Origin of the sequence: Paenibacillus sp. Leaf72, assembly GCF_001422685.1 — a bacterium.
Lineage (GTDB): Bacteria > Bacillota > Bacilli > Paenibacillales > Paenibacillaceae > Pristimantibacillus.
The window spans coordinates 460,014-517,684 of the sequence record NZ_LMLV01000023.1; the positions used below are offsets into that span (position 1 = coordinate 460,014).

Sequence of the window (57,671 nt, forward strand, 5' to 3'; positions counted from 1 at the left end):
ACGGCTGTCGCCGTCCTTTGGCGGCGCGGTGCGTTTCAAAAAAAGCGACCAGCAGCGCTGATCGCTCTTCCTTGAAAATCACGTCCTTAGTCTCGGCTAGCACCAAGGAAACGCAGAATGAACAGAAACAGATTCACGAAGTCAAGATAAATGCTCACGACGATCATCGGAATGTCCTCATCGCTAAAGCCTTGACGAGTAAGACGCGAGAAGTCAAACAGCGTCCAACCGATGAAGATCAAAATACCGAAGCCGGATACCATCAGCTCTGTTGTACCCGAGAAGGGGAGGAACAAGCCGACGAGTGTCATCAGTACAAGTACAATAGTGGAAGCGAACAAGAAGCCGCCGAGGAATGAAAAATCCTGCTTCGACTTAATCGCGTAAAGCGCCGTACCGCCAAATGCAAGAATCGCAACGCCAAGACCTTGCAATACCAGTGAAGCGCCCAGCATGCTAATATAGCTCGCAATGACGAAATACATCGTCAAGCCGGATACGAACATAAAGCTGTACATCAGCGTGTAGCCGATCGATTTCTTTTTTCGTAAAAAGAGCAGTGCAATCAGAAGTCCAATTTCCACTATATACAGCGGCATAGCCAGTACAGGCGGAACAACCTGACCGATTAAGAAGCCGACCAGCGATACGAGCAGTGAAAGAAATAAGACCCGAAAAACTTTCGGCAATAACAGTTGCGAAGAACGAATCGTATCCATAAAATAAGCTCCTTTACTATTAATTTAGTTTATTCTATTAGCTATTTTACACCAATTCCTTGAATAATAACACTATATGTAAGCATAGCTTTTCAAAAATCACAATGTTTATCACTTGAATATTTACAGATAAAAGAAATAAGCCGCCAGATCACAGCGATCGGCGGCTTATTGTTATTTTCAAGTAAAGATTAGGAATGCTGCCCGGGATACATCATGGGCTGAGTTTGCTGGCCGCCAACCGCCGTCTCCGAATATGTCTTTTGACACATCATATTAGAAATTCGCGGAATGTATACCATTTCCCCTGCTTTTAATTGAGCCGGGTTCACATGGGGATTGGCTTCCTCCATGATCGCATGAGGAACGTTGTATTTATGACAAACTGCCGCTAGCGTCTCCCCATGCTGGGCTTGGTGCTGAGCGTATATCATATCGTCCGAGTTGCCTTCTCTGAAGAAAGGGAACAAAAATGGTGAAAAGAAGAAAAATGGGAACAAGAAACGGTTAGGGAAAAAAGGATGAGGGAACGGACGAAAGAAAGGACGGCCGAACCCACCACCAAAGCCACCACCAGGAACAAATGCACGATCTGTACGATCCATAACAAAACCTCCGTTTTTTTATATAGTCATTCGTCTATATAGAGTATTGTTTTGGGCGCCATTGGTGACAACTTTTTTGAAAATTTTCCAAATATGCACTAGCTCGACAGCTCCAGCCACTGTTCCAAACGCTGATCCAGCCTCGTTTGCAGCTCTTCCCGTTCCCTCCATTGCTTCTCAAGATTTTCCGTGTCGCCCATGCGATCCAATCGTTCCAGCTCGGCATCAGCTATTGCAATTTCGGCTTCAAGCTTAGCTATCTCCTGCTCCATATGCTCCAGTTTGCTTTCAGCAGGTGCCGGACTTCCATTTGAGCGTGGCTTTTCTATACCTGCACCTTTAGCTGTTCTCGCCTCTCCTTTGGCGGATGAATTTGCTTGAGCAAGCCGTTCCTCCCGCTTCGCCTTAAAATCATCATAGTTGCCCAGATAAGTGGCGACCTTTCCTTGTGCCAGCTCCCATACCCGCTTAGCCAAACGATTGATGAAATAGCGGTCATGCGAGATCGCAAGCACCGTGCCGGGGAAATCCTCCAGCGCCTCCTCCAATGCTTCGCGCGATGCGACATCCAGGTGGTTAGTTGGCTCATCAAGCAGCAGTAAATTTGGCTTGCGTCTTACAAGCAGCGCAAGCCGCAGCCGTGACCACTCTCCACCAGAAAGCGCTGCGAGCGGCTTAAATACATCCGCCCCATAAAATAAATATTTAGCAAGCACATTCCGTGCTTCGCCTTCCTCCAAGCCGCCCTCAAGCCGGAAATGCTCCAGCACCGTTTGCTTATTGCCCTTTAACGGCTCCTGCTGCGCCAAATATCCGATTTCCAATCGCGTTCCCTGCGCCACTTGCCCGCTATCCGCTTCCATCACCCCGAGCAGCAGCTTAAACAGCGTCGTTTTCCCGGAGCCGTTATCGCCTAGCAGCACGACTTTCTCGCCATATAGCAAGCCGCCCTCTGCCTCCCGTAAAATGACTCGTTCCCCGAACTGTTTCGTCAAACCTTCAAACGAAATGACGTTGCGTCCAGAACGGTCAAGCGGCGACAGCTCGAACTCCGCTGTATTCCGCTCCAAAACCGGGCGCTTCACCGTTTCTAATCGCTCTAACGCCTTGCGGATCGACGCCGCACGCTTGAAAAACTTCCCGTTGTCGCCGATGCGGCCCCATTCTTCCAGTTGGCGAATCGTTTCTTTCATTTTTCGAATGACTTTCTGCTGCTCTTGGAACTGGGCAAATTGCTGGAGCAGCCGTTCCTCCTTCTCTTTCAGATAACCGCTATAGTTGCAGTGATAGGTGTGGGCTTCGCCATCCTCCAGTTCAATCATTTTTGTGCCGACGGTATCGAGAAAATAACGGTCATGCGATACGATAACACAAGCGCCTTCATAGTGCTGAATAAACTGCTCCAGCCATTCAATCCCTTTGAGATCAAGGTGGTTCGTCGGCTCATCCAGCAGCAGCAAATCCGGACGGACGACGAGCTGTGAAGCCAGAACGATGCGGGTTTTCTCGCCGCCCGACAAGCTGCTGAAGCTCCGCTGATCGTAGCTGCGGTCAATGCGCAGGCCGCTGGCAACCTGATCAATCGCCGTATCCATGTCGTAGCCGCCGCCCTGCTCGAATTTTTCCTGCGCAAGGGCGTATGTTTTCAATAGCCTCTCCAATTTCACAGCATCATTTGCCGCTTCTTCCCCCGCCATCTCGCGCTCCAGCTCCGACATTTCCTGCCTGCAGGCCATCAGCTCCCGAAATCCGTAGGCCATTACCTCATATACGGTAAGTGATTCGAACGCAGCAGGTATTTGCGGCAAGTAGCCGATTTGCAAATCCCTCTTTACAGTCAGCATCCCATCGTCAACCTGCTCATGTCCGGCAATCAGCCGGAGAAGCGTCGATTTGCCACAGCCATTGCGGCCTATGAGCCCTACTTTCTCTCCCTCCTGAAGCTGAAGCGTTACGCCATCCAGCACCAGATTTGCCGCGTGGTATTTTTTTATTTGTTGTACATTTACAATAATCATTTGAAGAGCCTCCTATTTGATGAGGAAGACCCTAGCTTGAAAACACAAGCAAAAACGACTTCGTCGTCCTTCTAGGACGAGCGAAGAGCTTTGTCGGAGAATTCTAAGTGAATATAAGGATAAAACTTATAAATGCTTAGAATTCAAGGTGAAACGGCTGTCGCCGTCCTCTGGCGCGCAGCGCGTTTCATTCCGAGAATTATAGAGAAAGGATAGAAACATCACATACTTTCCTATAATTCAAAAAGAGCCGCAGCAACAAGCCTGCGACCCTTCGAATGGCAAAGCAATCCGTTGTGGTTAAGGTAGGCGTCTTCTCGCGAATGGTATATCCGTATCGTTAAAAATGGACAGACTGATCCCGTTCGCGGAAAATGCATGAACAATGCCAGCCATAGCAATCGGCAGCTGGCTAATACGGTTATTGACCAATTCGTGATTCACCTACCTCACCTCCCTTTATGTTAGTGTTTTTACTTTATCATAGATTATGGTGCTGTGGCAATTTCAAAAATAGATGCAAACATTTATTTCACCGCAGAAATGTATGTTCGTAAACTCTCCTCTACACAATCAGCAATTAAGGCGATGAAGGGCTCCAACTGGTCATTGCTGCTGGCTTCTTCCAACGTCTCATAATATTTCAACCTTGCATCTGCGGCTGCTTTTACAATGGCAGGAGGAAATCCATGCTGCATTAAAACCAAATTCATCAATAAACGAGCCGTACGCCCGTTGCCATCTGCAAACGGATGGATAAAAACGAACTGAAAATGGAGCCTGGCTGCTAATTCAACAGGATGCAGACGGTTATGCTGCTCTTGATACCAATGCAGCAAACTTTCCATTTTTTCAGGTACAAATACATAAGTCGGTGGTATGTGCTGCGATCCAGATATTCGAACATTAATGGAGCGGTAACGTCCTGCATTCTCGTCGTCAATATTTTTCAATACTAAATGATGAATAGATTTAATTACTGATTCCGTTATAGTCATATTACGATGCACGATGTCTTGTACATAACTAATCGCTTCAGAATGATTAATGACTTCGAAATGCTCTCTAAGCTTTTTACCGCCAATGGTTAGACCTTCCTCCAGCACCAGCTTTGTTTCCAAGAGCGTTAACGTATTTCCCTCGATTGCATTTGAGTTGTAGGTCCACTCTACTCGGTAAACCTCCTCTAAATTCCGGACGGCCGCGGAGGGTAAGGGTCTTAGACTGTCGAGCTCTTGCTTTAATTCATTGATTTGTTGGAAATCCATCCTCTCACTCCTTTGAATAAACATAACCGTTATACCAAATTGATTTGAAAAAGCACCCTCTTTTCCATACGGCTAAATATATCCATACTATATCTGATTTGGATAGGGGTTTCAATTAACAAGGCCTAGCGCGGATACTAGTAAACATTCATCTTCAGCAAAAAAATACGCAATTCCCCGCCGAAATTCGCATTGAAACTTCCTTTTTCACATGATACAATTTGTATCAAATAAAGAGGAGTGGGTGAGTCCGATTAAAAAGGAATTGGTTAGTGAAATTTATTGGCTGCGAGCAGTTGCCTGTTTATTTGTCATTTTAAACCACGCTTTGGGCAATAATTTGGCGTTGTATTTCAGCGGACAGGAAGGGATCGCCTTCTATTTGCTCAAAATTTTTCAAATGGCGATTTTATTTGGCACCGGGACATTTGTATTTATATCTGAATTTCTGAATGCCAAAACGTATCATGGCAAACCGCCACAAGGCTTTTTTCAAAAAAGGGCGCTCTTTTTGCTTATTCCGTTTTTGTTTATGAGCTTCATTTTTGCTATTTTTGATACGGCTCAAAATGGTGCCTTTACGTTTGCCTCCTATTCCATCGAAGCGGTCAAAAATATTTTTCTAGGCGATTTCGTGCTTTGGTTCATCTTATTGCTATTCCAAATTCATATTCTCCACTTTCTCTTTAATCGCTATGCCAGCAAGCTTAAACCGCTAACGGTTATAGTCACTTCGTTTGTACTGAACTTTGGTTATTTGGCTTATTTCAGCGCGACATCAGCCCCAGGCTCATCCGCTGTCTCTACATACATTTGGGAAAGAGGCTACTGGCTGCTCGCCGTCGGCTGGATTTTTTATTTTACCTTGGCGTATTATGCTGGAAAGCATTTTGAACAGGTGAAGCAATATATTAGCAGACAAGGCGTCTGGCTATTTGCGATCATCCCCGTTTGCTTCATTGGGGTGATGGGCTTTCAGCAGCAAGGCATTTTCACCATTATATCCTCGAAACGCCCCGATATGATGCTCTATACGATCGCCATGATTGGGCTGATCCTCTATCTATCAGGTAAAACCCGCTCCGTGCCGAGATTCATTATGCTCATCAGTAAATATTCGTTCAGCCTCTACCTATTGCACATGATCGTCATGAAGCTGCTGCTCCAGTTTTTGCCGAAAACAAATTTCGCCGTTTCGTTTGTTGTTTGTTATGTGGGGAGCATTGCCGTCAGCCTTGTTATCGCCAACCTGTTCAATCGTTTCTCCTTCGGAAAATATTTGGTTGGCAATTTGTTGAAGACGCCAAAGCAAGGTGCTTCGGCGAAGCCGGCGCTGCAAGTGGGAGAACGTGCAGTTTAATCTTTCAAATAAAAGCCCCAACTACCAGAAAAAACATCTGGCGGTTAGGGCTTTATCTGCTGTGAACTGCTTTTAATAAGAAGAACCATTATTTGTCGATTTCCACTCCAATTCCGGAGTTTGCTGCTTTAGCTCTTACAGTTCATTCAACCGTTCAATGGTTATAAACTTGAAACCAACGGATTTGATGAAAGGTCGCCTGATTGCCATTTTGATTTTGTAAAATATCCGCATCTCGCTTGGGGGCGTAAGCCCTCGTTATATAAATGAAATGCGAGCGGCAGCCATCAGCCTCATAATTGCGCAAATGATCTGCATATCGCTTCAACTGCTGATCTCTCTCGCCGTGCCTAGCTTATTTTCGATAAAAATAATATGAGTTTGTTTGCCCTCTGCAAAACGTACCATCATGTCATGCCTGCTATCGGCTACATGGTCGATCTGCTTGCCATATGTTTTCTGAGTAGTGATTTCATGAATATTCTCCTGCAAAGGTTATTTCAATCATCTGTCAATAATATCAAGCAATTTTTATCTTCAATGTCGTTCAACTAAGTAGCTTTAATATATTTTGCGGAATCATCTTCGCTTGTACAAGCATAGCCTGACCTGCATCAGTCAAAATTCGAGATTTTGCAAGTTCCATTATTTCTCTTGCCATATCCGAATCTCTAATTCTTGACTCCGAAGCGGATAGGTTTTCCCCATAGTTAAGAATATTGCTTCCCGTATGTTCAAGACGGTTTTGATAAGCTCCAAGCTTGGCTCGTTCAGAGGATACTGTATTAATAGCATTTTTTATAGGAACAATAGCATTAGAAGCTCCTAAATGGGATGAGATATTTAAACCAGCCACCCCTATTGCAGATCCATTTACGTTTGGCATGCCTATATTCAAGTTCTCACCAGCAGCAGTGCCCGTCTGAATGGATATTCCACTTTCCCCACTAAGTGTTAGTGTTGCTGGGCTTCCCGTCAGGAGATCGGCTGGAATGCCTGCCGAGGATGATATAGTGATTTCTTTATCTGTTAGCAGAATTACGGTCGTACCCGAAATGTATAAACTTGTATTTTGTACTGATTCTTGCTCCGATGGAAAACCAATATTCCGGGCTTTTAAATTAGTATACTTACTCAACAAATTACTTAATGTTTCATTTATATTTACCCCAATTGGAACATCAACCCACGTATTATTTATATTATTGGGACTAACAAATTCAAAATCTGCAGCTAACATTAAGGTAAGATCACGTATGCCAATCCTATCCTCATCATTGGGATTTCCAGTAAAATTCCATTTCGCAATGTAGTTTGCTGAAAAAGTACGGTCACCAGATGCCTCTCCATTCAAAAGCTTGATTCCATTGAAATTAGTATGTTCAGCAATATTATCAATCTCAGCCTGCAGCTGGTTGAACTCATTCTGACTATTTTTTCTATCAGTGTCGCTATAAGTACCATTTGCTGTTTGCACAGCTAATTCATTCATACGCTGCAGAATAGCATGGATTTCCTGCATAGCGCCTTCAGCAGTTTGAATAAGTGAAATTCCATCTTGTATATTTCTTGATGCTTGCTGTAAACCACGTATCTGCCCACGCATTTTCTCTGATATTGACATCCCCGCTGCATCATCTGCCGCCCTATTAATATTAAGCCCAGATGAAAGTTTTTCCATAGACTTCGTTCTCTTATCATTGTTAATAGTTAAACTTCGATTTGCATTCACAGCCATTAAATTCGATCTTATATACATTTCACTTTACCTCTCGCTAGGGAAATAACTCCATCTTTATATCATTATCGGCATGTACCTCCAAAAAAATAATGTTTATTATAAATTTAAAATTAGATAACCAATCTAAAATCTCTTTCTATGAATTTCATAGTTAAACATTAGAAATATGTTTTCAATGGTTATACAAATATAATTTTACAATTCCTTATAGTTTGCGAGCCGTTAATGGCATTACATATGAGGGGCTCCTGATCGTGTATCGTATCGCTTTAACGTTGCAAATAACGTTCATAGGCAGCTTGCTGAATTTCCAGCGCTCTTTCAATGCCCAGCTCCTTCATTTGCTGAACATATTTATCGTAGTTGTCGGCAGACTCATTGCCTAATATAATTTTCAGCTCCGCTTCTTTAACCAATGCGTTAATATCGTTCATAATGCTGCTCATTTCATCCGCTTCCTCAGCCGTTGGCGTCACTGGCGGCAGCAGGTGGCTCTCGTGATTCGTGTTTTTCCAGATGCCCAGCGCTTCCGTCGTCTGCTCATATTTCGCTGGTAAATTATTATCCTGCTGAATCATAGGAAAGTTGGTGCCATGTGAATATTGCAGCATCACTTGGTCGCTGCCTAGTCCATTCGGGTTGTTGACGACCAAATCCGTATAGACTGGCTTGCCGTTGCCGAGTTTATACGTGACCCCTTCCAGACCATAGGTGTTCAGCATGCTTCCTTCAGTGGAATAGGCGTAATCCAGCCAACGGATGGCTGTTTCTACATTTTCAGCAGTAGCGGAAATCGCTGCGGAGCTTGTCCCTGCATATGCATTGTCCAACTGACCGAACTCTGGAAGCTCGCCTTTTACCGCTGCTGGGTAAGGGACGGCCACGAAGTTCGCCTTCGGATCGGTTTCCTGAGCTGCAGCATTGTATTTTTCAATGTAAAACTGCCAGCCAATCGTTGCGCCGCTGCTGCCGGAGGACATTTTTTTATCAACGGTTGCCGCATCGATGGAAGCAAAGTCCTTGTCAATGAGCCCTTCCTTGTACCACTGGCTCATCGCTTTTAAATATTCTTTATATTGCGGCTCCAAAAAGCCGTACGTCACTTTTCCATCATTCATATAGAAGTTGCCCATTACGCCAAATGCGCCGGCAAAACCGCCCGTGCGTTCGCCCAGAAACATCGACCGAAACGTAACCGGCGAGCTGGCCTTTTTCTTCTCTTTGAACGCCGTCAATACGGTATGCCATTCCTCAATCGTTTCGGGAATGTCCAAATTCAGCTCGTCGAGCCAATCTTTACGGATAATAGGTCCGCCATATACACGGCCAGCATCTGAACGAATGAACGGGAAAGCATAATACGTGCCGTCATCCGTTTTGATCATTTTGTCGATGTCGGGATTTTCCTGAAGCACTTTCTTTAAATTCGGCGCATACTGGTCAATTAAATCATTCAGCTTTAATATATACCCCTGCTCCACAGCCCGATCTGGCCCGCCGGGATATTGAAGCCACGTATTTAGAAAAATATCAGGAAGCTCTCCCGAGGCGAGCAGCAGGCTGAACTTTTGATCCGTCATCGGCGTTCCACCCAAATGCCTGATTTTAACACCGGTCCGCTGCTCGTATTCTTCATCAATCGGCATCACTTCTGGCGTACTGCCAAGCTGCTCATCCATAAAAGAAAGCTCGACATTGCCCTGCATAGGATAAGAAAACACGCCTCCTGTTTGATTATTGACATTAGTATTAACAATGCCTTCCATATTGCTGTTTGAATTCGAATGACTGCAGCCAGCAGCCAGCATAATGAAACTCAGTAGAAAAAGGACAGGCTTGCCCACCGTTTTTTTGCTGAACCCTTTTGCCAACATCAAGACCTCCGTTTGCATGCATATATGTGTGTTTTAGCTCCGCTCAACTTGTAGATTCTTATATTTGCCCGGTGTAATCCCCTCATACTTCTTGAATACTCGAATGAAGGCACTGCTGCTGGAGAAGCCCGTTTTTGATGAAGTCTCTTCTATGCTGGCGCCTTGCTGAAGCAGCAACTTCGCCTTAGAAGTGCGCGTTTGACTAATGAAGTCATGCAGGCCGAGCTCCTTCTGCTCTTTAAATAATCGCGATACGTATTGCGGGGTAATGCCGAATTCGGCCCCAATCATCGATACGCTGAGATTAATATCGTCATAGTTTTTCTCTACGTACTCCGCCACCTGTTCTCCAATTCCCGTATTGGACAGCAAGGACAGCTTTTCATTGATTTTGTGGCACACCATTTGTAAAATTTGCAGCAGCTCCTGCCGGAACTCCCCCCTAGTTGTACAGGCGAGCAGACGCTTCATCGGTCGCGATTCTTCCCATATTTGAGCCTGCTGGGCTTCCAGCGGAACAGATTTCATCATGGAGCTTGCCAAATCGATCATCGCGCATTTGAGCATTTCAACGGAGGATTGGCTGCTGAACACCTGGTTCAAAATATCATCTACCTTCTCGGTCGCTTTTTCCAGGTCTCCTGTCTTAATGATGTTGATAAAAGCAAGCTCATCATTGATCGACAAATAATATTCAGCTTCCACAGGCTCAATATCTCCATACCAAATCGACACATTTTCTTCTGAAAATAAGCGGTATTCTTGGGCCTCCAGCGCCTGCAAATAAGCATGATGTATGCCCGCTACCCCGACCTCATGCTCGCTCCCGGCCATCACAATTTGCAAGCGGTAGCGCTGATCGGTAAATTCCAGCGTTTTCACCAAAGCCTGCTCCATGTCCTCTTTCCAGACGGAAATGCGATCGGGGTGGATGTTAATAACCGCAGCAAGCATGCCGTCCATATCGGTAAAGCTTAAGCTATGAAACTCCTGAGCCACATCAAGCATAATATTCGTTACGATAAAATGGGATAAATTCATCGACGTCGCGCTTGCTTCGTCTGGCCCAATATCGAAGAGCAGTACGGCAAAATGCTCAGTGCTCCAATTCAAATGGTAACGACCCGCCGCTCCTTGGACGGACAAGCCTTCCTCTGCCTGCCCTTTGAGCAGCCTCGTCAAATAGTAGGCCTGCAGCACCCGAAGCTGCTTGTATTCGCGGCTGCTCATATCATCCCGCTCGCGAATCGTTGCCAGCGCATTTTCCCTAATAAACGAAAACTCGTCTGCTCGCCACATGCTCCGCTCCTGCTTGGCGTAGGAGAATACATTGACCAGCTCGCGAACAGGATTATAATTGCGGCGGGCAACATAATAAATGACGACCCCACCAATTAAAAAACAGACCAGCAAGCCAAGCAAATTCAAATTGCGAATCTCTCTGGCTTTTTCCCAAAAGGTATTCGAAGGGAAAACGCTTACATATTTCCAATCAGACGTATCCGAGGCGATAAAGGAAACCATATTTTCCGTTCCGGCAATAGTCAAAAAGGAAGAATCTGCTTCTTTATTGTCCGTCTCCACCATAGAAAAAATCGGCGGACTATCTATTTTATTATTTTGAAACATAATTTGATTCGCATGATCGACGATATAGACGTCCCCATTGTTGACCCAATCGACATTCGCCAGCATTTTTTGCACGGTGCTGCTATTTAAAGCGATGAATAGTACGCCTCGCGTCGTGTCCTTTTCCTTTATATTCGATAATGGCTTAATTAATAAAACCGTATTTCCGACCCGTTTAAATTGAATAAAAGGCCTCAGCTTCCCCGACTGGATCATCGGTGTAGCCAAAATTTTCTGCCATTCCTGCTCGCTGATGTTAAACTGCTGGCGATTCATCTCATAAAATAAGGCTGAATCCGCGTAGGTCTCGTCTGTAAGTATCGTACCCAGCTTGCCGGAATACAGATAAATCCCTTTTATAAAATTGTTGGCGGATTTATACTTGCTCAGCTCCTGCTGGATTTTAAAAATTTGAAAGGCTTCCTTCTGCTCCGAGTCCGGATTCATATTCAGGAAGGAATTCACGTCATTATGAATAGACAGCAGCATAGCCAGCTTTTCTGCTTGGTTGATTTCACTGTCTACCATATATTTAACCTGTTTGAGCATGGCACCGCTAGCCCGCTGAATTTCATACTCTACTACCTTTTTCGTTTGGGTGTACACGACAGCGCTAACGATTAATGGGATGAGCATTATGATGGCATAGGAAATGATCCACCTAAAAGCAATGCTTTTGCTAAAAACAAACCTCTGCTGTTTCATACTTTGCCTCCGCAGGTTGAACTCTCTTATCGCAAGCGTAAACGGCTTTCGCCACCCGTTTCGCGTAGAAATATAGAGAAGGGATGGGAAAATCATATCCTTTCCTATATTTCAAGCGTAAACGGCTTTCGCCACCCTTTGGCGGCAAAGCTTYCGTTTCGCGTAGAAATATAGAGAAGGGATGGGAAAATCATATCCTTTCCTATATTTCAAGCGTAAACGGCTTTCGCCACCCTCTGGCGGCAAAGCTTCCGTTTCGCGTAGAAATATAGAGAAGGGATGGGAAAATCATATCCTTTCTCTATATTTTAAAAAACCTGCTCTGCCCTAATAAGAACTTCAATGAAGTCCCCTTAGCAGCAAAGCAGTATTTGAAATCTCTACCTATTGATTGATTTAGAACACTTGGAATACAGGGGCATCTGCCAAAAAACAAACCGGAAGCTTCGGATACTTCTCCGCTAGCATTTCAGCTAAATATTCCATCCCCGGCTCTTCGCTCTCGGCATGGCCAAGCATAATGAGCGCTTTGCTGTGCCCTTGATGCAGCGCATCCCTTATATATTCTGGCGTTTCCCACTCCGGTCCTTCGCCAGCTATTATCAAATCCACATTTTGCTGCTGGAGCAATGGAATTGCTGAGCTTCCGCCGCCTCTATATCCTACCAGAACACCTACGCGTTTGCACGGCATTGTGGGTTCCCCTGCTGCCCGCACATAGGGAATGTGCAGCTTGCTTTTCAAATAATCAGCCACTTCGGCGAGCTGCATAGCGGGTATATCTACAATTGCCTCGGCTGGCTGCGTTTCGGCTGCCATCCAACCGAGCTTGCGCAGCAAACCGATCAAGACAATGTCCGGCTGGTAGCTATGCATATAATCATGGAAGCGAAAAATGCCGACACCTGCTTTTTCAATGAAGGCCGTTTTGGCCTCAACAACAGCGTCGTTGCGCAGCCAATCTCCTGCCTCATGGTGGCTATAAAAAAAGCCCTCGTGCGATACAATTAAATTGGCGCCCAAAGCGAATGCCTGCTCAATAATAGAATGGGTGGCCGAAAAGGCTGTAACGATTCCTTTCACTACGGTATGCTCGTGCCCAAAGCTCAATTGATCAACGGTTGGAACAGGAACCTCTATGCCTGCTTTCAAGTCCTTTATCACTTGCCCAATGGTAATTTTCATCGCGGCCACCTTTCGAGCTGTACATCCGACAGCAGCAGCAGTAGCTTACTCATTCGGATAAACGACTACCTTCAAGCTGCCGCTCTTGTTATGAATAGCCCGTTCAAGTGCCTCCTGCGTCTTGGCGAGCGGATAGCGGTCGGTAATGAGAAAGCTCGCATCTATGGATTCAGATGACAAAAAAGATAGGCCGCTAGGATAGGTATTAGCATAGCGGAAAATACCGTACAAATCAATTTCATTGTCCGCGATAAAGGTAATGCTCAGCGGCGTTTCATCCTGCGGAGGCAGTCCGACGATCGCGAGCTTCCCTCCCCGGCGCAGCGAATATAAAGCTGAACGAAGCGCATGGGGATTGCCGGCTGTTTCCCAAGCCACGTCCACCCCTTTGCCACCGGTCAGAGTCTTCACGACGCTGGCCGGGTTCTCGTTCTTGGCATGAATGGCGTGGGTAGCTCCCATCTTCAAAGCGGCTTCCAAGCGAATTTCCTCCATATCGCTCACAACGATTTGTGCGGCTCCGAAAGCTTTTGCCGCGGCAACCGCCATGAGCCCTACCGGACCCATGCCCATAATCGCTACCGTATCTCCGGGCTGCAGCTTGCTTCTTCTCGCCGCGTGAATGCCCACCGAAAACGGCTCGTTAAGCGCAGCCTCCTCATAAGACAATTGGTCGGGAATCGGAAATACCATATCCTCCCGAACCGCCAAATATTGCACAAAAGCGCCGTCTATCGGCGGAGTTGCCAGAAAGCTCACGTCAAGGCAAAGATTGTAGCGCCCTTCCTTGCAAGCACTGCAATGTCCGCACGTCGTCCCTGGCTCTATAGCGACCCGTGTACCTACCGTGACGGAGCTCACCTTATTCCCGACAGCTGCTATCATTCCTGCACATTCATGTCCGAGAATAAGCGGCTTCTCTACGATAAAGCGGCCTATTCGGCCATGCTCATAATAATGCAGATCCGAGCCGCATATGCCGACAGCCATCACCTTGACTAACACTTCTCTGTCCCCAATTGAAGGGATTGGCAGCTCTTGCAAAACAATTGCACCCGGCTCCGTCATAATGGCCGCTTTCATCGTTTGAGGCAGCTGCTCTCGTTCTAATCCTGCTACACTCTGCTCACTCATTTGAAAGTCTCCTTCACAGTCGAACATGTAAGTTAATAGATTTTGCGGTGGTGCTCATCTTCTATCCCGCTTTTGCGCAAAAAGTACGTATTGATTTGATCACGCCACTCTTCTGCATGCCGAGCCTGCTCCCGCAAACGCTCTTCAACCTGCGTATACAGCCCTTCCTTCATTCGGCCCTGCAGGGAGCTCCAAGCTGTCAGCAATTGCACCGCCCGCTCCACCCCTTCAAAGTGGGTATCGTATATATGCTGAATGACGGTTTTTCCAGAATGAAGCACATGGGTATACGGGACATGATGGAAGAACAGCAGCAGCTCATCTGGGCAATGCTCCAGCGAATTATAGATTTCGGCATTCGCGCCCATATATTGCGCGCTGTAGCCGGTTCCGCTCTGCACCGTGCGGTCAACGCCTAATCCTTTGTTGTCTGCAAAATGATACGTTCCCCATGGCGAATATTCATATCCATCGACATTAGGACCGTAATGATGGTTTGGGTTGACCATCCAGCCTATGCCGAGCGGTGCCGTATACGACTCATAAATGCTCCACGAATCCATTAGCAGTCCGCTAACGACATCATGAACGGCGGTATCCAAACTTAGAGCCAACTGTATCCACTCACTCGCTATTTGCTCCGCCGTTAAATCCGGGTTCCATGCCAGCCTGCCATAGCCGTACAAATTAGCTTGAGCCAGCAAATGCCCGCTCCAGTTTGATTCTGCTCCTACATTAGTGACAGCTGCCATCCCGTTTATCCGGTTGCCCCACATGGAGCCGTCGACAATACGCTTGACTGGAGCCTGTTCGCCGCTCGCATACGTATTGAACTCCAATATTTCCTTCCATTGCGGGACGAGGTAGCACAGATGCCGCTGCTGCCCTGTATACTCCTGCGTAATTTGAAATTCAATCAGCTGATTCGTATGCGCAAGCGCACCAAAGAGCGGAGATACAGGCTCTCTAGCTTGAAAATCAAGCGGGCCATTTTTAATTTGCAGCACAACATTATCGTTGAATCTGCCATCCAGCGGTTTAAAATGGTCATACGCTGCCCGCGCACGATCGGTCGTGCGGTCACGCCAATCCTGCTTGCAATTGTAAACGAAGCATCGCCATATCACGATGCCGCCATGCGGCTCCAGCGCCTGCGCCAGCATATTGGCTCCCTCTGCATGGTCCCGCTCATACGTAAAGGGACCCGGACGATTTTCAGAATCAGCTTTGACCAGAAAACCGCCAAAATCCGGAATGGCTACGTAAATTTCCGAAGCTTTGCTGTTCCACCAAGCTTGCACACTCTTATCCAGGGGATCAGCCGTCGCAAGCCCGCCGATCTGAATCGGACTCGCGAAATTGATGCTGAGGTACAAGCGAATGCCGTAAATCCGGAAAATATCGGCGAGCTTCGCTACTTGCGGCAAATAGGTTGGCGTAATAAACAGCGTCTCCTCCTGATGAACATTAACGTTGTTAATCGCTATCGCATTAATGCCAACCGAAGCCATCATTCTGGCGTAATCGCGCAGCCGCTCCTGATCCTTGGTAAAACGGTTATTTTCATACAAAAAAGAGTTTCCGGCATAGCCGCGCTCAATGCTGCCATCGAAATTATCCCAGTGATTAATCATTCTTAATCCGTTTATCGGAGCGCTGACGATATCAAGCTCATCGATTGAAGCGCCCGTGCCTATGAGCCTCAGCAAATGAAACACGCCATAAAGCACGCCTGCCGGCGAGGCAGCGCCGATTGCTAGACAGGAATCAGCATGGCTCGTGCGGATGACAAACCCTTCCGCTCCTGCAGCTTGAATATCTTTTTCGCTAAACAAGCTTTCATAGCGCGCATTCCCGGACGGGAACGTTCCCAGCGCGATATGACGCTGCCCCTGAGTGGGGGCAGCTGATACGGAGTGGCCCAGCATCGCTTCCAGGCCGAGCTTTAGTTCAGCCGCCGCAGCCTGAATCGTTTCCTGCTCTTCATAGACAACTATTGCGCCGCCCCATTGCTTATATTGCTCCAATTGGGTACCCGGCAGCGCCTTATTATAGCTCAGCCAAGCATGATAGCCGCTTTCCGCTGGTTTAGGTTTCCTCGCAGTTTCATTCATCCTTTGTTGCACCTCGTCCTATGGTTTGAATTTGCCTTAACTGCTTTTGACAAGCGAATAGTCAGCCGACTTCTCATATAGCCACAAAATGGCGGTTACGCCGCGAGGGTAATATTTGCTGCCTACAATTTGGCCGGACAACACCTGGTCGCTCCAGCACCAGTAGGAAAGCTCGGGATGCAGCAGCCAAGCGACATGAGCCGAATCGGCAAGCTTTCCGTTCTCCTCCCACGGCATTTTCATAATTTCTCGGGCAATAAATTGGCATAAATAAATTTTGCTAAGCCATGAATTGTTGCTGGTCGAAGATAATTTCCACGCTCCATCCTCAAACAAGCATACGCCAGGCACAAGCACGGTTGTCAGGTGACGGTGAAGACTGCTCAAATAATCGGCAAATCTGCCGTTCGGATCAAGGGCTTCCTTGCAGCCGGTAAATAGCGGGAATACAAGCCCTTCAATCGCAGGAATGATGCGCGAGTCATTGTTTTCTCCAATAATAGCAGGTATATAACCATCCTCTGTTAATGCAGCTGTAATGGACGCCGCACATTTATCTGCTTGACCGCCAGCCTCTGCCGACAATTCTGGCAAGCCTTCGGCTTGGAACAGGCGCTCCAGCGCCACATAAGCGGCCCAGCATTTTCCGGCCATATAAATATTGTTGCGGGACTGGCCCAAGGAGGCATCCAAGCTGTCATAGGTGGAAATTTCAGCGCCTCCCTGCGTACGCGTGCTGTCCAGTGCCATAAGGCCGCTGCGCAGCTCCTTTACAGGATGATCCCGGTTCAGCATGCTTTCAAAGCAGGAGCGAATGACGGGCAGCATGTTGGCTGTAAATTCCGCATCCTTCGTTTGCTCAATATATACAAGCGCCGTACAGAGCCAATTGACCAGCTCTTCATGGGACATATAAGAGAAGCAGTCGTCCAGCCCCGCCAGCTCATAGGCCGAATATTGCGGACGGGAAAAAACATTCGCCACCCCGACATCATGGGTAAATGTTATACCGCCGGGATATAGCTCCTGCCCACCAGGAAACGTAACCTGGTCGTTGTAGCTGTACCTGTCTACGAACAGCTCCAATTCGTTTCTTACCGTCCACGGATTCATAATCAATTCAAAAAACAGCTGATCCACCGTCAAATCCAGCGTGTTCATCATCCGATATTCGCCTTCATTGACAATCCATAGCGCTTTGCCATCATGGTCCAGCATTTGGGTGCTTCCGTAATAGCTGTGAATAGCGTGCGAGAGCATAAATTTTTGATCGTTCGAAAGCTTCGAATCATTAATCCATTGATCCGCCTGCTGGCAGGACTCAGCAAGCTCCTGAAAATGCTCCAAGGCGTATGCAGCGACGCTGTCGATATTTTTAAAATAACGGGTATATGCATAAGAGGCTTCGATGCCTGTTGTGACGATGCCATCGCGATAGAAGCAAATTGCAAACTTGTACGTGCGCGTCTCGCCCGGCGGCACCTCCATTAGAATGGCTCCTGTTCCGCCCAAGCCAAAAGCATAGTTATGCTCGTATCGCTCATCCAAAATTTTCTCCATTGTAAATCCCAGCGCACTCTGAACATCGTCCGTATCGCAAGCGATAGCCGTCAAGCGGCCCTGCCCGATGCCGGCAATTTGCCCTCCGCTCGTATCGCCCAGCCTGCGCATCGCACTGTAGGGATCGCTGCCCTCGTAGCCAAAAAAACCTCTTCTAGCCGTGGACCCGTTGCTATTGTCCAGCGTCAATTCGGCAAAAACAGCCGGAACGATCGCCTGCTTCAGCTCCTCTGGGCTCGCTGCTGCCGGATCTGGCACGGAGCGGACAGGCGAATAAATACGCAGCGTTACGTCACCCGCCTGCCACGTATCTGTGCCTGCGCCCAGCGTTCGCAAAATTTGATCGTCGTTAAACGCTTTCAATTTTGCCGTCGCCTGCTGATCCTTATCGCTCGAATCGGCTTTTTCCACATCATATCTGGAGCTGTCGTCGGCAGCCGCTTCAAAAAACGGAAAAGCCTCATAAACGCTGCCAGCTAAAGCCTGCATTCCGATATAAATGTTTTGATCGGCTGGCTTTCCCAGCTCGGAAGCAAGTCCGCCCTTCTTTCCTTTGAAGCCCAAGGTGAAGCTCGAAAAAGCTCCGATTGGCGAGTGCTGCACATTATAAAATTGATTTGGATTAGCCACTGTTGAACCCCTTCCTGACCGTTAATAAAAATAAAAGTTAAGCGTTTGCATGAATTATTTTTATCCTAGCACGTCAGGTTAAGCGGAAGCCATTGTCAAATCGAGCAATTATTTACCCAAATCGGGCTGGGTACGTTATACTCGTAGTTAAGCATAGTGTGAAAATTTGCGAGGAATAGAACGGAGGTGCTGCATGATGGCAGCCACTTTTATACCACCTATACTTGGACAATGCATTAGCGAAGCTATTGTTCCTGATGTCAAAACAACGATCAACCTGTTTGGCATGCATTTGCGCAAAGTGAGCGGACAATGGGATTATCCGGTGCATACCCATCCCCAATATGAGATCAATTACGTGCTCGAGGGCGAGCAATTGTTTATCGTCGATGACCGTCATTATATACAAAAGGCTGGGGCCCTCATGTTTCTTCAGCCAGGAGCCTCTCATGCCAGTAAAAGTGGAAACGGCAAGCCGTTTACTTATTTTTGCCTGCATTTTGATATCGATGACCGCATGTTTTTATCCTTATTAAGTCGCCTCGACTCTGTTCTATTTGACACTGACAGCAATGTTGTCCAGCAATTAAGGCCAGCGCTCAATAAAGTCATCGAAATGTCGAGCCAGCTCGCTGAACATTCCGCTGCCAAGCTTACGGAACGGATGCGCCTCCAATCCGCTGTATTTGAGCTGTTCGGCCAGCTCTGGGAAGCCCTTTCTGCGGAGGCCGACCTCCATTCAGCCGTCTCCTACGAGAAAGTCCAGCTGGCTCATCAAATTCGCGATAAGCTGCAGGGACTCATTTACCAGCAATTCAAGCAGGATGCCGCTCTACTAGACCAGCATTACGGCATTGACGACATTGCAGCCGAGCTTGGCATCAGTGTCTCCCACTGCAACCGGGTGTTCCGGCAGGTTTTTGAAATGTCGCCCCGCGTGTTTCTCTCCAAGGAGATGCTGCATGAGGCGAAGGTGCTGCTTAACGATCCCCAGATGTCAATCAGCCAAATTTCCGCGATTCTCGGCTATCGCGATATTTCGCATTTTAGCCGGCAGTTCAAGCGCTGGTATGGTGCTTCGCCGAGTGAGTACCGTCGGGGGAATAAAGAGAGATGAGTTCTGCGAGGATAAGCTTTATATTATGATTATGCTTTGTGTCTAGGGCATCTAGGATGTGTATGCAAACCAAAGTCAGCCTGCTTCTGCTTGCTTAGCGCTTAATCGAGGGCGTCCCCTATGACGAGTTAAGGCTAGGGGATAGCCGCATGGGAGTGTTACTGAGACCAATGTGGCTGAAATCATTGTAGCTGTGATCACTATTGCTGAGACAGCTGTAGCTGAGACAGCTGTAGCTGAGACCCCGCAGCTCGGGAACGCTCCCTGCTTTTTTTGGCGGACTGAGTTTCCGCTATTCTGGCTTTTGATTCGATTTCAGGCCGTAAGCGGACAGGAAATCCGTTATTGCCCTCATTATCCCATCAAAGGGGCTTTTGGCAGTGCATTAGCTGCTCCTGAGTCCGCGAACTGCCCCATAACCAGCGATTCTGTTGAAATAGCGGCTGCTGTGTCCGCCAAGTCCATCATTGTGCAGGGAGTAAGCCGGGGTTAGTTGCAAAACTGCGGCGGGAAGTGTTCCGATGTCCGCCAAGTCTATCTTTTTGCCTGGAGTAAACCCCTGCAACGACGAGCCTAAAGCAGCACTTGGCGAAAAAAAACCTAGGCTACCGCCGATTTAGAGAATGAACTTTACCTATCGAATTTCAGCTCTAACGTACTTCCTCCGCAATAAACAGCTGTAATCCTTGTGAAAGATAAGGGAGCACCAATTGAATATATTCCTCAGCTGGCTTTGCCCCGTTGTATTGCCAGTTAACAGCCGCCCCGTATAGGCTCCAGCTTAACATGACAGCTGCAATTCGAACCGACTCCTCATCCTCTCCGATTCCTGCATTTTGTTTCATTAGCATGTCATAAAAAACTTGTTCAAGCTCTTTCTTAATAATGGCTTCAATGACAGAAGTAAAGGATTCGAAGCTTTTGCGGCATTGGGACGCCAGCGAAGATAGAAACACGGTAAGCGACATAAATACACTGGCAATCGTCTTTTCATTGAGCTGATCATGTATGGAGATTTCTCTCATTACGCTCATCATGAGGCTCTCTTTCAGTGTTTTTTCAAGCAGATCGTACTTATCCATAAAATGGTAGTAAAAGGTGGCACGGTTGACTGTTGCTTCTGTTGTAATATCTTTAATGCTGATATCCTTCAAATCCTTTTTCATCGCGAGAAGAAGAAAGGCATCCATAATTAATTTGCGTGTACGTACAAAACGCGGGTCGAGTCTGTTTTCCGTCATCCCATTCCACCTCTATTTTTTAGACATTTCACTGGATATGTCGTATATCCGATAAAAACGCTATTTTATCGGTTGAACAGCTGCATAGCGCTATTTACAATACAACTATACAACAAGTGTTGTAGAAATAAAAGGTGGATAAGAAATGAGGTGGAACGATGAAAATAACCGTTTTTGGGGCAAGCGGCGCTATTGGGAAGTTGGTCGTACAAGAAGCATTAAAACATGGCGACCAGATAGTAGCTTATGTAAGAAGAGCTGATGCTCTGCCTGACAAGGATCCGAATATACAAGTCATTGTTGGCAGCTTGGATGACCGCGGCAAAATGGAAGAAGCGATTGCGAATTCAGACGCCGTAATCAGCGCGCTGGGGCCAGCCCTCGATAAATCCAGAAAAGTGAAGGATTTGCCGATAGCCCGGGCTCATGAAACCATTATTCAAATCATGCAGGCTTTAAATAAAAAACGTTTCATCACTTTGGCAACGCCTACCGTCAAAGCAAAAGAAGACCGTTCACAAACCGCTACTGTGCTGCCCGGTATAATGGCTAAGCTTCTTTTTCCAACCGGCTATCAGGAAATGAAGCGCATCGAACAGTTGATTCAGCAATCAAGTCTGGAGTGGACCGTCGTACGCATAATTAACCCTAATATTAAACATGACGGCAAGAGCTATGGGATTTCGCTTGGGGATACGAAGGCAGGCATGAATGTGACGCGAGAAAACGTTGCAAAATGCTTATACGATTCCGTTCGAAATACGGCCTATATCCACAAAATGCCGATCGTTTTTAACCAATAAAGGAGGAAAATACAACATTGACGATGACCATATGGATTATAGAAGGATTATTAGCAGCGATGTTTCTAATGGCAGGATTGGGTAAAACATTCGGTTCTTCGATGCACGTCGAGTCCTTCAGGCGCTGGCGGCTGCCGCAGTGGTTCCGAGTGGTGACAGGACTAGTAGAGCTAGCAGGAGCAGCATTGCTCATTATTGGGTTTTGGAAAAGCGGCTTTGCCATAGCTGGCGCACTCCTTTTGGCTGTTACAGCCCTTGGTGGAATCTTGACTCATCTACGCGTAAAAGACGGCATCAAGGAAACGTCTACGATTGTTATTCTTGGCATTCTGGCCGGCGTATTGCTGTTCCTGCTCTACTAATTAACTTTAAGAAAGGATGCGTTACGATGTTAAATCGGGGTGGAAAACCGTTTGAATTCGGCATTTATTCGCTGGGTGAATTGCTTCCGGATCAGCACGGGCAAACAATCGGAGCGGCCGAGCGGGTGGCAGATATTTTGCAAATGGCCAAAATGGCAGATGAAGCGGGCCTTGACGTATTCGGGGTAGGTGAGCATCACCGGGCGGATTTTGTCACCTCCTCGTATGCATTGATCCTGGCTGCTGCTGCCCGGGAAACAAAGAAAATCAGGCTGACCAGTACACTGTCCGTCATCAGTACCGCTGATCCGGTGCGTGTGTACGAAGATTTTGCGACGCTGGATCTCCTTTCGCAAGGCAGAGTATGAAAGAACGAAACCAGCGCTTTGACGCCCCGAAGGAGTCGCTGCACCAACAGCGTGCGGCCAGCTACATTCTAGGAGTGGGCAGCGCGGAGGAATTGACCGAGAAAATCCTGTACCAACATGAATTGTTCGGCCACAGCCGCTTCATGGCCCAATTCGATATGGGCGGCCAGCCCCTTGCCCGAGTAGAGAAAGCCATTGATCTGCTCGCCAACCGGGTAGCGCCAGCGGTACGAAAAGCTCTGAATCGTGCAACCGCAACTTGAAAGCAGATATTCGCGCATCCTGCTGCAAGTGCAGCAGGTGCTGCTTTTCTTCCATACGGCAGACAACAAAGGAGTTGTCCCGATACTTAATCATTTTTTCGATCATGGGGAACACTAGAGACCGATCTTCATCTTAGGCATGCTGCTCACCCTATTTCTTCATCATCCATTGCCCATAAAATCGCTTCTTCGAGGTAAACATTCCAAAAGTCCCACGTATGGGCACCAGGACTTTCCATATACGCGATCTCAACATTTTCAGAAACCAGAAAGCTGTGGAATTTCTGATTGACGTCCAATAGAAAATCCTCGGTACCGCAAGCCATATAAATACGAGGAATCTCCTCGTTGCTTCGTTTGAGGTTCAAAATCAGCGCTTCCGGATCTTTATCGCTCCCTTGCAGTTGATTTAAGTCGCCGAACACCCGCGTAAAATAGTTGTAATCAGCAACTCCATCGCGATAATCCTTCGCTGCTCCCGCAATCTTATAGGGTAATATGGCAGAGGAAAAAGCCATGATCTTGCTAAAATTCCCGGCATACTTCAAGCCATTGCGTATCGCACCGTAGCCGCCCATGGATAAACCGCCAATAAAGGTATCCTCTCTTCTTTTCGATAAAGGAAACATTTCTCGCGTAAACGCGACCAGTTCATTGCCGACATATTCCCCAAATAATTCTCCTTTACCCAGATCATCCACATAAAAATGATTTTCTCCGGATGGCATAAACACAGCGATGTTATGTTTATTAGATAGCTCCCTAATTCTGGTATAGCTAATCCAGTCCATGCAGCTGCCCGAATAACCATTTAATAAATAGAGTGCCTTCATCGTTTTTTTCTTCGCTGCTGCTTGGCCCGGTATTTCCAGCTTGTCTAATGGAATCAGTGCATTAAAAGTGACTTCTCTTCTCAGACATTTTGAATAAAAATGAACCTGCATCATGGCCATTATCCATGTCCCCTATCTATTTTTTATCGCAATTACACGTCGTATTCTACGGTAAATCCGCTCTCATCGATGTAATTTACAAGTAGATAAAGGGCTCTTCCGCATCGATAAAGGAGACTGGAATACCGTTGACCAAAGGCTGCAGCCATTCAGCCATATGCTTCATGCCGGGCTCCTCGCTTCGTTCATGTCCTACTACCAGCATAGCCTTATTAAGTCCAAGCATCCTGGCATCATTAACGTAGGCACAAAGCGTCCATTCTACAATTTCTCCGCACACCATTACATCAAGATTTTTATCCCGCATGAGCTCTATCGGCATTTGTTCTCTACCAAGTCCCAAGCTGCCACCGCCGACGAGTATGCCAATTCTTGAACACGGCATTGCTGGATCCCCGACGATTTGGATGACCGACATATTTAGCTTTTGCTTAAAAAATTCAGCCAGTTCTCCGAGCGTTGTCTGGGCGATTTCATACGAATGCGGCTGGTTTTTTTCGAACATTTGCTCCTCCCAACCGATATCCTTCAATAAACCATCGTAGATCCGGTCTGTATGCCCCATGTGCATATGATCATGAAATCTCCAAACCGCGATTTGGTTGTCTTCGATGAGCTTCTTTTTTTCCAAATAAACGGGGTCATGTTCAAGCCATTCTATTTCATCCTTTCCCGTATAGTAGGTTGGCTCGTGGGTAATGATCATGTTAGCGCCATGCGCAATCGCCTTTCTGATCACCTCGACGGTAGCCATAAAGCTCGTGACAATACCTGTCACTTCCATATCAGGATCGCCGCTCATTAATACATCCCCTGATTTTTCTAATTTTCGATCGCCGCAAGTATCGAATATAACCGTGTCAATCACTTCTTGTACCTTCATTTTCTTCTCTCCTTTGACATTCCTTTGAATTCCCTTTAATTATCCTTTTACTGCTCCAATTACGACGCCTTTAGTCAAATACTTCTGAAGGAAGGGAAGGACAACTAAAATCGGTAAAATTCCAATAACGGCCATTGCCATCCGAACTGCCGTGCTAGGAAGCTCTACGGCGCCGACACCAATCATACTGCTCGCCTGATCAGACTTTAAATATTGGATATTGTTCATTAGCTGAATCAGAAGATTTTGAACGCCATAATATTGGGGCTTAGTAATATAATACAAGGCATTGATCCAATCATTCCAATACGTTAATGCTGTAAACAAACCGATTGTCACCAGAACTGGAACCGATAGCGGCAGCATAATTCTGTAAAAGGTTTTCAGCTCGGAAGCGCCGTCGATCTGTGCCGATTCGATCAGGTCCACTGGCACATTATTTTTAAAATAATTACGAACCAACAGAACGTTAAAACCGCTTATCAAATAGCTAGGCACGATTAACGCCCACAAGGAATCCTTAATATGAAAAATTTTCGTCCACATCATATAAGTGGGGACTACGCCACCGCTAAACAGCATTGTGAAAAACACAATAAAAGCCAGAACATTATGCAGCTTAAAATCCCTTCGTGCCATCGGGTATGCAAGCATTGCGGTCAAAATCGTGCTGACTGCGGTTCCGACGATCGTAACGAAGAAGGATACACCATAGGCTCTAATAAAAGTTGAAACGGTTGTGTACATGTACACATAGGCATCCAGGCTCCATTTTTCCGGAAAGTAGCTGTACCCGTTTCTGATCAAGGCAGACTCGTCCGTAAAAGAAGCCACGAAAATTAAAATAAAGGGTAAAAAAGCCGCCAAGGTAATCAAAGTCATAACGAGTGCAGAGAAATGGGCAAAGGTCCGTTCTCCTCTTGTTTGTATCAACGTATTTACCCCCTAAAATAAAGCATTATCAGCATTTACTTTTCTGACAATCGCATTCACAATCAACACAAGAATGAAACCAACTAACGATTGATAAAGACCGGCTGCTGCGGACATCCCAATATCATTTAACTGAATCAGCGCTCGGTACACATACGTATCGATGGTTTGTGTGGTACTGTACAAGGCACCGGCATTCATCGGCACTTGATAGAACAAGCCAAAATCGGAATTGAAGATTCTCCCTACCGAAAGAAGTCCTAATATAATAATCGTCGGTTTGAGCAAAGGCAGCGTTATATTGAAAATTTGCTTCAGCTTGCCTGCGCCATCAATCTTCGCCGCTTCGTAAATGCTCTTATCGATACCAGCGATAAATGCAAAATAAACGATTGACCCATAGCCGGCGGTTTTCCATAACTGGATGATGACTAATATATAAGGCCAATATTTAGCCTCCGAATACCAGCTGATTTCAGGAAGCCCAAACGGTCGCAAAATGGAAAGATTAATAAATCCGCTATCCGAATTAAGATAAGCAAATACGAGGTATGACAGCACCACCATGGAAATCAGATTCGGAAGTACTAGGCCGGATTGAAAAAACTTCGAGTATACCTTCGTTAACAGCTCTGACATTAGAACAGCGATAAAAACCGAACAGATCGTGCCTAAAACAATAAACGCTAAGTTATATAAAATCGTATTTCTTGTCATGATGAAGGCATCGCTTGTATTGAAGAGAAATTTAAAGTTAGCAAGTCCAACCCAATCGCTGCCGAATATTCCTTTCGTAAAATCCACTTCTTTGAACCCAATAAAGACGCCGAGCATGGGAATATAATTATTAATGAGCAAATAAAGCAGACCTGGAGCCGCAAGCAGAAGTAGCGGCATCATCTTCTTTAATTCCCGGCGTTTTGCAATCGCAGCGTTCATCAACATTTCTCCTTTCGTACAAAGTGGAGCTTGCACCAAGCCCCACTTCGCACCTCTCACTTATTTATAGCTTCTTCTTCGCCAGCCAAGCGTCAAGCTGCTCCTGCTTCGCTTGGATAATCGCTTCGGCGCCAGCATCGTTCAACGCTTCCACGAGCTTGGGTATCGTCGTTTCGGGGTCCAAGGAGCCGGTAACCAGTCCAGGAAGATATTGATTGACGACATTGTTGACCGAGCTCATTTGCGTTTTCACACTGTTTTGGTCGAAAATAAAGCCAAAATAAGGAGAGCGTTCCGTCTCTTTATTTTCTTTCAGCTTCAGCTCAATATCTGACCAATCTGCACCCTCAAGTTGATACTGAAGAGACTCCGAACCAACAATTCCGGAACTCAAATGCGCGGTGTAAGCAACCGTCGAAGCATTTTTGCCCTCAGGGAACTTGACATGATGCTCATCGACCTTCACATAATCCTCGCCTTCGATTCCGTACAACAGCGTGTTCATAACTTCAGCGTCCGTATATAACAAGTTTAAAAACTTCATGGAAGCCTCTGAAGCTTTACTCCTGCTTGAGATCATCCATACAACCGCATTGACTGCAATCGTATCGAAATAGAACGGTGCAATGCGTTTCGTCTCTAGATTCTTGCCAGTTTGGGCGCTAAGCGCTTGGGCAACAGCCATACCGCCATATCCACCCATATAGGCGAATCCGCGTCCGGAGGCAATCATTTCAGAAAATGGACTGGAGGCTGTTGCCGCATCTTTCTGCAAGTACCCTTTGTTGTACCATTCTCTCATCATCGCAGCACCAGCTTTAAATTCATCCGTGTCATAAAAATTCCGTACTTTGCCGTCATCTCCGATGACGACTCCGACACCCGTGCTGTCTGTCAGAAAGTCGACTTTATTTAATCCTCTTAACAGCCTCACCAGCCCCGTATCACTCGGGCTGACATTGATGGGACCGAAAGGAACGACATCTGGATTCTTTTGTTTCAAGGCATCAAATATCGCCGGCAGATCATCTATCGAATCCATATCATTAGCGGACTTTCCCATTTCCGACATCATGTCGGCGTTGTAGACCAGATTGGTTGGAAGCGCCATCCCTTTATTCGCGGGAATGCCGTAAATTTGACCATCAATCGTAGTCGCTTCAAGAAGATCGTCACCGAAGTCCTTATCCAAAATCCCTTTCATGTCTTTCCCATATTGCAAGAGAAGATCATTCATTGGATAAAGCTGTTTTTTCGATGCGAAATTCGCGAACTGCTCAAAGCCTGTAAAGATGTCCAATTGCTCACCGCTTTGCAGCGCCAGGTTGACTTTCTGGCTGTATTCAGCTGGACCGTAAATTTTCAGCTCCACCTCAACATTTATCTTTTCCCTTGTAATCTTATTAATAGCTTCCGTTACGCGGCTAAGATCGTCAGGTATTCGATTAAATGACGGGAGTGCAAATACAACTTTTTCAACCTTTCCCGCAGCCTCTTTAGACGTTTCGTTTGCGGATTCTGTGCCGCATGCGGTTAACGACGAACCGATTAAGGTTACAGACAAAAGCAGTGCAGTGATTCCCCTTTTTGTGCTCATTTGTTCTGCCTCCATTCGAATAATGAATCTCCTTCATCTTACCTTCAATCCACTTTCAACACTTTAATAAATCCGTGCTCTTTTTTAAAAAATAAGTACTCTGCTTAGTAAATGAATCCCACTCTGTCTTCTTTACTTGATAAAAAAACAGCAACTCCGCCACCTCTTTTGGGTAACATAGTTGCCGTTGATTATTTTTTAGGGCTTTATATCTTCAGTACGTTATATTTGGCACGAAACGCATTTGGAGTTTCGCCTGTGATTTTTTTAAATACGGTGGAGAAATATGAAATGCTGTCAAATCCCGTTTGGGTTGCAATATGGCTAATGCTTTCCTTACTGTGGATAAGCATTTCTTGTGCAACCTTCACCCGATACTCATTCAAATACTCCTTGACCGACAAACCTGTTTCCAGTTTAAAGCGCTTAGCTAAATAGTCCGGCGTTAAAAACACGACTGCCGCTATATCTTCCCGATTTAAATCCTGATTGTAATGCTCATGGATGAATCTTTTTGCCTTTTCAACAACACCTTCCGAGGCGATGACCATCTTTAGAAAATCGATCGTTGTATTCGTTACATAATTTGCCCATTTCATGAATTCAAATACACTGGCATTCGAGCTTTGGGCTAATTGCTGAGCTACCTCATCCGAAAATAATTTATGAGCCTGGATATTGTTTTTATACAATAGGGCATAGACAACCTGTACGAAATCCTGGTGTATGGCACGTATTGTGATCACATCCAGTTTATTCAGGGCCGCAAGCGACTCTAATTCCTTTTTCAACAAATGAACGATCTTCACTCTTTCTCCTTGAATCAACAACGTATTCATTAGAGCAACATCGAGCGAATAAGGTTCAGAATGGGCATTAACAAAATGCTCCTTGCCATCATGCACTTTACCCTTATAAATGATGTTCTTTTTATCCATTTCCTCTAGCCTTATTTTAGCTTCGGCTATTTGGTAAATGGCATTCCCTTCTGCGAGATAGGAAGTAGCCGTGCAGCGGAACAGCTTTCTGCATTGTTTAATGAGTTTATTGCATTTATCCTTTACTACATCAATGGATTCCGCCCCAGGTATAATTAAAGCGCTGTAAAAAACATCCTCCATTTTGTAAGTCACGATTTGTGAATGATCGGTCGTACCAAACCACATTTCCGAACACAAGTTATGAAAGGCGTATTTGAACGTATTATCGCTCCAATCGATCTCCATATCCGTTTTACTGACGCAAGTAATCGCGAGAAGATAGCGTTCCTCCAAATGGATGTCCAAATCTCTTTTCCGCATTTCGGACTGAATGACATCGAGTCGAGGAGGTACCGTCGCAAACATAATGTCTCTCCAGAAGCCCTGCTCAACGAGATCGCGGTTTTTCAACCATGCCTGCCCGTACCTGCTGTATTCATTTAGTTCCCTTCTTTGCTTGATGACATCTATCGCCTTTATTAGCGACGTCTCAAGCTTATCTTTATCAAAGGGCTTAATGACATAAGCATCCGCATTAAACGAAATGGCGGTGGAGGCAAAATCAAAGCTCTCGTGACAGGTAAAGAAAATAAAGGCGCAGTCGTATTTTTGTTCTCTTACCCATTTGATCATATCGAGTCCGGTACCCTTTGGCATTTCAATATCGCATATGATGATGTCAGGAATGCTTTGTTCGAATAGCAGCTTCGCATCGGATATATTGTGTGCCGTCATGATTTTGGAAATACCGAATACATCCCAGTCTACGAAATCGTGCAAAACGTTTACGGTAGGGATATCATCGTCAATTAATAAACATTGCATCTGTTTCATCCCCTTTGTGTGGAGTTTACTCTTCGTTGTCCATAGGAATCATTATTTCTACTCTGGCGCCGGATGGCTGTATATTGGATAGCTTTAACAGCCTGTCCCGCTTGTATAAAAGCTTTAATGTTCTTTGGATGTTGCTGATCCCCACTTTTTCCCCCGTACCGCTTTGCTGCAGATCTGAAAAATTCACTTCTTCCATCATTTCTTCGGGGAAACCCTCTCCATTATCTTCTATTACTACCCGAAGGAAAGGTTGGCCATTTGTGAGAACGCTATCGACTTTAATAAAAATAGACAGCATTTCTTTAGGTGCTAAAGCATGCTTAAACGTGTTCTCAACAAAGGTTTGAATCAAATATTGCGGCAGCGGATAAGATTGCAATTCCCGATCGATGTCCGCCATGTGGAACACCTGATTCGGATATCTAATTTCTTGCATCTGGATGTAATTTTCGACATGCTTCATTTCTTCTTGAATTTGAACTTGAACCAAACCGCCTCTAAACATGTATCGTAAATGCTCGGATAAATGGCTGATTAACAGACGTATCTCCTCATTTTTGTTATGGTAGGTGAGGCTAGAAATGGTCGTTATCGCATTTAAGAAAAAATGGGGCCTTATTTGCATTTGCAAATATTTTAATTCCGTTTTGTTCCGCTCAAGCTTCTCTTCATAGGTGTTGATTTTCAACGTTTTAATTTCGCGTATCATCGAGGAAAAGGAATTGGACAACCGTGCAAACTCGATTGAGGAGGCTTTATTGGAAAATGAATAGTCCCAGTTGCCTTTTTCAACTTCTTTTGCGCCTTTTACAAGCTCTAATATGGGTTGAATCAAATCCTTTGCAAAAAATCTGAAGATAATCGGAGTGATGACGACCGCAGCTATACTTAAAAAAATAATAAGCCATTGAATCAATTCCAAGCCCAAGAAGACATTTCGACTTGCGACAACGTTCGTTAATCTTCCGAATTCAGGAATCTGCTCGGTAACGAAAAAATGCTTGGAGGTATAAATATGGTATTGTTTCTCCTTAGTAAGATCGACTGGATTTGTTGTAGAAAGCATACGGTCCGACTTATCGGTTAGGTAAAATAAGTTTTGTTCATTTGCATTTTTCTTTATGGCAGACATTAGCGTATCCGTCTTTATGACCGCTCCAAAGATCACATTCGAATAAGTAATCGATTTCAATAAATAAGCAACGCCGTTCACTTCGACAGGCATCCACTCTGCCGCACCCGCCACTTTCCCAGCTTCAAAATCATATTCCTTTAGAAAGTCAGTCAAAAACAAGCCTTCCTTCGAATACATTCGATTACTAAAGGAGGCTAATAAAAAGTCCTCATTGGGAACGGAAATAAATAATCCGTCACTTCCGCTCGTATTAGACGCCTTCGATGCCAAAATCTCCTGCAGTCTGATGGCTTCAAAATACTTCTGGCTCTCATCCTTTGTTCCAAACGTACTAAGGCTATTAATCTGTGTATCGAACACCTCTAACAAATCCCTGGATGTATTATTTAAGCTATTTTGAATACTGTTAATATAAATCGCCAATGTGTTCTTGGAGCTTGCAAGCTGATTTTTTCGCACGACTTCCAACGAATAAAAATTACTCAAGATCAGTGTGGCTAACAGGATCGCCAGCATCACCGTCATTTGCACAGTAATTTTTCTAATCATACTATGCTGCTTCAACATCTTGCTCCACCGCCCAAATGATCTTATGCGTTTTGCCTACGATTGATTATATACATTATTTCTAGTCGAGCCTACAACAATTCGTCTCGAACAATTTTTATTGAATTCTCGTTACTTTTAGTATAAAAACAGAGGCTTTTCCAATGTCCACTATAAGAAGCGTAATTCAGGTTTTATACGGTTTTTAATTAGGATGAAAGCCAGCAATAAGCATTAGACTCTCATAAACAAAAACGCAGCGGCAGATTATGACATATAATCCTTCTTTAGCGGTTTTCCCTCATACAAAAGATACCTTAGCTTTGTTCATACAAGCTGAGGTATCTAACCGATGAACGCGAAAAATAAAGGCTTAGACTGGACTCGTTGATTTTATGCGATTTTAGGTATAGAGAATCATCAGCTTTCAAGAAATAAGTGTTAGACTAACCCTCCGTAATAATGAAAGGCAGTCTGTAGACTTGGAAAATAAAGTCGTAGACTGCCTCTTATCATTGAGCTATCGTATCCCGTTGAATGCTCTCTTAAAAATCACTTTATTTTTTTCCACCTTAGCTATTCCATGTGCAAGAAGCGAATCCTTATAGAAACGGGGCAACGAACGATCTATACGGGGATAGCATAGGTATGGCATTCGCCAGCTGTCGCAGACATTGCTGCATTTCTTGGAAGCAGGCTCTTCCCAGCCAATTCTTACCCAACAGCTCCTCCGGTAACATTGGGTCGTTGAGACTTAAATCCGCTAACAATTCGCCCAATTCCAGAAATCGGACAAACAAGGCAAGACCGTCAGAAGGTTCTCGTAACAATGGATCAATTTCCGAAGCAAAATCGGAACGAAACCATTTGATTTTCGCTCTATAAACTTCATTTAAATCATCCAAAGGCCAAAGCCGCTTCACTAGAGCCAGTGGCTGCTCTTGTGAGACGAAAGATCCTTTCAGTAAGGTCAAACGACCCTCTAAGTCATATTGTTTGGCGAAACGAAGCACTTCTTCAACATAATCCCATGGGGTAATATATACGCTTTTGTACAACGCTCCGAATCCAAGCTGCAGCAGGTCGCTACGCAAAGAGTCCCGCTTTTTTCGTTCTGATTCAGGCACCTCAAACATGACCGTTAACCATTTACCGTCCCAAGGCTTTTCAAGCAGTAGCGGTTTTTGATTTATCGTCGTGATAAAGTCCAGACCCTGCCTCGTAATTTCGTATTTCGAACGTTCCTTCGAACATAGGTATCCTTCCTTTTTCATGTGAAGAAGTGCATTCCGAACGACTTGGTGGTCGATTCCTCGCGCTTCATAAATTTCGACAAGCCGTTTAACTTCGACACCTTCCGTCTTGGTCGAGGAGATCAGGAATAGAATTTGTTTTTCCAGCGATAACAAGGTAGAAACCTCCCAGAAAAATAAATGTGAATGTATTGACATTCCACTAAAACAATTATAACATAAAAATCAACGAACGAAGTTATTTTTGTTATAAAAAGAGGAGGGTACGTATGCAAATCTTATTCCATGGACATTCTTGCATCCAATTAACTAGCAGTTCTCATTCTATTCTCATCGACCCTTACATTGACGCCAATCCCGCAGCAGTCGTGAAAGCCAATGACATTCTCGCACATTATATTTTGCTGACGCATGGTCATGACGATCATATCACCGATGCGGTATCCATTGCAAAACGAAATAATGCTCCGATCATCGCTGTAGAAGAACTGGCGGAATACTTGGCTTCGCAAGGAGCAAAAACTGAGCCTATGCATGTAGGCGGCGAGTGGTCTTTCGATTTCGGTAACGTCCATCTTACTCAAGCCATTCATACCTCATCCGTACGGGCTGTTGACGGACAACGGCTATATGCGGGCGTCCCTGTAGGCTACGTAATCGAGATGGAAGGCAAGATTATCTATCACGCCGGAGATTCGGGATTGTTCGGCGATATGAAATGGATCGGCCAAAGATTCGATATCGATATCGCGTTCCTTCCCATCGGTGGCCGATTTACAATGGGACCTTCCGATGCGCTGGTTGCTGCGGAGTGGATTCAGGCTCGACATGTCGTTCCTATTCATTACGGAACGTTTCCTCTTATACAGCAGGACGGAGGAAGCTTTATTGAAAGTTTGTCCCGCAAAGGAATTTCAGGTACGGCCATGGTACCTGGCGAGATGATAGAGGTCAACTGAGAGAATATCCCCGAATGGAGTGGTAACAATGCCCATCCTTTATACGTTCTATCACATTATGCTTCCTATCCTGATACCAATTGGAATTGGAGCCATTCTTCATCGGCGTTTCAAGTTCGACTTGAATAGTTTTTCAAAGCTCATTATAAATTACTATGTACCTGCTTTAGCCTTCGTTAAAATATACGAAGCGGAATTGTCAACCAAACTAATCGCGTCCGTTTTCGGATTTTTGATGATCCAATTCATAGTTATTGTCATAATCGGATATGCGATTAGCCGGATCATGGGCTATTCCAGGCCGCTAGCCGCAAGCTTTTCCAACAGCGTCTCCTTAACAAACAATGGCAACGTAGGAATACCGATTAACGCATTAGCCTTCAAGCAAGATGCCTTGGCCATGTCGATTCAAGTCATCGTGGTCGTCTTTGAGCTCTTCGTTACGTTTACGTTCGGACTTCTTAACGCAAGCAAAACGGTCTCGGGATTAAAAGGATCGCTATTACAGTTTGCCAAAATGCCGGTTCTATACTCGATTGCAGCCGGTACGATATTGCGGTTCTGTCAAATACAAATCCCTGATCCGATTCTTCTTCCGTTGGATCAAATATCAACAGGAATGTTCGCTTTCGCGCTCGTCTCGATCGGAGCCCAGATCGCTTCTTCAAAGTTGCAGCAGCATACTTCGGCCGTTCTGCTCAGCAGCATCGTGCGACTGATCATATCGCCAATCTGTGCCTATGGGTTAATCCTGCTGCTGCACCTTGACGGCATTACCGCACAAGCCTTGTTTATTGCCAGCGCCATCCCGACATCACGCAATAGTGCTGCTCTCGCTCTCGAATATGGCAACGAGCCAGGTTTCGCAGCACAAGCGGTTCTTGTGTCAATGCTTCTAAGTAGCATTACGCTGACCGTTGTCGTAAATCTTGCGATGGTAATATTCTAAAAGAACCGGCAACTCGTTTGCGCTGTGACAAGTCGATCACGTTCAAAACAGAGCCTCGATTCAAAAAGGACCGAGGTTCCACATCTTGTAATATTCGCTTTCCCGTCAAGGCAAGTCCGAATCTTAATCGAATGCCTGACGAAGTTTTACTGCCGTTATGTCGTATTCAGCCAACGTTACTCGTTACTTCAAAGGATCTTGGTAATTCGGGGTATGCGGCAGTAAAAGCAACACCAGCATATCTTGAAGTTGCAGTTCCCTAGAGTCCTCAACAAACTTCTTACCCAGTGCATTACAAATTTAAGTTTGCGTTCCAAACATTGAAATTAGAATCACTAAGCAAATGATAACCCTAATGAGCTCTCTACCTTCCTTTACCTAAAATCACCAATCAGAACTCAAACTGTCACGGAAAGGAAGGTGTGATTCATAACGTAAACTGTCCTTAGCATAACACCGGTGCCGGTCTAATACTTTATTTTCTTAGTCTACAACTTTATTTTCCGAGTCTAACACTTTATTTTTCATTAATTAGACTATTATAAATAGTGGATACTATGTTCAATTTATGAGCATATATCCACTATATTTATATATGATAGATTCATTATTTAGACATCGAAGTTACTGTTTACAATGTATATAATGTAAGGATTAAATGCAACATATGATTCTATTTGTGGAGGGCGTAGCCCATAGCGGGAGGCGTAGAGTGGTTAAAAACCGAGCGTAATCAATTAATGTTGGAAGGTGAAAGTCGATGCGAGTACAAGAAGTTATCCTAATGGATAACAACAAACGTTACGTGTTGATAGATGGAAATGGTTTACCTGTGATCCCTGTTTTGAAATACCTAAAATACTTAGACAATACGGGAAAAAGTAGAAATACGCAGAAAACGTATTGTTATGCGTTAAAGCAGTATTTTGCGTACTTAAAAGAGACGAATAAAGATCACAATAATATTCGATTAGAAGACTTGGTGGAATTCGTTGGTTGGTTGCGCAGCCCTTTTGAAAGCAACAAGATAACTCCACTTAAACCGATTCAAACAAAGAGGACAGAAAAGACCATTAATCTAACAGTAACAGCTGTTACAAACTTTTATGATTACTTGTATAGAAATGAAGAGCTTCCCGATGATATGTCCGAGAAGTTAATGCGACAGGTATTTACTGGAGGAAGATCACGATATAAAAGCTTTCTGCATCACGTCCATAAGGACAAGCCGTCTATAAGAAATATATTAAAAATTAAAGAGCCACGCAAAAATGTTGAGACACTTTCAAAAGAACAAGTGCAGCAAGTGCTAAACGCAACAACAAACATCAGAGATCAGTTTCTCATCCAAGTGTTATTTGAAACAGGTTTGCGAATTGGTGAAGTCCTCTCACTCTATTTGGAATATTTTAAGTTTGATTACAGAGGCCATCGGATTTTTCTAAAAGATCGAGGGGAATTAGAAAACGGAGCCATGCTCAAAACAGGTGAGCGCGGAATATATGTGTCCCAAGCGTTAATGGACTTGTTTGATGACTACTTATATGAAGTCCTTGATGAGTTGGACTTTCGTTCCAATTTCGTTTTTGTAATTCTTCGAGGTGAAAATAAAGGTAAGCCCCTGACACTTACCGCTGTAGAAGCTCTTTTTAAGCGTTTAAGGGAGAAAACGGGAATTCGCAAACTTCACCCCCACCTTTTTAGACACACACACGCTACGATGTATTACCAAGAAACCAAAGACATAAAGCAAGTGCAGGAACGTTTAGGGCATTCGCAGATTCAGACCACGATGAATCTATACCTACATCTTTCAGAAGATGACATTCGTAAGGATTGGGAGAAAGCACAGACAGCATTTCAGATCAATATAAAGGATTCAAGGTGATTGAATATGAAAAAAACTATTCTACGTACATACCGTGAGGAATTGAGCTTTCATGAGAGATTAGAGCAAGAGCTTTCTGCTTATCCTGAGAAGACCATTTATATTGAACGGTAAGAAAAGTAACATTCCGCAAAAAATATCAAAACCGAGCGTTTCATCTGTCGTATAGTGATAATATCTCTATGGAGGCATTAATGTGAACTATAAAGATTCGGTAATCAAGGCCATTTCCTATATTGAAAATCATCTGACCGATGAGAGTTTAAGCGCCAAGGTTTCAGAAGCTGCCGGCTATTCGCCTTACCATTTTCACAGGATCTTCCTATCAGTTACCCGATCCTCCGTCTCAGAGTACATACGCAAGCGGAGATTGACGCACGCGGCATACGATTTATTTCATACCAACCAAAGGATCATAGATATTGCCATCCAGTACCGATTCGAGTCCCAGGAATCCTTCGCCCGAGCCTTTCGGAAAATGTTCTCCATCTCGCCAGGACAATTTCGCAAGCAAAGGGACATGAAGGACACGTTGTTCCGGGCCATGGAGAAGCTTCCTTTGGATGAAGTGGGGCTGCAACATTTGCATAAGGGCTTTTCCCTCGTGCCAGCTTTTGTCTGCCTGGACAATCTGCATTTGGTCGGCATGTCGATACCGGGTGTCAATTCGGACAAGGTCGGAATGCTATGGCGGAGCTTTAGGCAGCGTGTGTTTGAAATTAAGCGAAAACCGGATACGGAAGACATATTTTATGCGGTCATTGAACTTACGGGCGAGCAATGGGAAGTCACTTATACCGCTTGTGTCGAGGCGACCAGCGAGGAGAGTACGGTTCTCTTGGGAATGGTCGCTAAGCTGCTACCAGCGGCAACTTATGCGGTTTTTACTCATAAGGGGACATTAGCGAGACTCAACGATACGTTCCAATACATTTACGAAACGTGGTTACCCCAGTCAGGCAGCGTTCGTACGAATGCCCCGGAGTTCGCGCGTTACGACCAACGATATCTAGGACCGACTAACGAGGATTCGGTATTGGACATATATATTCCCGTTAGCTCGCCATCTTAGGAGCGTATCTCTCAAGGAGAGGAAGAAATCAAGATGAACAAAAAAGCAGAAATTAATGAAGGATACGCAGGATGCTGCGAGGTACAAATTACAGAAAACTCATTGAGGGTGACCTTTCCTATGATCGTGATGTATCCGACAGACGCACCGGAACAGGCTGATCGTCTAGGGCCGTATTCGTTGGAAGTGGCCAGAGACGCAGCGCCGAGGGAGGGAAAGTTTAGGTTGGTCCTCATTTCACACGGTACAGGCGGTTCGCCGCTTGTGTACTGGTCGCTTGCTCGGCATTTGGCACGCAGCGGCTTTATCGTTGGCCTGCCCGAACATCCGCACAATAACCGCAACGATAATAGTTTGGAAGGTACGGTCCAAAACCTCACCTATCGACCCCAGCACCTTCGCATGGCAGCCGACTGGTTTTTTGAAGATGAGAGGTTTAAGGGGCTTATCCAGCCGGGAAGCCTCTCGGTCATCGGGCATTCCATGGGCGGCTACACCGCGCTGGCAGCAGCTGGCGGCGTCCCGACCTCCTTCCCTAATGAGAGCCCCAATGGGAAGCCGCAGCAAATCGATGTCCTTCGCGATTCGCGAATCCAGTCCCTGATTTTGCTGGCCCCGGCGTCCGTTTGGTTCCGGAATGAGGGGGCATTAAGCGACGTTCGTCTCCCCATTCTCATGCTGGACGCGGAGCGAGACCCGTACACACCTCCATTTCACGCACAGATCATCTTGAAAGGTGTTGCCGAACCACGGATGATTCGCTATCGGACGGTGGAGAATGCCGGACACTTTTCCTTCCTGAGTCCTTTCCCAGCTGCGATGATTTCACCCGCCTTTCCCCCCTCACAGGACCCACCTGGCTTTGATCGCGTGCAATTTCACGAAACGCTGAAGACTGAGGTAGTAAAGTTTCTGTTGACTTATGATTAGGAAACGAAATGTATCGCAAGCGTATAAGTGTGCACTACCCATCGGGAGGGAAATATGATGTTTAATAAAAACGGGGATTTTTTTGACAGTACTGGCAAGTGGGGCTACATATTTCATTGGAAGCCGTTCGACAAAGGTAGATTCGGTGGGGTATTAAGCTAAAACCAGCTAATATCTTGTCAACATTTTTCTCTTAAATTTATTTGGCGTTGGCAGTATACTAAAAATAGGCGTGCTAAAGAACCTTCTCTGCAGTTGCTGGAAGGTTTTTCGTTTGAATGATAAATCTGCTAATTATGCTAAATCAACAAAGCTCTCTTGCTTCACTAATAATGCATAAATCCAGTGCAGGAGCTTGTTAACACACGCAATCAGAGCGACGCGATAAGGCTTTCCTGATTCGCGCTTCTTGTCGTAAAACTCACGTAGTCTCTTGCTGCCTGACTTCCTAAGACCGCACAATACGGCGAGATATAAGGCGTGTCGTAGCTTTTTTGAACCACGTTTGGTAATGCGATTGCTGGTAGCTGTGAACTTACCTGAAGCGTAAACACTAGGGTCAATTCCTGCGAAAGCAACCAGCTTTTTAGCGTGATTAAACCGATGGATCTCCCCGATCTCAGACAGAATCGTTGCAGCGATTTTGCTTCCTATACCGGGTATCGATTGGATAATCTGATAAGCCTCAACTTCTTCAGCAAGAGCATCAACCTGACTTCGTAGATGGGAAAGATGCTCTTGGTACTGAAGGAGTAAATCGATGTATAACACTAAGCTTATCAAATGGCTACTGTAGCCTACTTTCTGAAAAGGATTGTTAGCTGCAGCTGCCAGGATAAGGCCTGCTTTTTCGTCAGCCCAGCGATCAGATCGACTTGGGCATAGGCATGTAATTGTGTTGGCGATATTCGCTTCTCCAGCAACTTGAAAGGCAGTAGGAGTCGTAAATTGCTTAAGAAGTTGCAGAGAGACTCTGGAATAGAGGTCACCGAAGATACCTCTGTAGTCTGGGAAAACCTGATCTAAAACGGCTTGGAACTGAAGTTTTACCTGTACATACATTTGCGTAAGAGAGTCATACTGACGCGTTAAATGTCTAAGATTCAATAATTGAACGCCACGTTTTTTATGGTCTTCAAATTCCTCTTTGTAATACAGTTCACATAGCCGGAAGGCATCAACCGCATCCGTTTTCACTTTGCGTAGACTTGATTTCTTGGCTTGATGTGAAATGAGAGGGTTTACGACTAAGAACAAGATGCCGTGCTCCTCTAAATACTGTATAACAGCTTGGTGATAGTGGCCCGTGGATTCCAAAATAACAATCGGGGCCTTTTCAGCCTTAATCTGCACGTTGGTAATGACGTCTAGAAGCTGCTTAAGACCATCTTGATTATGCTGAAAACAAAATGGATGTCCAAAGGGCTGGCCTTTGTCTAAGAAAACTTGTCCATCACTTTTACCTTTTGAAATATCCAGGCCAATGACTGACCCAGGGGAACGACCGATCTGCCCCGGCTACTGACAAATACACCACCAAAATAAAAAGTGGTCAACCAGTAATAACTGGCTGACCTCATAATACGATGGGAACGATAGTTAAACATAAAGGGTTCCACATATTAGTCATGCATAATATGTAGAGCCCTTTATTTAACTTGATTTTTTTAAGTTTAGGTCTTGATAATTTTCAGTCTAGTACTATATTTTCCTTAGACAACCGAACTGTTTTTTTGTTTTTTACACTGTCCACTTGACAGGGAGCACTTCACTTTGAATGGAACACCACTAAATTGTGTAACTTCCTCGGGCTGAACCCATATGACTCATGATCATTTCGGCGGCCCGCTTGTAACCGCCAGCCTGGCGTAAAGATTCACCGATGAGGTAAGCCTGCCGTTTATAATGTGAATTGTGTAGGACTTCTGTTAACGCCTCTCTCAAATCAGTTGCACTGAGGTTATGTTTATTCAAAGTAATACCCGCGCCCAACTCCTGTACCCGATCTGCAACAAGAGGCTGATCTGACGTTAATGGGATCATCACCATCGGAACGTTGTAATATAGCGCCTCACTCGTGCTGTTCATTCCAGCATGTGTAATAAAAACATCTGTATGCTGCAGCATGTCCAACTGTGCAATGTATGGCTTGACGATAAAATTAGGAGGAATTTGTTCCGTCAGCGGCTCCATATCCGTGTATTTCCCTGAAGATAGAACAACATTCACGGGTAGATCCCCTAATGCTTCAAAGCAAAGCTGATAGAAATCCAAGTTCTTATTTAAAATCGTACCCATGGCAATGTACACGGTTTGAGGGTACCGTTCACGAAGCAGCTCGAACGAGAAGGCCGGAGCATCTTGACGTGTTATGATCGAAGGACCAGTGAAAATAAAACGATCATCCAGCTTTTCTGCCTGCGGCTGAAAATAACGGCTGGTGTACACGAGCTTTAACTGACCTGCATGTGCCGGAATCTCTTCCATGGCTGGAATACTCACTTGAAACTCTTCGGATAACTCAGTTGTTATCTTCATCGTTGTCTCATAAAGCTCCTTCGTCTCCGTCTCATTAAGGTCTGATCCAGACCCGAGAGGCTCTACAAAAGCAAAGGAGGCAATCGAACACACCGCGGGAATTCCCAGTTTTTCTGCAAGAATAGTCCCTCCCCATCCCATCAGGGAATCAAAGATTATATAGTCAAACTTTTGATTCTCTATTACTCGCAGCACATTGGGGATGATCCTCCGAATGATACCGCTTACCATCATATAAATGAACTGATAAGAATGCTTGTACTCCTGGGGTTTCAACACCGGATCATGAGAGAAGGCATCTTGTGGAAATGGATAGGTAAGTATCTGGGCACCAGTTTGTTCAATTCGGGAACGATACTCCTCCGTGCACACATAGATGACTTCCTCACCATTGTTCGTCAACTGAGTAACTAATCCTAACGACGGATTCACATGTCCTTCAGCTGGAGTAATGACTACTAATACACGTGCCATCTTATCCACCTCCCAATGCAATTTGTCCCCCGTTCTTCGTGATGTATTTAACGACGCGGCCGTCATCCGTTACATGGAAATGTTGTCCTTCACCTGGCTGATCGGATGATGTTCTTGATGAACGAGTTTGTTAATTCGTAGTGCTGCCAAGAAACTTAACAAGACCAATAGTAATTGCAGTGTTAACACGATCAAAACGCCTGTCGATATGCCCCATTGTAAAGTTTCGGACAAGGCAATCAGAGCGCCACCAACTCCAATGTTTACTCCCATATAGAAGGAATCCACAAATTGCAGATTCGCGGACATTTCTCCCTCTTTCCTGGGCATGGCATGTTGTAAAGCAATGGCTGCAGTAGTAGGGTTGGCCAATCCAACACCGAACCCTGTAATCATTTGCGAGAGAAGGATGAGTATAATTCCACCGTCCGTCAAAATAAGAGCCAGGATCACGAGTTCAGTTCCAGCGATCATAATCCCAATGCCGGTCATGACTCTGCCCTTTCGGGCAAGACCTTGATCTCGTGCATCAAGCTTGGCTTGCAACCACGCTGCGGCGGACCAGCTCAGAGAACCTGCTGCTACAAGAAGGCCAGCAAGGTCAGCTGATAACCCCTTCACTTCGGTTAGTGCCAAGATCACAAAACTTTCCGTTGTAAAATAACAAGCAACATATAGCCCTCTGGAAACCAAAGTAGCAGGCAATCCTTTTTTTACCGAAAAAGTGCCCACAGGCAGCAGTTTACGCATTGGTGGGATCATGACGACTAATCCACCCAAAGTGAGTACTATGCCTTTCCAATCGGTTATCATACCAAGTCCTGTGAGTAACAGCCCCGTTCCAACGGCAAGTAGAATCGCATAAATAATCTTCGAGTCGGTTGCTCGCGCTGGACCTGTCAGATCTTGCCGAAGCTGCAAATCACGGAAAGAGCGGAATGTAAGACTGAGCGCCAATCCAATCAAAGGTAGAACGATCCAGAAAACATATCGCCACGAGATATAGGAAGCAATAAGGCCTGCTACATAAGGCCCGATCAAGGAAGGCAGTACAAATGCCATGGAGAATGCGGCCAGGATTTGAGTACGAAGTGCATCTGGATAATGCAATGTCACACAGGTATAAACGCATGTGATCAGGGCCCCCGCTCCAAAACCTTGAAGGGCTCTTCCGGCAATAAGCATGTGCATATCGAAAGAAATAGCGGAGACCACAGTTCCTAGCACAAAAACACTAAAAGATACCAGCATGGATGTAAAAACACCGCGCTTGTCAACCTGCTGACCCATAACCAAGGTTCCAATAAGCTGAGATAACAAAAATGCGCTGAAGATCCAACCGTATAAATGAATGCCCTCTAAACTTTGTGCCATTTTCGCGGCAATAGTCGTGATAGCCAGTCCTTCGAAAGCTACGGTTGCCAGAACCAGCATAATACCAATTGTAGGCGCCCTGTACTGAGCATCAAAAATCCCAATCTGATTGTTGTTTGTCTTCCACACCTCCGTAATTTGATGGTTATTATGGTAAATTAAACCTCTTATCATTCTGAATATACATTAAGCATTCTACTTTGTAAAGTTAAATGTTTAAAAAGTGGGGTCGTGCTCAAGAATATGATCCACATATTCAATAGGAGATTTTGATTGAAAATATGCCATTTTCATTACAGTCAATTTGGAGAAGTTCATCCTGTAAGATCCAGGCATCTGTTTTTTCAACAAAGAAATGAAATCCTTCAATGGATTGAACCAATGCGGGATCGACCGGTGTAGCACTCGCATTTATGCCAATCGTAAAAGCATCTGAGCCTCCGATATATTTTGCATAAATCCTTACATATTGCCCCTCTTCCAATTCCCATTCATTCTTAAATGAATCGCTCGCTTTATCAGATACTACAAAAGAAATCATTGCTCTGCACTCCTTCCTTCAGTTCAATCACATTTTTTTACTTCGCCACGATAATTGGCCATTCTGAAACTGGCCCCGCATCCACACGAAACTTTAGCATTTGGATTATTCATGGTGAATCCGCCTAGCATTCCACTTTCTTCATAGTCAATCTCAAGACCATCAATAACACAATGTCTTCTTCTGCCTGCTGCTCATCCACGATAAGGGTATAAGATAAACCACTGCTTCCCCCTTCATCATCGCCTGCTCTAAGGAAGGCATTTTGGATATTCGCACTAGGGCGTGTCAGAATTGTTCTTTTGACCAAGTTATCATGTTGAAGACCCTTTAAACGTCTGGAGAGGATCATTTCGGAAATGGAAGGAATGCTTTCGAAAATTTCACCGAATTTCTTCGGACCTTGAGAAAGGGTGCATAAAATATGGATCGTCCATTTCGTTCCGATGATGCGATAAGCTGTAAATATTTTATTCGGATCTTCAGTGAACAATGGTCTGTACACCCACCTTCTTATTCATCAGCATTCTTTAAAATGTATTTTTAACCGCTACACATCCTTAATGACGTGTAACGGTTTTTTTCATATTAGTGGCGTTGTGGTGAGATCCGAGTACTCGCAATTATACTCATGACGATCAGTCCATCACACCGGGATAATACCGAGAGGGGCTGTATTTTACCGACCCTTTCCAGTGAATTATCCAGATCATCAGAAGAGGTGCGTAAGGTCATTACCAAAGAGTTGAAACGAATTATTGAATTTATCTCTGATTTGGCGGATATAGATAAGTCTACTGGAAGTGCTTTGCTCAGTATCACGGTCGGATCGCTTGTGCTGGCACGTTCCGTTGATGATCTCAGCATGAGCGATAGCTTCCTTGCTGCAGGAAAACAACACGCCAAGAATTTACTGCAACATTCAATACCTACGTACGATGATAAAAAATTGACTTAATGCCTATGATACAGAGAATAATTTTCTTAAATCATCGTTACTGTTAAAAAAAGAGAAGAGACAAATATCACTTTTCAGTCGATATTCGTCTCTGTCTTTAGCTGCTATATTTAGTTTTAGTTTTCTAACATTCCATATATTGGTTACAAAATAGACAGGAAACTGTATGTTTTCCATGAATGATTTTGCATCATCATAGATAGGTGGATTACACCAATGTTCGACCATCATGTCGCATAGTTCTTTTGCACGCTCCTGCGATTGGAAATGTAAAAGGAGTTCAGTAATTCTTCTGGCGTCTTCGCATTTCCACTTTTGAAAACCCGCTTAATCACTTCATAAGATATAGGTCCGTTTTCATATACAACTGTTCCGTAAAAATCGAGAAATATTACTTTTATTATCGTTACCTCCATGTTTTATTTTGAAAATTCTATACCGATCTCCGCATCGAAGCCAAATTCACCCCCTGGTAAACCTTGTCGAGGAATTATGATAGACAGCCGCTGCATCCACTACTTTCAGAAAACGTAAAGCGTTCCTGTAGTCTTCATCCCTTCTTGAGTCAAATATGCTTTATGAATCACCTCAGACATGGAGTAACTCGTTCTTTTGAAGAGCCTTCATGTAGTTTTCTAAACTTATAAACCCATATACGAACTCTATCTTAATCTTGTATTCTAAACTTTTCAGTAATTTGTCTGTACGTCCACTTAGCTTCTTCATCTAAACGTAAGGCCTCTTGCCTTTTTTCCTTTGTGTATGATTTATTTGGCTGCTCTATCTTCCTCATAAAAAAATACACCCCCTAAAGTATCATCGGATTCCCATACGGGTTTTTCCAATATCCACTTTAAGGGGAGTACTTCGTAGTATGGGAAGGGGATCTTGGAATGCTACTAATAGAGCTGTCTCAAAATGAATTGCGAGTTAAATGTTATCCTTGCCCTTTACTTGCTTGATAACTGCATCGTATCTGTTAATAAGTCTCCAATTGACGATCTAGCCAATTCAGCTTTCATGGCCTGCTCCGCAGAGAAATATAGAGGCTCTAAAGCAGAACTAATATTCCCTCCGATTGGACAGATAGGGTTTGGCGTACTGTGATGATAATCAAAAAGTTCTTTCTGCTCAACCGCTTCATAAACGTTTAATAACGAAATCTTCCTAGGCTCTACTGCCAAGCACCACCCTGCTCCTGTACCATGCCTTACATTGACCAGCCCCGCCTTGGATAACGTAGACAATATTCTGCGTATAAAAACGGGGTTGGTATTCACACTTTTTGCTATAAACTCTGAAGTCAAATATTCTTTTGAATGTTCTGTGGCACTGTAGGCCAACAAAGTCAATATATGCAGTGCAACGGTATAACGACTTACGACTGCCATTGATTTCCCTCCTCCATTCACGCTAGTAATGAATAGCGCCTGATTCAATATCTTGTTCTGTTACATAACAGAATGGACTTTTTCCGCAAGTTATTCTCGGCCGCATACTCAGCCAGAATAGAATCGAGTAGCCTTATATGAGAAGCAAAGTTGCTGTGACTTCAAACTGCCCTTTTCCACTCGATTTATCATATCAGGATTTGATATCAGGTACAACGTCTAGCTGTATGAGTGGAGGCTCTCACACGGTTTGAGGTACTGTCAATCGCGGCCGCATAGATTCGATTTGATTTATACCGCAGCGATGCCTAGATTGACCAATTGACACACCGAACGTCAAAAATGCGGTTTTTGCGCTGTAATTTTGCATCGTTTGAACACAAGCCAAGTCTCACTATTCCGGAAGGAGGAGGAGGGATAGCTTATGAGGATATAGTTAATTTACGATAAAAGTATGAAAAGCAATTAGTTAATAATGCGAAGATAAATAATCCCCAAAATATATTAGCGTAAGCGATTGGGAAAGAATAATTATGTTGCCAACGCAGTGCACTAGATACCCCAGCAATACCAAATGCGCCACTTAAAAACTGTAAAAGTTGATATAGTCCTATACCAGAACTAATTTCCGATGGAGGAAGGATACGGGATATTTCATTAGAAACACTGCTTCCAAGCATCGTAAATCCAAGATTCATTAATAAAAAGACAAATATATTGGCGATCCAGAACCGAACGCCTATAATCGCAAATAGACATGTAGCTGCAAGAATAAGGATTGGTACAAAGCGTAGTATACTGCTATTGCCATTGCGATCAATTATGGCACCTATCTTCCGTGAGGCAAGCATAGACAACAACGCCCCTGGAAAAATAACAAAACCCGCCTGACTGGCACTTAAATTAAAATGATTTATTAACACCTGAGGAAGTAAGTATAAGGATGAGAAATTGCACAAATAAGCTAATATCCCTATTAACGATAATGAGATATAGGTTTTGTTTATGAATAAAGAAGGTTGAACAAATGGTTTTGGCGTACGAAGTAATCGAAAAACAAATAACACAAGCCCAAGTAGACCAATACATAAAGATGACCATGATTGATTAGTCAAAAAAAGGAGTATGCCAGCGGTGCCGATGCTGATATAACAGGCTCCCTGCACATCAAACTTTCCTTTTACAAATCGTTCTTTCGGTATTAGTCGAAATAGGAGAGGGACAAGTATCAATGTTAAAGATGAAATAGCAAAAAGGTATTGCCAACCCAAAAATTCTACGACAAATCCACCAGTAATCGGTCCAAGACCAAGACCAAGCGAAACGGAGGACATAATAATGGACATTGTTTTCCCTCGCCGCTTAATGGGCACATATCTGGTTAAGAGAACGATGGATAAAGATATAATAGCCCCAGCTCCAGCAGCTTGCATTATTCGGGCGATTAATAATACCCAAAAGTGATGACTAAAAAAACCTACAATAGAAGCAAGTCCAGTAGTTACGAGGCTAGTTGTAAACAATAAATGGATGGGAACAAAGTCTGACAGCCTGCTATATGTAATCGAGGCAATAGCAAACATGATTGAATACCCTGTTATTGCTAAAGATATCGTTGATAAAGGCAATTCAAAAAAATGAGATAAATCTGATATGGCCAGATTGAACATAGCAGTGTTCATGATGACGAGCACAACTGCGAAGCCCACTAAGAATATAATCAGCCCTTCTTTTGGAAGAGCGGCCTCCATTTTTTGTGTAACAGGCTGGTTGGCTTCATTTGTGCTCATCCAATTTCTCCTTATCCAACGAGAAAAGCCCTGCTCACACAGGGCTAATGCTCTTAGTTTAAATGTTTTAAGATTTCGCTGTCGTAGGTTGTCCAGTCCGAAAAACGGGCTTCACTAACTTGTCGCACCCACAGTGGATTCGCTAGCAACGACCTTCCGATTGCGACCAAATCCGCCTCGTCCTGCCCCAGTATTTCCTCAAGCCGCTGGATTTGTTCCGTCTGCTCCCAAAAATCTTTTTCCAAGGCTACCGAGCCTACAGTTATAGTGGGCAGTCCTGTCAATTTCTTGGTCCATCCAGCCAGATTCAGTTGGGAATTCTCAAACTCCGGCTGCCAAAACTGTCGGGTGGAAGCATGAAATACATGGACCCCTGCATCGACTAGCGGACTGAGGAATTGCTCCAGTTGCTTCGGTGTTTCTACCAGCTTGGCTTCATAATGATTTCCTTTCCATTGCGAGAAGCGGAACAGGATCGGAAAATCGGAACCAACGGCTTGACGGCATGCCTGAACGACCTCAGCCGCAAAGCGGGTACGGCTTATGAAATCCCCACCGTATTTGTCCGTTCTTCTATTGGTTTTTGCCCAGAAAAACTGATCAATCAAATAGCCATGTGCTCCGTGAATTTCAATTCCGTCAAAACCAGTTCGCTTTGCTGCGGCAGCAGCCTGCGCATAGGCCGACACCAAATCTGCGATTTCGCTTTCAGACATTGGTTCGTTAACTTTATTGCCATCGGCATCCAGACCCGATGGACCGATTGGTAATGCCTCCGGATTGGGCAAGCTTCCTATTTTTCTTGCGGTTCCCAGGTGCCATAATTGAGGAACAATTTTCCCACCCTCTTCATGGACAGAAGCAACAACCTTTGCCCACCCTTTGAGCGCCTCCTCTCCGTGAATATGCGGCCAATTTGGACTGGCCGATGCAGCGGGATGATCAATAAGGGTTCCTTCTGTTATTATCAGACCCACACCGCTTTCCGCATGGCGACGGTAATAGGCTGCTACATTTTCATCAGGAACCCCATTTTCAGAAAAACCTCTTGTCATAGGAGCCATGACAATCCGATTTTTTAAGGAGAGGCCGGAAATCTCAACCGGCTTGAATAAGCTATCTCGTACTGACTTTAAACGTTGATCTACCATTTTTCATGTCATCCTTTCGTTTCCATAAAATCAGATCCATTCGGAATTCAAAAAAGAGCAATAAAATAGCTATATACTATAACTGTGGTCGTTCATAAATCGCTGAAAAAATTGACGGGTTCTCTCTTCCTTAGGCTGATTGAACAAGAGCTCCGGCGTTCCCTCTTCGATGATCTTCCCGTCTGTCATAAAAATCACATGATTTGCGACTTCACGAGCAAAATTCAACTCATGCGTGACGATCATCATCGTAATCCCTTCTCTTGCAATGTTGCGAATGACTGCTAGCACTTCCCCTACAAGCTCGGGATCAAGCGCAGAGGTAGGCTCATCGAACAAAATAATTTCCGGATCCAGTGCAAGTGCCCGGGCAATTCCTACACGCTGCTGCTGACCGCCTGAAAGCTGGCTTGGATACGACTCCAATTTATCGGACAATCCTACCTTTTCCAATACGGCTGCGGCTTTCTCCTTCGCTGCGGTTTTACTTTGTTTCTGGGCGACGATCAGGCCTTCCATCACATTTTCCAATACGGTCTTATGCTTAAACAAATTATAATGTTGAAACACCATGGCCGTTTTTCGGCGTAATCGAAGCACCTCCCGTTTGGTTGGTTTTTGGCAGGAAACCATCGTATCCCCAACCGTAACCACGCCCTCATCCGCCTTATCTAAAAAATTGACGCAGCGAAGCAATGTGGATTTTCCTGAACCGCTCGGGCCTAGAACCGTCGTGACTTCTCCTGTCTGCACCAAAAGATCAATACCCTTCAGCACCTCATGTTTACCGTATGATTTGTGCAAGTTTGTCAATTTGATCATGCTACTCCCCCGTCGCTATAACTCTTCCAACGTTTCTCCAAGACAGCCGCAATTCGTTCAATGAACAATACAACTCCCCAGTAAATCAACGCCGCAGCCATTAGCGGTTCAAGGAAGCTCCACTTTTGGCTCCCCAACATCATCGCGACTCCGTTGATCTCCAGTAGAGTGACCAAATAAGCCAAAGAAGAACCATGCAAAATACCTACTATTAAGTTGCATATCCCAGGAATACTGGCGCCAAGCGCTTGTGGAAAAACAACTCGATAAACCGCCTGAAACGTCGTCATCCCGACTGAGTATGCCGCTTCCAACTGCCCCTCCGGTACGGCCATAAATCCTGATCTAATAATTTCTGACATATATGCTCCAGCCGTAAGAGACAAAGCTGCTATGACCAATGCAGTCAATGGAATATCTTTGGAGTAAATTCCCCAATGATATTGAGTCGCTATCACATCCCAAACCATAGGAAGGCCTAAATATACAATGTACAAATGCAAGACGACAGGCGTTCCCCTTGTGAAAGATACATAGAACTCAGCGAGTGGATGAAGAATCACTGTTTTTTTCAAACGAATCAAGGCCACTGTCAGCCCAACGATTAAACCGATGACAATTGACGAGATGGTAATATACAAGGTAAGCGGTAAGGCACCAACAATTTGGTTCAAAGCTTCCCAAAAAAATGAAAAATCGAAAGTAATCGATGCCACCTCCCGAATGTTAACGTACGGACAGCTATTAGAAGTCTGACTTTCACTTCTTCGCCGCGTACCATTCCTGCAAATATTTTCCCATCGTCCTAGCGATCGCTTTCATCCCGCCAACACCAGCAATGGCTTCCGCTTCTGAATTATAATTCGTATTCGTATTGATATCGTACGTATAAGCGGTTCCCTCTCGATCCGTAATAAATTCTATACCGGCAAAGCTAATGCCGTTTTTCTTTAACATTGCTTCATAAACCGGGATAAGCGGACTTTCAAACGACTCTAAGACTTGAAATTTCGCTTTAACTGCCTGACCAGGCGCCGGGCAAAATCTGTCGCCAATTTGGCATGCATCGGCTGGGCACAGCTCGAAACCTTCGGACGTATCGACACGGACAGCGTAATAAAATTTTCCATCGATAAATTCACATCGGGTAATATATTGCTCTTCGTTATGAATGTACTGCTGCAGCAGTGTAATCCCGTCGATTGGTTCTTCGAACGACGGACTATTCACATACCGTTCCAGATCTTCATACTTGTCGAACAGGTAAACACCCAGCCCTTTACCTGCCCGATTATGCTTGGTTATGAAAGGACGATAAGGGAAACGGCTTGCTTCTTGCAACAGCTCTTCCTTGCCGACCGCTGCAACAGTAAAAGGAATTTCCACCCCATAGGAATGCAGTTCCAGATATTGTTTGATTTTGCTAAGCTCCAGTTCAAGCGCACGGCTCTCGTTGAGCACCTTACGACCATGATGCTCAAGCCAAGCCAATACATTCGATGTATATTCAGGAGCAAAGCGATGTCCTCTCGTATGGGAAGAAGCACTCATCCGATTGTAAAAAACCCCTTGGGGAGGAGCTTGACTGATGTCGAGCACACCATGATCGAGATGCCATAATTCATACGGGATATTTTCTTCTTCCAACGCTTGTTTTAAAGGTTCGACCCAGCTATCATTCTCATGTATCACATACGCTTTTGCCATTATTGTGACATTCCTTTCAGTCCGCACTTCCACTTTGTATGCTGACTCTCCGGCGTGCGGACTACCTATTTCAGCTGCTTGTCATGATACGTGTATATCGTTGCATTTTATGCTCTATGCGCGCGAACACATATTGAAGTGTCAAACAGATGATATAATAAATAATCGCTAAGCTGATATAAACTTCAAGCAACCGATAAGAAACGAGTCCGATTGCTTCTCCACGTCCCATCATATCCATCACTCCTACGGAAAAAGCGAGCGAGGTATCCTTCAGACTCGCTACTACTACATTTGACAGATGGGGCATGGCTATGCGAAATGCTTGTGGAAATACGATGCGGAAGAAGGTGCTCCAGCCTGTCATACCGACGGAGGCCGCCGCTTCAGACTGCCCCCGATCAACGCTATCGACAGCAAGTCGATAGATTTCAGCCAGAGAAGCACCGGTATTCAGCCCGAATGTAAGCACAACAAACACGGCAGGAGAGACCCTCGATAAGTCCACGCCTAGAGGTTTCAGCAATTCCGGCAGCCCATAAAAGATCAGGATGAGTTGAATAATAATTGGCGTACCCCGAAAAAAAGAAATACAGGCCCCACTCCATCCGTTCACAATCGGCCATTTGTACAGACGGGGGGCAGCTAGAAGCGCCCCCACGACGCTACCAAGAATCAATGACAAGACGAGAATCATCAATGAAACAGGCAAATAGTGTATTAAAATAAGCAAGTATTTCACAACCGATTGCCAATCAAAAGTGTTTCCCATTCATTCGACTCACCTTTTTAACATTATTGATAATCCCTTTTCAGCCATTGTTCCGCCAATTTTGTCAGCGTCCCGTCCTCCTTCATTGCTTTTAACGCTTCATCCACCGCATTACTGAACACCGAACCATCCTTTTGGCGGAAAGCGAAATATACGCCCGATTCTGTATGAAGATTTTCGCCAATCAGTTTCAATTGAGCGTTAGCATCACGATTTAAGCTTTTTGCCAGACCTGAATCGATGACCGTTGCATCCACACGACCAGACTTAAGTTGATTAACCGCATTTGTATAATCACCATATATCACTTTGATTTCATTTTGATGATCTTTATTGTATTTTTCGACAAGTGCAGCTGAACTGGTCGACGGTGGGACAATGACGGTCTTTCCTTTCAAATCATCAATGGAATGAATGCTCGTGTTGGATTCATTGACAGCCACCAATAATTCAGATGAATCATAGAATTCTTTATTGAAGAGATATTTAGTTCTTCTTTCTTCATTTTGTTCCAGATGCATCGCAATAAAGTCAATTTTTTGAGCTTCCAGACTTAAAAACAAATTTGGAAAGTCCATCGTTTCGAATTCAAACTCGTATTGCGGCAACCTTCTATCGATTTCCCGTACAACCTCCACATCATACCCAGTCAGCTTCCCAGCATCGTCAAGAAAAGATACGTTTTTAATAACGGCCGACGTCCCGACTTTAATCAACTGTGGTTTCTCTTCGTTCGATGGAGACGAGCCGTTGACCGAGGTAACTGCCTCATTGTTCGCTGCTCCGCATCCTGTCAGAGAGCTAGCAATGATAAGAGAGATTGATACTATCAATATATTTTTGAAATTCAAAATCCTCATTCAAATTTGCCTCCAATAATTATTTTTCTACGTTATCGTTTCACACGGTTTCCGTTTGGCTGTATCGATTCTGAGGAATGGGTAAGCCAAGATTTCCACGGAAGGTATCTTTGTCATATTCAGTACGGAATAATCCCCTCTGTTGAAGGATGGGGACGACAAGGTCTACAAATTCATCAAATGCGCCTGCTTCACTTTCTCCTACAATAAAACCGTCTGCAGCTCCAGTTTCAAACCATTTCTGAATTTCATCCGCAACCTTTTCCGGAGTTCCAATAAACGGATGGCGTGGGTGTGTCACCTGCAGTGCCACTTCACGGAGAGTCCAGCCATTTTCTTTTGCTTCCCTCTTGAGACGTTCTTGTCCCCCTTTAAATGCATTACTTCCTATATCACCAATATCAGGAAATGGCTGATCTAATGGAAATTGCGCGAAATCGTAATGATCAAAGAAACGTCCCAAATAATTCAAAGTATCTTCCGGACTAAGCAGATTTCCGATTTCATGAAATTTGGCGTCTGCCTCTTCTTGCGTATTGCCCAGGATGGGCTGAATACTTGGCAAAATGGAGAGCGATTCGGGATCTCTTCCCAACTCAGATGCTTGTTTCTTCAAATCTTGATAGTAATCCCTTGCATTCTCAATAGATACCAAGTTTGTGAATATGCAATCGGCATGAGCGGAGGCAAATTTGCGCCCGATGGAAGACGTTCCCGCTTGAAAGATCACCGGTTGCCCCTGCCGTGATCTTGAAATGTTCAACGGTCCACGCACCGAAAAATATTCCCCTTTATGATTCAGCGTGTGCAACTTACCTTGGTCAAAGAAAACGCCATTTTCCTTGTCACCAATAAATGCATCGTCCTCCCACGAATCCCAAAGTCCTTTGACTACCTTAAGATACTCCTCGGCAATATGATAACGATCGTCATGTTCCGGGTGTGCCTTGCCATAATTTAACGCAGAGCCTTCCAGTGGGGAGGTTACAACATTCCAGCCCGCACGGCCTTTACTGATATGATCCAGAGAGGCCAGTTGCCTGGATATTGTAAAAGGCTCGCTATAAGAGGTGGAAATTGTCGCTACCAAGCCTACATGCTTGGTCACCGTTGCCAATGCAGACAAAATCGTAAGCGGCTCGAAGCGATTAAGAAAATGAGGTAACGATTTTTCATTAATAAATAAACCGTCCGCGACAAAGAGCAAATCAAACTTGCCCAATTCCGCCTTCTGTGCCTGATGAATGTAATGATCGATGTCCACACTTGCTTTAATATTCGCTTGTGGTCTTCGCCAAGCGACATGACTTGCTCCAACTCCGGTTAATCCTAACCCTAATTTCAATTGTTTAGTCATCTAATTTTCTCTCCTTTTTGATATTGCTTTATACCAGCAGACAGCCACTCGTAGGCCTGTATTCTTTGCTCAAATTCATGAGCTGTGGGTAAAATCATCACTTCTTCAATGTTATGAAGCAGGCTGATTTCATGAATTTTGTTAAGCAACGTCTCTTTTGTTCCATAAAGAAGGCTTGTCGGTTCGGCTTTAATTGTATAGGGTTCATTGGCTTGTTGCCCTAACCGTTCAGCAAGCTCTAGCGAAAAGATGGAAATGGTTTTTCCGCTGTCGAAGTGAACCTTGTAGGTTATTTTTTCATCAGCCAGCCGCTTAGCCTCTTCTTCGGTATCGGCAAAAAGCACCGATAAGGCTAAAATGAGCCCGGGGGTTCTTCCTTTGGAGAAGTTGAACCTTGTTCTGTATACAGATAAGGAATTCTTGAGTAATTGCTCATCTCCATTAATAAAATGGGCATATACAAAAGGGAGCCCCTGTTTGGCCGCCAGCTCAGCACTGGATTCTCCTGTCCCTAGCACATGTAGCTCGGGTGGAACGGATGGTAAAGGCTGTGCCCGGAGTCCTTCAACCCCCTCCGACTGCAAGTAAAGATCCAGATGCTCCATTTTCTCAGTAAAAGGTATCGTTTCAGAATGTACTGCTGGCGACAATGCCCGCGTAGTAACTGGCAATCCTCCAGGCCCCCTCCCCACGCCAAGATCTACCCTGCCAGGAGCCAGCACAGACAACAAATTGAAGTTCTCCGCAACCTTGTATGGACTATAGTGCTGAAGCATCACACCGCCGGAACCTATACGTATACGATCGGTTTTGGAAATCAAATGAGAAATGAACACCTCGGGAGAAGATCCAGCCAATACTTCGGAGCCATGGTGCTCTGATACCCAGAAGCGATGAAATCCCAGTTCATCCGCTTTTTGCGCCAATCTTACTGTGTTCAATATTCCCTGTGCCGGATTTTCCCCTTCATTTGTAGGACTGCGGTCCAGCACGCTCAATTTAATGGACATCTGCTTCACCTCATTTTCGATTACAAGTTTTTTTTGAGAATTACAGAACTTCCACGTTCCCCTTTTTCACTTTCAAATACCAGTTCATATCCCCGTCTTTTGTACATGTCAATCAGCCAAGGGTGGCGAGTCGAGGTTGCCAAGGTAACCGCTGATGCTCGCAAGTCCCGGCGAATGATCGCCTCTACCTCGTCAAGCAATCTTCCACCTATTCCCTTTCTTTCATAGCTGGGATCCGTAGCAAACCACCATATAAACGGGAAGTCGTACGGGTAATCTATCACTTTTCGAACCGACTCGGCCTTCGCAACTGAGACCGTAGAAATGATTACATTATCAATTAGTAAAATGTAGCACCGATTAAGATTGATATTGTTTTCCACCATGTTCAGATCTGCTGAAGCAGCCGGAAAATCAAGCCCAAGTTCGCGTATTGATTCGTATGCCCGATGCGTCAATTCCAAAATCCGTGGGGCATCTGTAAGCGTGGCTAATCTGATCACCTCTGCCATTGGGGGTCTTCCTTTCCTCTATAATTAATTAAACATATAAAAATAATCGGATTTATAAGCGCAGTGAGTGTAACTATTTCAGTTTCATTTAAGGCATAAAAAAAGAAACACCCCTCCTGTCTTTGGAATGTTTCCGCTAGTACGGTCAACATAATCGCGTAAATTATGTACTTGAAACAGGCACTCATTAATTTATTCCGATAGAACTAATATAGTTACAGTCATTCAATTTGTCAACTGATTAATTTAACTTCTTACCATTCATATTTAAATTTTGTTATCAAACCCCTTCATAAAATCTCTGAGCAGCGGTATTATCAGCATCAACCAACAAATAACTTAATTATTTTTAAACAATACGAGAAGTTGCCTGCATTCTGGACGGTTTATGCTCATTTTCACTTCCTGAACGCTTAACATCTTTTTCTCACAGCCTTTCATAAGTTCAGCCATTGCGCTTTTAGGGATCAGTAGCATCACGAACATATTGCTTGCTCAAATCGAAGCGGTTGGTTACCAAAAAGAGTAGATTACCTTCTGAGTCATGGGTTTGTACCATGCGCAGAACCGACTTCATTTTTTTCTGCTGCGATCCAATTCGGACATGCCAATCGGCTGAAACCACGCTGTCATCTGGGATCACGAGTTCCTTCAGCGGCTCAATATGCGTATTGCTTTTCAAACGAGTGACGAACCAAATTCCGTCTCGGCAGTAGCGATCAAAGGCCGCGTAGTCGATATAACCGCGGTCAAACACATAGGTAACTCCCGGTTCATGAACAAGCTCATCCAACTGAGTGCGGTCATTTTTCTTCGCTACGGTCACAGTCGCCTTCTCCGGGATCACATCCTGTTCACTGAGAAAGCAAAGACGCATATGAATTTTAATACCGGCCTTTGTCTTGCGGAACTCAGCCCACTTGAATTTTTGCAGACACAACGTCACCGTAGTCGAGTCGATGATTTTGATCTTGTAACGGTGGGCAGACGTACCTCGGCGTGACAACGCAAGTTTAGCCAGTTGTTCGAATACCTGTCGCAATATCTCTGGATCAACCTGCTTATGTTTGCGGCTGAGCTGAGCAGCCGAAATTGAGGTCAGACCAAGCTCACGCTGCAAGTCTTCACATAAGAGATCGTCAGCGATATGACGCAAGCCTTCGCGTCCTTGCAACTGCTTTTGCAGATATGACAGAAATAATTGAAGATTCAGGAAACATTAATGCAACGCTAGTGCTTTACGGTAATAAATACTAACACTTTGTGCAATGAGTACTGGAAAAAGACCGATTAAAGCTGCTGGAAAACCTGCAGGCATGAGCAGGGCCGATACAAAAATTAACAGTCCTTGTATGAGAAAGTATACCCATGGTCGATTTTTAACGAGACTATGACTGTTCCAATGAAAAACGGCATGCAGCGAAATCACTACTGAAAATATTAAACTCTGCACTAAACGCGGATCTAGCATATTCTGCAAAATAATGGTTGCTGCATAAACAAGCCCCACCCATAATAAAATAGGAGCCCTTGATATGCTTAGCTCATATATCCTGTTTCTTTCCATCTCCCCACCTCTTTATGTACCATTATATATATGCAAATCCAAAAATATAAATGTACGTTGGTACATGCCCGTTCGTACAAGGAGATAACGACTCCCAGTGCTTGCTGCCATTAAATATAAGCAGGATACTTTACCTATTTGTGATTGATGTTAAAATGTGTCACGAAATCCTCTTCGCTAATAAGTGCCATTCCTAGCTAGCTTAGTGGCATCCTTTTAGAAAAAGCATCCATTCGGATCATTTTATCGATTATGAAATGGAGAATCAGCCATGAGACCAAGCCCGTTTCTCAAAGGACG

The 57,671-nt window shown here is 44.7% G+C and carries 52 protein-coding genes and 1 pseudogene; 12 read left to right on the plus strand and 41 right to left on the minus strand.

Features of this window, described 5'->3' with window-relative positions; genetic code table 11:
• Nucleotides 1-86: 86 nt before the first annotated feature.
• The 5 genes from ASF12_RS20775 to ASF12_RS20790 all read right to left on the minus strand — a co-directional run bounded on the left by ASF12_RS20775 (nucleotide 87) and on the right by ASF12_RS20790 (nucleotide 4,610).
• Complete coding sequence (locus tag ASF12_RS20775; RefSeq protein WP_056038826.1) at nucleotides 87-719, minus strand: Bax inhibitor-1/YccA family protein; 633 nt, start codon at nucleotides 717-719, stop codon at nucleotides 87-89.
• A gap of 191 nt (nucleotides 720-910) precedes the next feature.
• Nucleotides 911-1,324 (minus strand): LysM peptidoglycan-binding domain-containing protein, encoded by a 414-nt coding sequence (locus tag ASF12_RS20780; protein WP_056038829.1) that lies wholly within the window; start codon nucleotides 1,322-1,324, stop codon nucleotides 911-913.
• 98 nt (nucleotides 1,325-1,422) lie between these two features.
• The gene (abc-f, locus tag ASF12_RS20785; protein WP_056038832.1) at nucleotides 1,423-3,342 is read right to left on the minus strand and encodes a ribosomal protection-like ABC-F family protein; all 1,920 of its coding nucleotides are present in this window, start codon (nucleotides 3,340-3,342) and stop codon (nucleotides 1,423-1,425) included.
• 300 nt (nucleotides 3,343-3,642) lie between these two features.
• Complete coding sequence (locus ASF12_RS35255) at nucleotides 3,643-3,786, minus strand: RAxF-45 family protein (protein ID WP_200931651.1); 144 nt, start codon at nucleotides 3,784-3,786, stop codon at nucleotides 3,643-3,645.
• A gap of 83 nt (nucleotides 3,787-3,869) precedes the next feature.
• A complete protein-coding gene (locus ASF12_RS20790) occupies nucleotides 3,870-4,610 on the minus strand; it encodes a Fic family protein (protein WP_056038834.1) in 741 nt (246 codons plus the stop codon).
• Nucleotides 4,611-4,854: 244 nt separating this feature from the next.
• Here ASF12_RS20790 and ASF12_RS20795 point away from each other — a divergent pair, with 244 nt between their 5' ends.
• Nucleotides 4,855-5,970, plus strand: a complete 1,116-nt coding sequence (locus tag ASF12_RS20795; protein WP_056038837.1) for an acyltransferase family protein — start codon at nucleotides 4,855-4,857, stop codon at nucleotides 5,968-5,970.
• Nucleotides 5,971-6,124: 154 nt separating this feature from the next.
• Here the strand turns inward: ASF12_RS20795 and ASF12_RS35795 are convergent, their stop codons facing one another.
• From ASF12_RS35795 to ASF12_RS20830, 8 genes are all read right to left on the minus strand, one after another.
• On the minus strand, nucleotides 6,125-6,298 hold the full coding sequence (locus tag ASF12_RS35795) for a hypothetical protein (RefSeq protein ID WP_155973322.1): 174 nt from the start codon (nucleotides 6,296-6,298) through the stop codon (nucleotides 6,125-6,127).
• 219 nt (nucleotides 6,299-6,517) lie between these two features.
• Complete coding sequence (locus ASF12_RS36340) at nucleotides 6,518-7,729, minus strand: flagellin N-terminal helical domain-containing protein (protein ID WP_056038839.1); 1,212 nt, start codon at nucleotides 7,727-7,729, stop codon at nucleotides 6,518-6,520.
• Between the two features lie 251 nt (nucleotides 7,730-7,980).
• On the minus strand, nucleotides 7,981-9,585 hold the full coding sequence (locus ASF12_RS20805) for an extracellular solute-binding protein (RefSeq protein ID WP_056038842.1): 1,605 nt from the start codon (nucleotides 9,583-9,585) through the stop codon (nucleotides 7,981-7,983).
• Between the two features lie 33 nt (nucleotides 9,586-9,618).
• Entirely contained in the window at nucleotides 9,619-11,919 is a 2,301-nt protein-coding gene (locus ASF12_RS20810) for an AraC family transcriptional regulator (protein ID WP_056038845.1), read from the minus strand.
• A 396-nt stretch (nucleotides 11,920-12,315) separates the two neighbouring features.
• Complete coding sequence (locus ASF12_RS20815; RefSeq protein WP_056038847.1) at nucleotides 12,316-13,104, minus strand: Nif3-like dinuclear metal center hexameric protein; 789 nt, start codon at nucleotides 13,102-13,104, stop codon at nucleotides 12,316-12,318.
• A gap of 45 nt (nucleotides 13,105-13,149) precedes the next feature.
• Entirely contained in the window at nucleotides 13,150-14,238 is a 1,089-nt protein-coding gene (locus ASF12_RS20820; protein WP_056038849.1) for an NAD(P)-dependent alcohol dehydrogenase, read from the minus strand.
• 32 nt (nucleotides 14,239-14,270) lie between these two features.
• A complete protein-coding gene (locus ASF12_RS20825) occupies nucleotides 14,271-16,352 on the minus strand; it encodes an alpha-glucuronidase family glycosyl hydrolase (protein ID WP_056038852.1) in 2,082 nt (693 codons plus the stop codon).
• Between the two features lie 36 nt (nucleotides 16,353-16,388).
• Nucleotides 16,389-18,542 carry a glycoside hydrolase family 52 protein gene (locus tag ASF12_RS20830; protein ID WP_056038854.1) on the minus strand — a complete coding sequence of 718 codons (2,154 nt, stop codon included), beginning with the start codon at nucleotides 18,540-18,542 and terminating at the stop codon, nucleotides 16,389-16,391.
• Between the two features lie 196 nt (nucleotides 18,543-18,738).
• On the opposite strand from ASF12_RS20830, the gene ASF12_RS20835 reads away from it, so the two are divergent.
• On the plus strand, nucleotides 18,739-19,659 hold the full coding sequence (locus ASF12_RS20835; RefSeq protein WP_056038857.1) for an AraC family transcriptional regulator: 921 nt from the start codon (nucleotides 18,739-18,741) through the stop codon (nucleotides 19,657-19,659).
• 650 nt (nucleotides 19,660-20,309) lie between these two features.
• Here ASF12_RS20835 and ASF12_RS20845 read toward each other — a convergent pair.
• Nucleotides 20,310-20,900, minus strand: coding sequence for a TetR/AcrR family transcriptional regulator (locus tag ASF12_RS20845; RefSeq protein ID WP_056038863.1), 591 nt, complete (start codon nucleotides 20,898-20,900; stop codon nucleotides 20,310-20,312).
• Between the two features lie 158 nt (nucleotides 20,901-21,058).
• Between ASF12_RS20845 and ASF12_RS20850 the strand changes: the two genes are divergently transcribed.
• The 4 genes from ASF12_RS20850 to ASF12_RS36350 are packed head-to-tail and all read left to right on the plus strand — an operon-like array spanning nucleotide 21,059 to nucleotide 22,696.
• A complete protein-coding gene (locus ASF12_RS20850) occupies nucleotides 21,059-21,703 on the plus strand; it encodes an NAD(P)-dependent oxidoreductase (protein WP_056038866.1) in 645 nt (214 codons plus the stop codon).
• A 23-nt stretch (nucleotides 21,704-21,726) separates the two neighbouring features.
• A complete protein-coding gene (locus tag ASF12_RS20855) occupies nucleotides 21,727-22,065 on the plus strand; it encodes a DoxX family protein (RefSeq protein WP_081418954.1) in 339 nt (112 codons plus the stop codon).
• Nucleotides 22,066-22,091: 26 nt separating this feature from the next.
• A complete protein-coding gene (locus ASF12_RS36345; RefSeq protein ID WP_056038872.1) occupies nucleotides 22,092-22,433 on the plus strand; it encodes an LLM class flavin-dependent oxidoreductase in 342 nt (113 codons plus the stop codon).
• A complete protein-coding gene (locus ASF12_RS36350; RefSeq protein ID WP_056038875.1) occupies nucleotides 22,430-22,696 on the plus strand; it encodes a hypothetical protein in 267 nt (88 codons plus the stop codon). Before ASF12_RS36345 ends, ASF12_RS36350 begins: the two co-directional genes overlap by 4 nt.
• Nucleotides 22,697-22,842: 146 nt before the next feature.
• On the opposite strand, the gene ASF12_RS20870 is transcribed toward ASF12_RS36350, so the two are convergent.
• The 8 genes from ASF12_RS20870 to ASF12_RS20905 form a co-directional block, all read right to left on the minus strand.
• Nucleotides 22,843-23,649 carry an alpha/beta hydrolase gene (locus ASF12_RS20870; RefSeq protein WP_056038878.1) on the minus strand — a complete coding sequence of 269 codons (807 nt, stop codon included), beginning with the start codon at nucleotides 23,647-23,649 and terminating at the stop codon, nucleotides 22,843-22,845.
• Between the two features lie 76 nt (nucleotides 23,650-23,725).
• The gene (locus tag ASF12_RS20875) at nucleotides 23,726-24,532 is read right to left on the minus strand and encodes a Nif3-like dinuclear metal center hexameric protein (protein ID WP_056038881.1); all 807 of its coding nucleotides are present in this window, start codon (nucleotides 24,530-24,532) and stop codon (nucleotides 23,726-23,728) included.
• A gap of 39 nt (nucleotides 24,533-24,571) precedes the next feature.
• Nucleotides 24,572-25,465 (minus strand): carbohydrate ABC transporter permease, encoded by an 894-nt coding sequence (locus ASF12_RS20880; RefSeq protein ID WP_081418940.1) that lies wholly within the window; start codon nucleotides 25,463-25,465, stop codon nucleotides 24,572-24,574.
• A gap of 12 nt (nucleotides 25,466-25,477) precedes the next feature.
• Complete coding sequence (locus ASF12_RS20885; RefSeq protein WP_442952544.1) at nucleotides 25,478-26,404, minus strand: ABC transporter permease; 927 nt, start codon at nucleotides 26,402-26,404, stop codon at nucleotides 25,478-25,480.
• 64 nt (nucleotides 26,405-26,468) lie between these two features.
• On the minus strand, nucleotides 26,469-28,001 hold the full coding sequence (locus ASF12_RS20890) for an ABC transporter substrate-binding protein (RefSeq protein ID WP_056038905.1): 1,533 nt from the start codon (nucleotides 27,999-28,001) through the stop codon (nucleotides 26,469-26,471).
• 206 nt (nucleotides 28,002-28,207) lie between these two features.
• Nucleotides 28,208-29,806, minus strand: coding sequence for a response regulator transcription factor (locus ASF12_RS20895; RefSeq protein ID WP_056038908.1), 1,599 nt, complete (start codon nucleotides 29,804-29,806; stop codon nucleotides 28,208-28,210).
• Between the two features lie 25 nt (nucleotides 29,807-29,831).
• Complete coding sequence (locus tag ASF12_RS20900; protein WP_162241921.1) at nucleotides 29,832-31,061, minus strand: sensor histidine kinase; 1,230 nt, start codon at nucleotides 31,059-31,061, stop codon at nucleotides 29,832-29,834.
• Between the two features lie 1,037 nt (nucleotides 31,062-32,098).
• Nucleotides 32,099-32,905 (minus strand): PaaX family transcriptional regulator C-terminal domain-containing protein, encoded by an 807-nt coding sequence (locus ASF12_RS20905; protein WP_056038912.1) that lies wholly within the window; start codon nucleotides 32,903-32,905, stop codon nucleotides 32,099-32,101.
• 113 nt (nucleotides 32,906-33,018) lie between these two features.
• Here ASF12_RS20905 and ASF12_RS20910 point away from each other — a divergent pair, with 113 nt between their 5' ends.
• The 5 genes from ASF12_RS20910 (at nucleotide 33,019) to ASF12_RS20930 (ending at nucleotide 38,547) form a co-directional block, all read left to right on the plus strand.
• Nucleotides 33,019-33,708 carry a metal-dependent hydrolase gene (locus ASF12_RS20910; protein ID WP_056038915.1) on the plus strand — a complete coding sequence of 230 codons (690 nt, stop codon included), beginning with the start codon at nucleotides 33,019-33,021 and terminating at the stop codon, nucleotides 33,706-33,708.
• Nucleotides 33,709-33,736: 28 nt separating this feature from the next.
• Nucleotides 33,737-34,657, plus strand: a complete 921-nt coding sequence (locus tag ASF12_RS20915) for an AEC family transporter (protein WP_056038920.1) — start codon at nucleotides 33,737-33,739, stop codon at nucleotides 34,655-34,657.
• Between the two features lie 760 nt (nucleotides 34,658-35,417).
• Nucleotides 35,418-36,545: a tyrosine-type recombinase/integrase gene (locus tag ASF12_RS20920; RefSeq protein ID WP_056038923.1), complete on the plus strand. Its 1,128-nt coding sequence runs from the start codon at nucleotides 35,418-35,420 to the stop codon at nucleotides 36,543-36,545.
• Between the two features lie 196 nt (nucleotides 36,546-36,741).
• The gene (locus ASF12_RS20925) at nucleotides 36,742-37,617 is read left to right on the plus strand and encodes an AraC family transcriptional regulator (RefSeq protein WP_056038926.1); all 876 of its coding nucleotides are present in this window, start codon (nucleotides 36,742-36,744) and stop codon (nucleotides 37,615-37,617) included.
• Nucleotides 37,618-37,650: 33 nt separating this feature from the next.
• Nucleotides 37,651-38,547 (plus strand): alpha/beta hydrolase family protein, encoded by an 897-nt coding sequence (locus tag ASF12_RS20930; protein ID WP_056038929.1) that lies wholly within the window; start codon nucleotides 37,651-37,653, stop codon nucleotides 38,545-38,547.
• A 294-nt stretch (nucleotides 38,548-38,841) separates the two neighbouring features.
• On the opposite strand, the gene ASF12_RS20935 is transcribed toward ASF12_RS20930, so the two are convergent.
• From ASF12_RS20935 to ASF12_RS20955, 5 genes are all read right to left on the minus strand, one after another.
• On the minus strand, nucleotides 38,842-40,056 hold the full coding sequence (locus ASF12_RS20935) for an IS110 family transposase (RefSeq protein ID WP_056038930.1): 1,215 nt from the start codon (nucleotides 40,054-40,056) through the stop codon (nucleotides 38,842-38,844).
• A gap of 279 nt (nucleotides 40,057-40,335) precedes the next feature.
• The gene (locus ASF12_RS20940; RefSeq protein ID WP_056038933.1) at nucleotides 40,336-41,559 is read right to left on the minus strand and encodes a macrolide family glycosyltransferase; all 1,224 of its coding nucleotides are present in this window, start codon (nucleotides 41,557-41,559) and stop codon (nucleotides 40,336-40,338) included.
• Between the two features lie 69 nt (nucleotides 41,560-41,628).
• Nucleotides 41,629-42,993, minus strand: coding sequence for an MFS transporter (locus ASF12_RS20945; RefSeq protein ID WP_081418956.1), 1,365 nt, complete (start codon nucleotides 42,991-42,993; stop codon nucleotides 41,629-41,631).
• A 196-nt stretch (nucleotides 42,994-43,189) separates the two neighbouring features.
• Nucleotides 43,190-43,474, minus strand: a complete 285-nt coding sequence (locus ASF12_RS20950) for a HesB/YadR/YfhF family protein (RefSeq protein WP_056038939.1) — start codon at nucleotides 43,472-43,474, stop codon at nucleotides 43,190-43,192.
• A gap of 124 nt (nucleotides 43,475-43,598) precedes the next feature.
• The gene (locus tag ASF12_RS20955) at nucleotides 43,599-43,967 is read right to left on the minus strand and encodes a winged helix-turn-helix transcriptional regulator (RefSeq protein WP_056038940.1); all 369 of its coding nucleotides are present in this window, start codon (nucleotides 43,965-43,967) and stop codon (nucleotides 43,599-43,601) included.
• A gap of 138 nt (nucleotides 43,968-44,105) precedes the next feature.
• Between ASF12_RS20955 and ASF12_RS20960 the strand changes: the two genes are divergently transcribed.
• Nucleotides 44,106-44,432 carry a hypothetical protein gene (locus tag ASF12_RS20960; RefSeq protein ID WP_155973328.1) on the plus strand — a complete coding sequence of 109 codons (327 nt, stop codon included), beginning with the start codon at nucleotides 44,106-44,108 and terminating at the stop codon, nucleotides 44,430-44,432.
• A gap of 422 nt (nucleotides 44,433-44,854) precedes the next feature.
• Here the strand turns inward: ASF12_RS20960 and proA are convergent.
• The 14 genes and pseudogenes from proA to ASF12_RS21035 all read right to left on the minus strand — a co-directional run.
• Nucleotides 44,855-44,984, minus strand: a pseudogene (proA, locus tag ASF12_RS36625) (glutamate-5-semialdehyde dehydrogenase); the annotation flags it as partial.
• Between the two features lie 398 nt (nucleotides 44,985-45,382).
• Entirely contained in the window at nucleotides 45,383-45,823 is a 441-nt protein-coding gene (locus ASF12_RS20975; protein ID WP_056038957.1) for an Rrf2 family transcriptional regulator, read from the minus strand.
• Nucleotides 45,824-46,245: 422 nt separating this feature from the next.
• Nucleotides 46,246-47,613 (minus strand): MFS transporter, encoded by a 1,368-nt coding sequence (locus ASF12_RS20980; RefSeq protein ID WP_056038960.1) that lies wholly within the window; start codon nucleotides 47,611-47,613, stop codon nucleotides 46,246-46,248.
• A gap of 53 nt (nucleotides 47,614-47,666) precedes the next feature.
• On the minus strand, nucleotides 47,667-48,764 hold the full coding sequence (locus ASF12_RS20985; RefSeq protein WP_056038963.1) for an NADH:flavin oxidoreductase: 1,098 nt from the start codon (nucleotides 48,762-48,764) through the stop codon (nucleotides 47,667-47,669).
• Between the two features lie 69 nt (nucleotides 48,765-48,833).
• Entirely contained in the window at nucleotides 48,834-49,586 is a 753-nt protein-coding gene (locus ASF12_RS20990) for an amino acid ABC transporter ATP-binding protein (protein WP_056038966.1), read from the minus strand.
• The gene (locus ASF12_RS20995) at nucleotides 49,583-50,302 is read right to left on the minus strand and encodes an amino acid ABC transporter permease (protein WP_327204932.1); all 720 of its coding nucleotides are present in this window, start codon (nucleotides 50,300-50,302) and stop codon (nucleotides 49,583-49,585) included. The genes ASF12_RS20990 and ASF12_RS20995 overlap by 4 nt, the downstream gene beginning before the upstream one ends.
• A 43-nt stretch (nucleotides 50,303-50,345) precedes the next feature.
• A complete protein-coding gene (locus ASF12_RS21000; RefSeq protein WP_056038969.1) occupies nucleotides 50,346-51,293 on the minus strand; it encodes an ATP-grasp domain-containing protein in 948 nt (315 codons plus the stop codon).
• A gap of 70 nt (nucleotides 51,294-51,363) precedes the next feature.
• Nucleotides 51,364-52,065: an amino acid ABC transporter permease gene (locus ASF12_RS21005; RefSeq protein ID WP_056038974.1), complete on the minus strand. Its 702-nt coding sequence runs from the start codon at nucleotides 52,063-52,065 to the stop codon at nucleotides 51,364-51,366.
• 23 nt (nucleotides 52,066-52,088) lie between these two features.
• Nucleotides 52,089-52,925: a transporter substrate-binding domain-containing protein gene (locus tag ASF12_RS21010; protein WP_056038976.1), complete on the minus strand. Its 837-nt coding sequence runs from the start codon at nucleotides 52,923-52,925 to the stop codon at nucleotides 52,089-52,091.
• 40 nt (nucleotides 52,926-52,965) lie between these two features.
• On the minus strand, nucleotides 52,966-54,282 hold the full coding sequence (locus ASF12_RS21015; RefSeq protein ID WP_056038979.1) for an LLM class flavin-dependent oxidoreductase: 1,317 nt from the start codon (nucleotides 54,280-54,282) through the stop codon (nucleotides 52,966-52,968).
• The gene (locus ASF12_RS21020) at nucleotides 54,279-55,292 is read right to left on the minus strand and encodes an MsnO8 family LLM class oxidoreductase (protein WP_056038982.1); all 1,014 of its coding nucleotides are present in this window, start codon (nucleotides 55,290-55,292) and stop codon (nucleotides 54,279-54,281) included. The genes ASF12_RS21015 and ASF12_RS21020 overlap by 4 nt, the downstream gene beginning before the upstream one ends.
• A gap of 20 nt (nucleotides 55,293-55,312) precedes the next feature.
• Nucleotides 55,313-55,804, minus strand: a complete 492-nt coding sequence (locus ASF12_RS21025; protein WP_056038984.1) for a GNAT family N-acetyltransferase — start codon at nucleotides 55,802-55,804, stop codon at nucleotides 55,313-55,315.
• A 460-nt stretch (nucleotides 55,805-56,264) separates the two neighbouring features.
• Complete coding sequence (locus ASF12_RS21030) at nucleotides 56,265-57,017, minus strand: IS4 family transposase (RefSeq protein ID WP_081418941.1); 753 nt, start codon at nucleotides 57,015-57,017, stop codon at nucleotides 56,265-56,267.
• A 6-nt stretch (nucleotides 57,018-57,023) separates the two neighbouring features.
• Complete coding sequence (locus ASF12_RS21035; protein ID WP_056038991.1) at nucleotides 57,024-57,371, minus strand: hypothetical protein; 348 nt, start codon at nucleotides 57,369-57,371, stop codon at nucleotides 57,024-57,026.
• Nucleotides 57,372-57,671: the final 300 nt, after the last annotated feature.

Coding starts and splice junctions, on each gene's coding strand:
- ASF12_RS20775 (WP_056038826.1), bottom strand. CDS start 719: ATGGATACGATTCGTTCTTCGCAACTGTTATTGCCGAAAGTTTTTCGG.
- ASF12_RS20780 (WP_056038829.1), bottom strand. CDS start 1,324: ATGGATCGTACAGATCGTGCATTTGTTCCTGGTGGTGGCTTTGGTGGT.
- abc-f (WP_056038832.1), bottom strand. CDS start 3,342: ATGATTATTGTAAATGTACAACAAATAAAAAAATACCACGCGGCAAAT.
- ASF12_RS20790 (WP_056038834.1), bottom strand. CDS start 4,610: ATGGATTTCCAACAAATCAATGAATTAAAGCAAGAGCTCGACAGTCTA.
- ASF12_RS36340 (WP_056038839.1), bottom strand. CDS start 7,729: ATGTATATAAGATCGAATTTAATGGCTGTGAATGCAAATCGAAGTTTA.
- ASF12_RS20805 (WP_056038842.1), bottom strand. CDS start 9,585: ATGTTGGCAAAAGGGTTCAGCAAAAAAACGGTGGGCAAGCCTGTCCTT.
- ASF12_RS20810 (WP_056038845.1), bottom strand. CDS start 11,919: ATGAAACAGCAGAGGTTTGTTTTTAGCAAAAGCATTGCTTTTAGGTGG.
- ASF12_RS20815 (WP_056038847.1), bottom strand. CDS start 13,104: ATGAAAATTACCATTGGGCAAGTGATAAAGGACTTGAAAGCAGGCATA.
- ASF12_RS20820 (WP_056038849.1), bottom strand. CDS start 14,238: ATGAGTGAGCAGAGTGTAGCAGGATTAGAACGAGAGCAGCTGCCTCAA.
- ASF12_RS20825 (WP_056038852.1), bottom strand. CDS start 16,352: ATGAATGAAACTGCGAGGAAACCTAAACCAGCGGAAAGCGGCTATCAT.
- ASF12_RS20835 (WP_056038857.1), top strand. CDS start 18,739: ATGGCAGCCACTTTTATACCACCTATACTTGGACAATGCATTAGCGAA.
- ASF12_RS20845 (WP_056038863.1), bottom strand. CDS start 20,900: ATGACGGAAAACAGACTCGACCCGCGTTTTGTACGTACACGCAAATTA.
- ASF12_RS20850 (WP_056038866.1), top strand. CDS start 21,059: ATGAAAATAACCGTTTTTGGGGCAAGCGGCGCTATTGGGAAGTTGGTC.
- ASF12_RS20855 (WP_081418954.1), top strand. CDS start 21,727: ATGACCATATGGATTATAGAAGGATTATTAGCAGCGATGTTTCTAATG.
- ASF12_RS36345 (WP_056038872.1), top strand. CDS start 22,092: ATGTTAAATCGGGGTGGAAAACCGTTTGAATTCGGCATTTATTCGCTG.
- ASF12_RS36350 (WP_056038875.1), top strand. CDS start 22,430: ATGAAAGAACGAAACCAGCGCTTTGACGCCCCGAAGGAGTCGCTGCAC.
- ASF12_RS20870 (WP_056038878.1), bottom strand. CDS start 23,649: ATGGCCATGATGCAGGTTCATTTTTATTCAAAATGTCTGAGAAGAGAA.
- ASF12_RS20875 (WP_056038881.1), bottom strand. CDS start 24,532: ATGAAGGTACAAGAAGTGATTGACACGGTTATATTCGATACTTGCGGC.
- ASF12_RS20885 (WP_442952544.1), bottom strand. CDS start 26,404: ATGAACGCTGCGATTGCAAAACGCCGGGAATTAAAGAAGATGATGCCG.
- ASF12_RS20890 (WP_056038905.1), bottom strand. CDS start 28,001: ATGAGCACAAAAAGGGGAATCACTGCACTGCTTTTGTCTGTAACCTTA.
- ASF12_RS20895 (WP_056038908.1), bottom strand. CDS start 29,806: ATGCAATGTTTATTAATTGACGATGATATCCCTACCGTAAACGTTTTG.
- ASF12_RS20910 (WP_056038915.1), top strand. CDS start 33,019: ATGCAAATCTTATTCCATGGACATTCTTGCATCCAATTAACTAGCAGT.
- ASF12_RS20915 (WP_056038920.1), top strand. CDS start 33,737: ATGCCCATCCTTTATACGTTCTATCACATTATGCTTCCTATCCTGATA.
- ASF12_RS20920 (WP_056038923.1), top strand. CDS start 35,418: ATGCGAGTACAAGAAGTTATCCTAATGGATAACAACAAACGTTACGTG.
- ASF12_RS20930 (WP_056038929.1), top strand. CDS start 37,651: ATGAACAAAAAAGCAGAAATTAATGAAGGATACGCAGGATGCTGCGAG.
- ASF12_RS20940 (WP_056038933.1), bottom strand. CDS start 41,559: ATGGCACGTGTATTAGTAGTCATTACTCCAGCTGAAGGACATGTGAAT.
- ASF12_RS20945 (WP_081418956.1), bottom strand. CDS start 42,993: ATGCTGGTTCTGGCAACCGTAGCTTTCGAAGGACTGGCTATCACGACT.
- ASF12_RS20950 (WP_056038939.1), bottom strand. CDS start 43,474: ATGATTTCTTTTGTAGTATCTGATAAAGCGAGCGATTCATTTAAGAAT.
- ASF12_RS20960 (WP_155973328.1), top strand. CDS start 44,106: ATGACGATCAGTCCATCACACCGGGATAATACCGAGAGGGGCTGTATT.
- ASF12_RS20975 (WP_056038957.1), bottom strand. CDS start 45,823: ATGGCAGTCGTAAGTCGTTATACCGTTGCACTGCATATATTGACTTTG.
- ASF12_RS20980 (WP_056038960.1), bottom strand. CDS start 47,613: ATGAGCACAAATGAAGCCAACCAGCCTGTTACACAAAAAATGGAGGCC.
- ASF12_RS20985 (WP_056038963.1), bottom strand. CDS start 48,764: ATGGTAGATCAACGTTTAAAGTCAGTACGAGATAGCTTATTCAAGCCG.
- ASF12_RS20990 (WP_056038966.1), bottom strand. CDS start 49,586: ATGATCAAATTGACAAACTTGCACAAATCATACGGTAAACATGAGGTG.
- ASF12_RS21000 (WP_056038969.1), bottom strand. CDS start 51,293: ATGGCAAAAGCGTATGTGATACATGAGAATGATAGCTGGGTCGAACCT.
- ASF12_RS21005 (WP_056038974.1), bottom strand. CDS start 52,065: ATGGGAAACACTTTTGATTGGCAATCGGTTGTGAAATACTTGCTTATT.
- ASF12_RS21010 (WP_056038976.1), bottom strand. CDS start 52,925: ATGAGGATTTTGAATTTCAAAAATATATTGATAGTATCAATCTCTCTT.
- ASF12_RS21015 (WP_056038979.1), bottom strand. CDS start 54,282: ATGACTAAACAATTGAAATTAGGGTTAGGATTAACCGGAGTTGGAGCA.
- ASF12_RS21020 (WP_056038982.1), bottom strand. CDS start 55,292: ATGTCCATTAAATTGAGCGTGCTGGACCGCAGTCCTACAAATGAAGGG.
- ASF12_RS21025 (WP_056038984.1), bottom strand. CDS start 55,804: ATGGCAGAGGTGATCAGATTAGCCACGCTTACAGATGCCCCACGGATT.
- ASF12_RS21035 (WP_056038991.1), bottom strand. CDS start 57,371: ATGGAAAGAAACAGGATATATGAGCTAAGCATATCAAGGGCTCCTATT.